53 protein-coding genes and 5 tRNA genes (1 of these 58 only partly in view) are annotated in these 55,881 nt (G+C 70.0%); 21 read left to right on the top strand and 37 right to left on the bottom strand.

What is annotated here, in order from left to right:
• Both thiD and ACLLJJ_RS29845 read right to left on the bottom strand, forming a co-directional pair.
• Positions 1–666, bottom strand: partial view of a bifunctional hydroxymethylpyrimidine kinase/phosphomethylpyrimidine kinase gene (gene thiD, locus ACLLJJ_RS29850; protein ID WP_434597071.1) — the 5' portion only. 138 nt of this gene lie to the left of the window's left edge; the window shows 666 of its 804 coding nt (coding positions 1–666); it begins with the start codon at positions 664–666; its stop codon lies beyond the left edge, outside the window.
• Between the two features lie 40 nt (positions 667–706).
• Positions 707–1,678, bottom strand: a complete 972-nt coding sequence (locus ACLLJJ_RS29845) for a thiamine-phosphate kinase (protein WP_434597069.1) — start codon at positions 1,676–1,678, stop codon at positions 707–709.
• Between the two features lie 226 nt (positions 1,679–1,904).
• On the opposite strand from ACLLJJ_RS29845, the gene ACLLJJ_RS29840 reads away from it, so the two are divergent.
• A complete protein-coding gene (locus tag ACLLJJ_RS29840) occupies positions 1,905–2,138 on the top strand; it encodes an Lrp/AsnC ligand binding domain-containing protein (protein ID WP_434597067.1) in 234 nt (77 codons plus the stop codon).
• 19 nt (positions 2,139–2,157) lie between these two features.
• Positions 2,158–2,625 carry a DUF3515 domain-containing protein gene (locus ACLLJJ_RS29835; RefSeq protein WP_434597065.1) on the top strand — a complete coding sequence of 156 codons (468 nt, stop codon included), beginning with the start codon at positions 2,158–2,160 and terminating at the stop codon, positions 2,623–2,625.
• 6 nt (positions 2,626–2,631) lie between these two features.
• Here the strand turns inward: ACLLJJ_RS29835 and ACLLJJ_RS29830 are convergent, their stop codons facing one another.
• Genes ACLLJJ_RS29830 through ACLLJJ_RS29820 form a run of 3 tightly spaced genes read right to left on the bottom strand, consistent with a single transcriptional unit; the run spans position 2,632 to position 5,580 of the window.
• Entirely contained in the window at positions 2,632–3,786 is a 1,155-nt protein-coding gene (locus ACLLJJ_RS29830) for a D-alanine--D-alanine ligase family protein (protein ID WP_434597063.1), read from the bottom strand.
• Between the two features lie 31 nt (positions 3,787–3,817).
• Complete coding sequence (locus ACLLJJ_RS29825; protein ID WP_434597061.1) at positions 3,818–4,831, bottom strand: NAD(P)H-dependent glycerol-3-phosphate dehydrogenase; 1,014 nt, start codon at positions 4,829–4,831, stop codon at positions 3,818–3,820.
• Complete coding sequence (locus ACLLJJ_RS29820; protein WP_434597059.1) at positions 4,828–5,580, bottom strand: lysophospholipid acyltransferase family protein; 753 nt, start codon at positions 5,578–5,580, stop codon at positions 4,828–4,830. Before ACLLJJ_RS29820 ends, ACLLJJ_RS29825 begins: the two co-directional genes overlap by 4 nt.
• A gap of 197 nt (positions 5,581–5,777) precedes the next feature.
• Here ACLLJJ_RS29820 and cofC point away from each other — a divergent pair, with 197 nt between their 5' ends.
• Together cofC and ACLLJJ_RS29810 are read left to right on the top strand one after the other, a co-directional pair.
• Positions 5,778–6,440: a 2-phospho-L-lactate guanylyltransferase gene (gene cofC / locus ACLLJJ_RS29815; RefSeq protein WP_434600560.1), complete on the top strand. Its 663-nt coding sequence runs from the start codon at positions 5,778–5,780 to the stop codon at positions 6,438–6,440.
• A 111-nt stretch (positions 6,441–6,551) separates the two neighbouring features.
• Entirely contained in the window at positions 6,552–6,755 is a 204-nt protein-coding gene (locus tag ACLLJJ_RS29810) for a hypothetical protein (protein ID WP_283515760.1), read from the top strand.
• Positions 6,756–6,867: 112 nt separating this feature from the next.
• Here ACLLJJ_RS29810 and ACLLJJ_RS29805 read toward each other — a convergent pair whose 3' ends face one another.
• The 4 genes from ACLLJJ_RS29805 to leuC form a co-directional block, all read right to left on the bottom strand.
• Positions 6,868–7,536, bottom strand: a complete 669-nt coding sequence (locus tag ACLLJJ_RS29805; RefSeq protein ID WP_434597057.1) for an HU family DNA-binding protein — start codon at positions 7,534–7,536, stop codon at positions 6,868–6,870.
• Between the two features lie 143 nt (positions 7,537–7,679).
• Positions 7,680–7,907, bottom strand: coding sequence for a hypothetical protein (locus ACLLJJ_RS29800; protein ID WP_434597055.1), 228 nt, complete (start codon positions 7,905–7,907; stop codon positions 7,680–7,682).
• 191 nt (positions 7,908–8,098) lie between these two features.
• Complete coding sequence (gene leuD / locus ACLLJJ_RS29795; protein WP_434597053.1) at positions 8,099–8,692, bottom strand: 3-isopropylmalate dehydratase small subunit; 594 nt, start codon at positions 8,690–8,692, stop codon at positions 8,099–8,101.
• A 5-nt stretch (positions 8,693–8,697) separates the two neighbouring features.
• Positions 8,698–10,122: a 3-isopropylmalate dehydratase large subunit gene (leuC, locus tag ACLLJJ_RS29790; protein ID WP_434597051.1), complete on the bottom strand. Its 1,425-nt coding sequence runs from the start codon at positions 10,120–10,122 to the stop codon at positions 8,698–8,700.
• Positions 10,123–10,295: 173 nt separating this feature from the next.
• Between leuC and ndgR the strand changes: the two genes are divergently transcribed.
• On the top strand, positions 10,296–11,015 hold the full coding sequence (gene ndgR / locus ACLLJJ_RS29785) for an IclR family transcriptional regulator NdgR (RefSeq protein WP_283515755.1): 720 nt from the start codon (positions 10,296–10,298) through the stop codon (positions 11,013–11,015).
• A gap of 9 nt (positions 11,016–11,024) precedes the next feature.
• Here ndgR and ACLLJJ_RS29780 read toward each other — a convergent pair whose 3' ends face one another.
• From ACLLJJ_RS29780 to ACLLJJ_RS29730, 11 genes are all read right to left on the bottom strand, one after another.
• Positions 11,025–12,017, bottom strand: a complete 993-nt coding sequence (locus ACLLJJ_RS29780; RefSeq protein ID WP_434597049.1) for an anti-sigma factor RsbA family regulatory protein — start codon at positions 12,015–12,017, stop codon at positions 11,025–11,027.
• Complete coding sequence (locus ACLLJJ_RS29775) at positions 12,007–12,912, bottom strand: MEDS domain-containing protein (RefSeq protein WP_434597047.1); 906 nt, start codon at positions 12,910–12,912, stop codon at positions 12,007–12,009. The genes ACLLJJ_RS29780 and ACLLJJ_RS29775 overlap by 11 nt, the downstream gene beginning before the upstream one ends.
• A 100-nt stretch (positions 12,913–13,012) precedes the next feature.
• Positions 13,013–13,085, bottom strand: a tRNA-Glu gene (locus tag ACLLJJ_RS29770).
• A gap of 22 nt (positions 13,086–13,107) precedes the next feature.
• Positions 13,108–13,179, bottom strand: a tRNA-Gln gene (locus ACLLJJ_RS29765).
• Between the two features lie 40 nt (positions 13,180–13,219).
• Positions 13,220–13,292, bottom strand: a tRNA-Glu gene (locus tag ACLLJJ_RS29760).
• A 63-nt stretch (positions 13,293–13,355) separates the two neighbouring features.
• Positions 13,356–13,428, bottom strand: a tRNA-Glu gene (locus tag ACLLJJ_RS29755).
• Positions 13,429–13,449: 21 nt separating this feature from the next.
• A tRNA-Gln gene (locus ACLLJJ_RS29750) sits at positions 13,450–13,521 on the bottom strand.
• An 87-nt stretch (positions 13,522–13,608) separates the two neighbouring features.
• Positions 13,609–14,337 (bottom strand): HAD family hydrolase, encoded by a 729-nt coding sequence (locus ACLLJJ_RS29745; RefSeq protein ID WP_434597046.1) that lies wholly within the window; start codon positions 14,335–14,337, stop codon positions 13,609–13,611.
• A 132-nt stretch (positions 14,338–14,469) separates the two neighbouring features.
• Positions 14,470–15,954 (bottom strand): glutamate--tRNA ligase, encoded by a 1,485-nt coding sequence (gene gltX / locus ACLLJJ_RS29740; RefSeq protein ID WP_434597044.1) that lies wholly within the window; start codon positions 15,952–15,954, stop codon positions 14,470–14,472.
• Positions 15,947–16,735, bottom strand: coding sequence for a fumarylacetoacetate hydrolase family protein (locus tag ACLLJJ_RS29735; RefSeq protein ID WP_434597042.1), 789 nt, complete (start codon positions 16,733–16,735; stop codon positions 15,947–15,949). The genes gltX and ACLLJJ_RS29735 overlap by 8 nt, the downstream gene beginning before the upstream one ends.
• 108 nt (positions 16,736–16,843) lie before the next feature.
• Positions 16,844–17,017 (bottom strand): hypothetical protein, encoded by a 174-nt coding sequence (locus ACLLJJ_RS29730; RefSeq protein ID WP_434597040.1) that lies wholly within the window; start codon positions 17,015–17,017, stop codon positions 16,844–16,846.
• A 570-nt stretch (positions 17,018–17,587) separates the two neighbouring features.
• Here ACLLJJ_RS29730 and ACLLJJ_RS29725 point away from each other — a divergent pair.
• The 8 genes from ACLLJJ_RS29725 (at position 17,588) to ACLLJJ_RS29690 (ending at position 28,124) form a co-directional block, all read left to right on the top strand.
• Complete coding sequence (locus ACLLJJ_RS29725) at positions 17,588–21,460, top strand: nitrate- and nitrite sensing domain-containing protein (RefSeq protein WP_434597039.1); 3,873 nt, start codon at positions 17,588–17,590, stop codon at positions 21,458–21,460.
• 9 nt (positions 21,461–21,469) lie between these two features.
• A complete protein-coding gene (locus ACLLJJ_RS29720) occupies positions 21,470–21,883 on the top strand; it encodes a roadblock/LC7 domain-containing protein (protein WP_037649408.1) in 414 nt (137 codons plus the stop codon).
• A gap of 120 nt (positions 21,884–22,003) precedes the next feature.
• Positions 22,004–22,411 (top strand): DUF742 domain-containing protein, encoded by a 408-nt coding sequence (locus ACLLJJ_RS29715; RefSeq protein ID WP_347118596.1) that lies wholly within the window; start codon positions 22,004–22,006, stop codon positions 22,409–22,411.
• On the top strand, positions 22,392–22,973 hold the full coding sequence (locus ACLLJJ_RS29710; RefSeq protein WP_283515748.1) for a GTP-binding protein: 582 nt from the start codon (positions 22,392–22,394) through the stop codon (positions 22,971–22,973). Before ACLLJJ_RS29715 ends, ACLLJJ_RS29710 begins: the two co-directional genes overlap by 20 nt.
• 339 nt (positions 22,974–23,312) lie before the next feature.
• Positions 23,313–26,492, top strand: coding sequence for a nitrate- and nitrite sensing domain-containing protein (locus ACLLJJ_RS29705; RefSeq protein ID WP_434597036.1), 3,180 nt, complete (start codon positions 23,313–23,315; stop codon positions 26,490–26,492).
• A 10-nt stretch (positions 26,493–26,502) separates the two neighbouring features.
• Positions 26,503–26,916, top strand: a complete 414-nt coding sequence (locus ACLLJJ_RS29700) for a roadblock/LC7 domain-containing protein (protein ID WP_283515746.1) — start codon at positions 26,503–26,505, stop codon at positions 26,914–26,916.
• Positions 26,917–27,007: 91 nt separating this feature from the next.
• Complete coding sequence (locus ACLLJJ_RS29695) at positions 27,008–27,562, top strand: DUF742 domain-containing protein (RefSeq protein ID WP_434597033.1); 555 nt, start codon at positions 27,008–27,010, stop codon at positions 27,560–27,562.
• On the top strand, positions 27,543–28,124 hold the full coding sequence (locus tag ACLLJJ_RS29690) for a GTP-binding protein (protein WP_028813754.1): 582 nt from the start codon (positions 27,543–27,545) through the stop codon (positions 28,122–28,124). Before ACLLJJ_RS29695 ends, ACLLJJ_RS29690 begins: the two co-directional genes overlap by 20 nt.
• An 80-nt stretch (positions 28,125–28,204) precedes the next feature.
• Here the strand turns inward: ACLLJJ_RS29690 and ACLLJJ_RS29685 are convergent, their stop codons facing one another.
• The 3 genes from ACLLJJ_RS29685 to ACLLJJ_RS29675 all read right to left on the bottom strand — a co-directional run bounded on the left by ACLLJJ_RS29685 (position 28,205) and on the right by ACLLJJ_RS29675 (position 32,503).
• Positions 28,205–28,411 (bottom strand): acyl-CoA carboxylase subunit epsilon, encoded by a 207-nt coding sequence (locus tag ACLLJJ_RS29685; protein WP_434597029.1) that lies wholly within the window; start codon positions 28,409–28,411, stop codon positions 28,205–28,207.
• 28 nt (positions 28,412–28,439) lie between these two features.
• Positions 28,440–30,023: an acyl-CoA carboxylase subunit beta gene (locus ACLLJJ_RS29680; RefSeq protein ID WP_434597027.1), complete on the bottom strand. Its 1,584-nt coding sequence runs from the start codon at positions 30,021–30,023 to the stop codon at positions 28,440–28,442.
• Between the two features lie 164 nt (positions 30,024–30,187).
• A complete protein-coding gene (locus ACLLJJ_RS29675; protein ID WP_434600559.1) occupies positions 30,188–32,503 on the bottom strand; it encodes a polysaccharide lyase 8 family protein in 2,316 nt (771 codons plus the stop codon).
• A 364-nt stretch (positions 32,504–32,867) separates the two neighbouring features.
• On the opposite strand from ACLLJJ_RS29675, the gene ACLLJJ_RS29670 reads away from it, so the two are divergent.
• Positions 32,868–34,094, top strand: a complete 1,227-nt coding sequence (locus ACLLJJ_RS29670; protein WP_434597026.1) for a glycoside hydrolase family 64 protein — start codon at positions 32,868–32,870, stop codon at positions 34,092–34,094.
• Positions 34,095–34,300: 206 nt separating this feature from the next.
• The gene (locus ACLLJJ_RS29665) at positions 34,301–35,569 is read left to right on the top strand and encodes an IS256 family transposase (protein WP_434600248.1); all 1,269 of its coding nucleotides are present in this window, start codon (positions 34,301–34,303) and stop codon (positions 35,567–35,569) included.
• A gap of 77 nt (positions 35,570–35,646) precedes the next feature.
• On the opposite strand, the gene ACLLJJ_RS29660 is transcribed toward ACLLJJ_RS29665, so the two are convergent.
• The gene (locus tag ACLLJJ_RS29660; protein ID WP_434597024.1) at positions 35,647–36,156 is read right to left on the bottom strand and encodes a hypothetical protein; all 510 of its coding nucleotides are present in this window, start codon (positions 36,154–36,156) and stop codon (positions 35,647–35,649) included.
• A gap of 217 nt (positions 36,157–36,373) precedes the next feature.
• Between ACLLJJ_RS29660 and ACLLJJ_RS29655 the strand changes: the two genes are divergently transcribed.
• Both ACLLJJ_RS29655 and ACLLJJ_RS29650 read left to right on the top strand, forming a co-directional pair.
• The gene (locus ACLLJJ_RS29655; RefSeq protein ID WP_434597021.1) at positions 36,374–36,616 is read left to right on the top strand and encodes a DUF6411 family protein; all 243 of its coding nucleotides are present in this window, start codon (positions 36,374–36,376) and stop codon (positions 36,614–36,616) included.
• A 182-nt stretch (positions 36,617–36,798) separates the two neighbouring features.
• Positions 36,799–37,416, top strand: coding sequence for a YceI family protein (locus tag ACLLJJ_RS29650; protein WP_434597019.1), 618 nt, complete (start codon positions 36,799–36,801; stop codon positions 37,414–37,416).
• A 109-nt stretch (positions 37,417–37,525) separates the two neighbouring features.
• On the opposite strand, the gene ACLLJJ_RS29645 is transcribed toward ACLLJJ_RS29650, so the two are convergent.
• The 7 genes from ACLLJJ_RS29645 to ureA all read right to left on the bottom strand — a co-directional run bounded on the left by ACLLJJ_RS29645 (position 37,526) and on the right by ureA (position 45,702).
• Complete coding sequence (locus ACLLJJ_RS29645) at positions 37,526–38,848, bottom strand: hypothetical protein (protein ID WP_434597016.1); 1,323 nt, start codon at positions 38,846–38,848, stop codon at positions 37,526–37,528.
• Positions 38,849–38,891: 43 nt separating this feature from the next.
• Complete coding sequence (locus ACLLJJ_RS29640; protein WP_434597014.1) at positions 38,892–39,248, bottom strand: VOC family protein; 357 nt, start codon at positions 39,246–39,248, stop codon at positions 38,892–38,894.
• An 88-nt stretch (positions 39,249–39,336) separates the two neighbouring features.
• Positions 39,337–40,938 carry a citramalate synthase gene (gene cimA / locus ACLLJJ_RS29635; protein WP_434597012.1) on the bottom strand — a complete coding sequence of 534 codons (1,602 nt, stop codon included), beginning with the start codon at positions 40,936–40,938 and terminating at the stop codon, positions 39,337–39,339.
• Between the two features lie 665 nt (positions 40,939–41,603).
• On the bottom strand, positions 41,604–42,218 hold the full coding sequence (locus tag ACLLJJ_RS29630; RefSeq protein ID WP_434597009.1) for a TetR/AcrR family transcriptional regulator: 615 nt from the start codon (positions 42,216–42,218) through the stop codon (positions 41,604–41,606).
• A gap of 42 nt (positions 42,219–42,260) precedes the next feature.
• Entirely contained in the window at positions 42,261–43,310 is a 1,050-nt protein-coding gene (locus tag ACLLJJ_RS29625) for an agmatine deiminase family protein (protein WP_434597007.1), read from the bottom strand.
• An 8-nt stretch (positions 43,311–43,318) separates the two neighbouring features.
• Positions 43,319–45,007: an urease subunit alpha gene (locus tag ACLLJJ_RS29620; protein ID WP_434597004.1), complete on the bottom strand. Its 1,689-nt coding sequence runs from the start codon at positions 45,005–45,007 to the stop codon at positions 43,319–43,321.
• Positions 45,004–45,702 carry an urease subunit gamma gene (gene ureA / locus ACLLJJ_RS29615; RefSeq protein ID WP_434597002.1) on the bottom strand — a complete coding sequence of 233 codons (699 nt, stop codon included), beginning with the start codon at positions 45,700–45,702 and terminating at the stop codon, positions 45,004–45,006. Before ureA ends, ACLLJJ_RS29620 begins: the two co-directional genes overlap by 4 nt.
• A gap of 146 nt (positions 45,703–45,848) precedes the next feature.
• Between ureA and ACLLJJ_RS29610 the strand changes: the two genes are divergently transcribed.
• Complete coding sequence (locus ACLLJJ_RS29610; protein WP_434597000.1) at positions 45,849–47,279, top strand: cytosine permease; 1,431 nt, start codon at positions 45,849–45,851, stop codon at positions 47,277–47,279.
• A gap of 64 nt (positions 47,280–47,343) precedes the next feature.
• A complete protein-coding gene (locus ACLLJJ_RS29605; protein WP_434596998.1) occupies positions 47,344–48,618 on the top strand; it encodes an amidase in 1,275 nt (424 codons plus the stop codon).
• Here the strand turns inward: ACLLJJ_RS29605 and ACLLJJ_RS29600 are convergent, their stop codons facing one another.
• The 3 genes from ACLLJJ_RS29600 to ACLLJJ_RS29590 all read right to left on the bottom strand — a co-directional run bounded on the left by ACLLJJ_RS29600 (position 48,619) and on the right by ACLLJJ_RS29590 (position 51,521).
• Complete coding sequence (locus ACLLJJ_RS29600; protein WP_434596996.1) at positions 48,619–48,933, bottom strand: TetR/AcrR family transcriptional regulator C-terminal domain-containing protein; 315 nt, start codon at positions 48,931–48,933, stop codon at positions 48,619–48,621.
• Between the two features lie 232 nt (positions 48,934–49,165).
• Positions 49,166–50,254, bottom strand: a complete 1,089-nt coding sequence (locus tag ACLLJJ_RS29595; protein ID WP_434596994.1) for a branched-chain amino acid aminotransferase — start codon at positions 50,252–50,254, stop codon at positions 49,166–49,168.
• 223 nt (positions 50,255–50,477) lie between these two features.
• Positions 50,478–51,521 (bottom strand): 3-isopropylmalate dehydrogenase, encoded by a 1,044-nt coding sequence (locus ACLLJJ_RS29590; RefSeq protein ID WP_434596992.1) that lies wholly within the window; start codon positions 51,519–51,521, stop codon positions 50,478–50,480.
• 162 nt (positions 51,522–51,683) lie between these two features.
• On the opposite strand from ACLLJJ_RS29590, the gene ACLLJJ_RS29585 reads away from it, so the two are divergent.
• Positions 51,684–53,069, top strand: coding sequence for a purple acid phosphatase family protein (locus tag ACLLJJ_RS29585; RefSeq protein WP_434596990.1), 1,386 nt, complete (start codon positions 51,684–51,686; stop codon positions 53,067–53,069).
• Between the two features lie 9 nt (positions 53,070–53,078).
• On the opposite strand, the gene ACLLJJ_RS29580 is transcribed toward ACLLJJ_RS29585, so the two are convergent.
• The gene (locus tag ACLLJJ_RS29580) at positions 53,079–54,677 is read right to left on the bottom strand and encodes an ISL3 family transposase (protein ID WP_434588078.1); all 1,599 of its coding nucleotides are present in this window, start codon (positions 54,675–54,677) and stop codon (positions 53,079–53,081) included.
• 109 nt (positions 54,678–54,786) lie between these two features.
• Here ACLLJJ_RS29580 and ACLLJJ_RS29575 point away from each other — a divergent pair, with 109 nt between their 5' ends.
• Positions 54,787–54,978: a hypothetical protein gene (locus tag ACLLJJ_RS29575; RefSeq protein WP_434596988.1), complete on the top strand. Its 192-nt coding sequence runs from the start codon at positions 54,787–54,789 to the stop codon at positions 54,976–54,978.
• A gap of 15 nt (positions 54,979–54,993) precedes the next feature.
• Here ACLLJJ_RS29575 and ACLLJJ_RS29570 read toward each other — a convergent pair whose 3' ends face one another.
• Positions 54,994–55,119 carry a hypothetical protein gene (locus ACLLJJ_RS29570; RefSeq protein WP_347118622.1) on the bottom strand — a complete coding sequence of 42 codons (126 nt, stop codon included), beginning with the start codon at positions 55,117–55,119 and terminating at the stop codon, positions 54,994–54,996.
• A 269-nt stretch (positions 55,120–55,388) separates the two neighbouring features.
• Positions 55,389–55,754 (bottom strand): hypothetical protein, encoded by a 366-nt coding sequence (locus ACLLJJ_RS29565; protein WP_434596986.1) that lies wholly within the window; start codon positions 55,752–55,754, stop codon positions 55,389–55,391.
• Between the last annotated feature and the right edge of the window lie 127 nt (positions 55,755–55,881).

The following is a 55,881-nucleotide window of genomic DNA, read 5'->3' as shown; positions in this document are numbered from 1 at the left end:
GGCGAGGCCCGACGCGATGGCCGACGCGAGCGTGCACCCCGTGCCGTGCGTGTGCCGGTTGTCGTGCCGGGGCGCCCGCAGCCAGTGCTCGTCGGTGCCGTCCGTCAGCAGGTCCACCGCTTCGCCCGTCAGGTGCCCGCCCTTGATGAGCGCCCAGCGCGGGCCGTACGCGAGCAGGGCGTCGGCCGCCCGGCGCAGGTCGGTCTCCGACTCCACCCGGACGCCGGTGAGCTGGGCGACCTCGTCGAGGTTGGGCGTCGCGACGGTCGCGGTGGGCAGGAGTCGGGTCCGTACGGCGTCGAGCGCGGAGTCGGCGAGCAGCGCGTCCCCGTGCTTGGAGACGCCCACCGGGTCCACGACGACCGGGGCGTCGGTGCCGGCCAGCAGTTCCGCGACGACCTCGACGAGTGCGGCCGACGACAGCATCCCGGTCTTCACGGCCTGTACGCCGATGTCGTCGACGACGCTGCGGTACTGGGCGCGTACGGCCTCCACCGGCAGGTCCCAGACGCCCTGCACGCCCATCGAGTTCTGCGCGGTCACCGCGGTGAGCACGCTCATGCCGTGCACACCGAGGGCGAGCATCGTCTTGAGGTCGGCCTGGATGCCCGCACCGCCGCCGGAGTCGGACCCGGCGACGGTGAGCACACAAGGAAGTATTCGCATACCCGCGAATCTAGTACGCCGCGGCTCCGAGGGCGTCCGGCTACTGCCCCGTCTCGATGTCGCCGAAGTGGTCCCAGCCGCCCTTGCTCGTCCATGGCGCGCCGTCGACGGTCACCTGGGGCAGAGCCGACGGGTTGAGGACCTCGCCGATCACCTTCCAGCGGGCGGGCAGTTTCACGTCCGGCGGGAAGGTCGCCACGATCGCGTGGTCCTCGCCGCCGGTCAGCACCCACTGGAGCGGGTCGACGCCGACGGCCTGCCCGATGTCGGACATCTGCGAGGGGATGTCGATCAGCCCGGACCGCAGGTCGATCCGGACCTTGCTGGCCTCCGCGATGTGCCCGAGGTCCGCGACGAGCCCGTCACTGACGTCGGTCATGGCGGTGGCGCCGAGCCCGGCGGCGGCGGGGCCCGCGTGGTAGGGCGGTTCGGGGCGCCGGTGCGCCTCGACGAAGGCCCGCGGTGAGCGGAAGCCGCGCGAGAGGACCGCGTGCCCGGCGGCGGACCAGCCCAGCCATCCGGTGACGGCGACGATGTCGCCGGAGCGGGCGCCGGAGCGGGTGACCGGCTCGTGGTTGCGCAGATCGCCGAGTGCGGTGATCGCCACCGTGATGGTGTCGCCGCGTACGACGTCTCCGCCGACCACCGCCGCGCCCGCCACCTGGCACTCGTCCCTGATGCCGTCCATCAGCTCGGTCGGCCAGGCGACGGGGAGTTCGGCGGGGACGACGAGTCCGAGCAGCAGCGCGGTCGGGACCGCGCCCATGGCGGCGATGTCGGCGAGATTCTGGGCGGCTGCCTTGCGGCCCACGTCGTACGCGGTGGACCAGTCGCGCCGGAAGTGGCGCCCCTCCAGCAGAATGTCCGTGCTCGCCACGACCCGTCGGTCGGGAGCGGCCACGACAGCCGCGTCGTCACCGGGCCCCAGCTTTACCGCCGGGGTGGTGGTGAGCCGGGAAGTGAGCTCTCTGATGAGCCCGAACTCCCCCAACTCGCCGACAGTGCCCTTCATCGAGTCTCGCCTCTCGTATTCATCCCGGATACCCCCTTGGACCCGCTGAGCTTGCGGTCGCGAGCCATCACTGCTGTCGGTACCGTCAACACATACGTCAACTTCAGTTTCCGTGCGCCGCACGGCTTGCGTCACCGGCCGCGCAAGTCTCCCCGCTGCCCACGACGACGCGATACGGTGGCGTCCCTTCTCCCCACATGATCCTCGTGGCCGCCCTGGAGGTTCCGTGGTACAGGCGTACATCCTTATTCAGACCGAGGTCGGCAAGTCGTCGACCGTCGCCGATCTCATCGGCAAGATTCAGGGAGTGATCCAGGCCGAGGACGTGACCGGACCCTATGACGTGATCGTGCGTGCAGAGGCAGATACGGTCGACGAACTCGGCCGCCTGGTGGTGGCCAAGGTCCAGCAGGTGGACGGCATCACCCGCACCCTGACCTGCCCGGTCGTCCATCTGTAGCCCCGTCTACGCTTGGCCGGTGACTTCTTCCCGCCGGCTTCTGTGTCTGTCCGCCGCCCTGCTGCTCGCCGCCGCGGGCTGCTCCCTGACCGACGACGCCGTGGCGATCCCGGTTCCCACCCTGTCCGCGGAAGCGGCCAAGGTGTGCCGGGCGCTGCACCAGGAGCTGCCGGGGTCGGTCGACGGCCAGGACTCTCGTACCGCGGATCCCGGGTCCGACTTCACCGCTGCGTGGGGAGACCCGGCGATCGTACTGCGCTGCGGGGTCCCCCGACCGGAAAGGATGGGGGATCCGCAGGCGCAGGGAGTGGACGCCGACGGCGTCAACTGGCTGCACGAGCCGCAGGACAACGGCGGCCAGCGCTTCACCAGCACCTACCGCGAGGCCTACGTCGAGATCACTTTCCCCGCGAAGTACGCCCACGACATCACGCCGTTGGCGGCCTTCGCGGGGCCGGTGAAGAAGACCGTGCCGTCCAGCCTCTGAGGCCCGCTAGCGCAGCCCCGTCGAGCGGCGCAGCGCCGCCTGGATCAGCAGGTCGACGAGGTCGGCGTACTCGACGCCGCTCTCCTGCCACATCCGCGGGTACATCGAGATCGGGGTGAAGCCCGGCATGGTGTTGATCTCGTTGATCACGAACTCGCCGTTCTCCCGCAGGAAGAAGTCGGCGCGCACCAGGCCCTCGCAGGACACCGCTTCGAACGCGTCGACCGCGAGCCGCCGCACCTCGGCGGTCTGCTCGTCGGTGAGCGGCGCCGGCACCAGGCCGGTGGCCGAGTCGATGTACTTGGCCTCGAAGTCGTAGAAGTCGTGGGACGTGACGGGCGGGATCTCGGCGGGCACGCTCGCGCGCGGCCCGTCCTCGAACTCCAGCACACCGCACTCGATCTCACGGCCGCGCAGCAGCGACTCGATGAGGATCTTCGGGTCGTGGCGCTGCGCCTCCTCGATCGCCTCGTCGAGACCGGACAGGTCGTCGACCTTGGTGATGCCCATCGAGGAGCCGGCGCGGGCCGGCTTCACGAAGATCGGCCAGCCGTGGTCGGCGGCGAAGCCCACGATCTTCTTACGGGTGGCCGCGGGGTCCAGTTCCCACTCGCGCGGGCGGATGACCTCGTACGGGCCGACGGGCAGCCCGAAGGAGATGAACACCCGCTTCATGTACTCCTTGTCCTGGCCGACGGCCGAGGCGAGGACGCCGCAGCCGACGTACGGGACGCCGGAGAGCTCCAGCAGCCCCTGGAGGGTGCCGTCCTCGCCGTACGGGCCGTGCAGGACGGGAAAGACGACGTCGACTTCACCCAGCGCCCTGGGCACCAGGCCCGGTTCGCTGTGGACGACCTCGCGACTGCCCGGGTCGACGGAGAGGACCACGCCGCCCGTCGTCGATTCGGTGAGGTCCTCGACGCTCGGCAGGGTGCGGTCGGCGATGGCCATCCGCTCGGGATCGTCGCTGGTCAGGACCCAGCGGCCGTCCGTGGTGATCCCGATCGGCAGGACGTCGTACTTCTCGCGGTCGATGGACCGCAGTACGGCGCCGGCCGTGACGACCGAGATGGCGTGTTCGGAGCTGCGTCCGCCGAACACGACGGCTACGCGCGGCTTGCGCTGCGGCTCAGGGCTGTGGGAGGGGTTCTCGCTGCTCATATCGCACTGAGCGTACCTGTTGGTACGAGCCTCAGCGGCGCTCGGGCTTGGCGCTGCGCGCCATCAGTTCCTTGACCGCGACCAGCGGCGGCTTGCCCTCGTGGACGATGCTCACCACCGTCTCGGTGATCGGCATGTCGACGTCGTGGCGGCGCGCCAGATCCAGCACGGACTCGCAGGACTTGACGCCCTCCGCGGTCTGCTTCGTCGCCGCGATGGTCTCCTGAAGCGTCATGCCGCGCCCCAGGTTCTTGCCGAAGGTGTTGTTGCGCGAGAGCGGCGAGGAGCAGGTCGCGACGAGGTCGCCCATGCCCGCGAGTCCCGCGAAGGTGTGCGCGTCGGCGCCCAGGGCCAGGCCGAGCCGGGTGGTCTCGGCGAGCCCGCGGGTGATCAGCGAGGCCTTGGTGTTGTCGCCCAGGCCCATGCCGTCCGCGATGCCGACGGCCAGCGCGATGACGTTCTTGACGGCGCCGCCCAGCTCGCAACCGACGACGTCGGTGTTGGTGTACGGGCGGAAGTACGGGGTGTGGCAGGCGGCCTGGAAGCGGGTGGCGGCCTCCTCGTCCCGGCAGGCGACGACCGCGGCGGCGGGCTGGCGGGCGGCGATCTCCTTGGCCAGGTTGGGGCCGGTCAGGATCGCGACGCGCTCGCCGGGGACCTTGGCGACCTCCTCGATCACCTCGCTCATCCGCTTCGCGGTGCCGAGTTCGACGCCCTTCATCAGGGAGACGAGCAGGGTGTCGGCGGGCAGCAGCGGCGCCCACGCGGCGAGATTGACCCGCAGCGTCTGCGAGGGCACGGCGAGAACCGTGAAGTCGGCGCCGTCCGCGGCCTCGGCGGGGTCGGTGGTGGCCCGCAGCGACGCGGGGAGTTCGACGCCCGGCAGATAGTCCGGGTTGGTCCGGGTGGTGTTGACGGCCTCGACGAGCTCGGGGCGGCGGCCCCAGAGGGTCACCTCGCAGCCCGCGTCGGCGAGGACCATCCCGAAGGCCGTACCCCAGGAGCCCGTTCCGAATACGGCTGCCCTGACCGGGTGGCGTGTCACTTTGTGCCCTCTCCCGCGGCCTTGCGCCGCTGCTGTGCACGGACCGTGCGGTGGTCGTACGGCTCGGCGGGCACGGGCTCGCCGCGCAGGTCCGCGAGCTGCTCGGTGATGGCCGCCATGATGAGTTCGGTGGCCTCGCGCAGTACGTCGGGGGTCGGTTCCACGTCGTAGAACCGGTGGAGGTCGACCGGCGGACCCGCCTGCACCTGGAGCGTCTTGCGCGGGAAGAACTGGAATTTGTTCTCCTTCGCGTACGGCGGCATCGCCAAGTTGGCGCCCCACTGGGCCACCGGGATGACCGGGGCCTTCGTCAGGAGGGCGACGCGCGCCGCACCGGACTTGCCTGCCATCGGCCACATGTCGGGGTCGCGGGTGAGGGTGCCTTCGGGATAGAAGGCGACGCACTCACCGTGCTCGATGGCGGCGACGGCGGCCCGGAAGGCGTCCAGGGCGTTGCCGGTGTCGCGGTAGACGGGGATCTGGCCGGTGCCGCGCAGCATCATGCCGACGAAAGGCGTCCGGAAGAGACCGGCCTTGGCGAGGAGCCGGGGAACACGGCCCGTGTTGTACTGAAAGTGCCCGTAGGACAGCGGGTCCAGATACGAGTTGTGATTGACCGCGGTGATGAATCCGCCGTCGGCGGGAATGTGCTCCATTCCGTGCCAGTCCCGCTTGAACAGCACCATCAGCGGCGGTTTTGCGATGACCGCTGCCAGGCGGTACCAGAAGCCGATTCTACGGCGGGACACTCGGACACCTTCCTTTAGGACCTGGCTGCTCTTTGCACCGATACGCCTGGTCAGGCGCACAAGTGTGGCCCCAGGCCCCTTGTCTGTCGAGAACACCGTACGCCCAGGTTTTGGGGCCGGGCCTCCCCGTTGCCGTGCCCGCGACCGGGCGGGCAGGCCACAATGAGGCCGATGCGCACAGGACGGAGGGCTCGCCACTGAACACGTTCCGGACCGCTCCCTGGTCCCTGGTCGTCCCCCTGAAGCCCCTGTTGCTGGCCAAGAGCAGGCTCACGCCTTCCTCGGGCGACGCGTTGCGTCCGGGGCTCGCGCTCGCCTTCGCCCTGGACACGGTGGGGGCGGCGCTGGCCTGTCCCGTCGTGCGCGATGTGGTGGTCGTCACGGACGACGGCCCCGCCGGCACGGCGCTGGCCGCCCTGGGAGCGCGGATTACCGCGGATATTCCGGCCGCCGGGCTCAACGCGGCACTGGCGTACGGGGCGGACACGGTGCGGGCGGCGCGGCCCGACGCGGCCGTCGCCGCACTGAATGCCGATCTGCCCGCGCTGCGCCCCGCGGAATTGCGGCAAGTGCTCGAATACGCGGCCACATTTCCGCGCGCTTTTCTGGCCGACGCGGCCGGAATGGGGACGACACTGCTGTGCGCGTCCCCCGGCGTGGAATTGGCCCCGGCCTTCGGCGGCGCCTCGCGGGCCCGCCATGCCGCCTCCGGCGCCCGGGAAATCCTGCTGGCCGGCGTCGATTCCGTGCGACAGGACGTGGACACCGGGGACGATCTGCGGGCGGCGGTGGAGCTGGGGGTGGGGGTGCGCACGGCGCGGCTCAGCGGGGTCGTCGTGGGCGCACCCCCGCTCGTATAGGGCGTAACGCCCGGGCGGCCCCGTGCGTGGCGCTCCTGCGACTCCTGCGGTCGTTCGTACCGACGCCGCCGTACGGAGCGGTGCGCGGCCCCGGGCCGATACGCTGCCGCCATGCAGGCGACCGCGTTCACGTACGACTCCCAGACCCGCAGCGGCAGTGTGCTGCTCGACGACGGCACCCCGGTGGACTTCGACGCCCCGGCCTTCGACGCGGGCGGCCTGCGGCTGCTGCGGGCGGGGCAGCGGGTGCGGATCGAGGTCGACGGCGAAGGGGAGTCCCGGCGCATCACCCTGGTGACGCTCCAGACGTTCTGACCCCCCGGGCCCCGGCCCCCCGGGGCCCCGCCGGGCTCGCGCTCCCCCGGACACACCGCGGGCCGGGCTCCCCGGAGGGAGCCCGGCCCGGCGCGTGAGTGCCTCGCTGCCCCTACTTCTTCCTGGCAGTGGCCTTCTTGGCGGTGGTCTTGCGCGCCGAGCTCTTCTTGGCGGGCGCGGTCTTCTTGGCGGCGGCGGCCTTCTTGGCAGCCGGTGCCGTCTTCTTGGCGGTGGCCTTCTTGGCCGTGGTGGCGGTCTTCTTCGCCGGGGTGGCCTTCTTGGCCGTGGTGGTGGCCTTCTTGGCCGCCGGCGTCGCCTTCTTGGCCGTCACCGCGGTCTTCTTCGCCGGAGTGGCCTTCTTCGCCACAGCGGTGGTCTTCTTGGCCGTCGCCTTCTTGGCGGTGGCCTTCTTGGCCGCGGCCTTGGCGGTCGTGCGGGTGGAAGGACCGCCCGACAGGCTGCCCTTGGGCGCCTTCTTGACGGCAACGTCGTTCTTCGGGAGCTTCTTCGAGCCGCTGACCAGGTCCTTGAAGCCCTGACCGGCGCGGAAGCGCGGCACCGAGGTCTTCTTGACCCGGACCCGCTCACCCGTCTGCGGGTTACGGGCGTACCGGGCCGGACGGTCGACCTTCTCGAACGAACCGAAGCCGGTGACCGACACGCGGTCTCCGGCCACAACTGCACGGACTACCGCGTCGAGTACCGCGTCGACCGCGTCTGCGGCCTGCTGACGGCCGCCGACCTTGTCCGCAATGACTTCTACGAGCTGCGCCTTGTTCACTGTCTTCCCCTTCGGAGACATTGCCAGAACGAATGCGTTCAAGCTTTTTCGCACGTTAGGCAGATATATACCGCAAATCAAACACGAAACGGGCTAATCACCCTAGTGCCGCAACGAAGTAGACCTTCAGGAGTTCCAAAGGCCTAGTCGCCTTCAGGGAATCGGCCCTCGTCGAGGTCCTTCATCAACCTGTCCAGGCGCCTTGCCGCATCGGCGAGATCATGTTTCGCCGCGGCCGTTATGACCAGCAGCTTCCGGGACAGCGCCATGCGTACGCCCTCCGGGACTTGCAGTGTGCGCACTGTTGTGTGTGCTTCTTTCAATCGGTCCGCGACTGCCACGTAGAGCTCGAGTTGGCTGTCGCGTTCCATGCACCGATTGTGCCATCTGAGGCGAGTTGTCGCCTCCGGCGGGGGCAACTAGCGGAATCCGGGCCTCCAAAAGGGGCCTTTTCGGGGGCCCGGACAGCCGCCATCTCCCCTTCTCATCAAGGGAGTTGGGGCCGGAACACCCGAATGCCCCCAACCGTTGCGGTCAGGGGCACTTGGGTGATGCGAGGGGGTCAGACCTGCACGGTACTTGGCTTGAAAGTGGGCCTGCCGGCCTCGTATGCGGCGATGTCCGGCTCGTTCTGGAGGGTGATGCTGATGTCGTCCAGACCGTTGAGCAGTCGCCAGCGGGCATTTTCGTCGAGTTCGAAGTCGGCGGTGATGCCTTCGGCGCGTACCTGGCGGTCCCGGAGGTCCACGGTGATCTCGGCCGTGGGGTCCGCGTCGACCAGATCCCAGAGCGCGTCCACGACCTTCTGCTCCAGTACGACCGTGAGCAGGCCGTTCTTGAGCGAGTTGCCCCGGAAGATATCGGCGAACCGGGAGGAGATCACGGTCTTGAAGCCGTAATTCTGCAGGGCCCAGACGGCGTGTTCGCGCGAGGAGCCGGTACCGAAGTCGGGACCTGCCACCAGAACGGTGGCGCCCGCGCGCTCCGGGCGGTTGAAGACGAACTGCGGGTCCTTGCGCCAGGCCTCGAAGAGCCCGTCCTCGAACCCGTCGCGGGTGACCTTCTTCAGCCAGTGGGCCGGGATGATCTGGTCGGTGTCGACGTTGCTGCGGCGCAGCGGGACGGCGCGGCCGGTGTGTGCGGTGAAAGCTTCCATGGTTCTCAGACTCCGGCGGGCGTGGGGGCTTGGGACAGATCGGAGGGCGCGGCCAGATGGCCCAGCACCGCGGTGGCGGCGGCGACCTGCGGGGACACCAGGTGGGTTCGGCCGCCCTTGCCCTGCCTGCCCTCGAAGTTGCGGTTCGAAGTCGACGCGCAGCGCTCACCGGGGGCCAGCTGGTCCGGGTTCATGCCCAGACACATCGAGCAGCCCGCGTGCCGCCATTCGGCACCGGAGGCCGTGAACACCTTGTCCAGGCCCTCCTCGATGGCCTGCAGGGCGACCCGGACCGAGCCGGGGACGACCAGCATGCGTACGCCCCTCGCGACCTTGCGGCCGTCCATGATGGCGGCGGCGACGCGCAGGTCCTCGATACGGCCATTGGTGCAGGAACCTACGAAGACGGTGTCGACGGTGATGTCGCGCAGCGGCTGCCCGGCGGTCAACCCCATGTACTCCAGGGCCTTTTCGGCGGCGAAGCGCTCCGAAGCGTCCTCGTACGAAGCAGGGTCGGGGACGTTCTCCGTCAGGGGCGCGCCCTGGCCCGGGTTGGTGCCCCAGGTGACGAACGGGGCCAGTTCGGCGGCGTCGATGAAGACCTCGGCGTCGAAAACGGCGTCGTCGTCGGTGCGCAGGGTCTGCCAGTACGCGACGGCGGCGTCCCAGTCCGCGCCCTGCGGGGCGTGCACCCGGCCCTGGAGATAGTCGAACGTCGTCCGGTCCGGGGCGATCATTCCGGCCCGCGCGCCCGCTTCGATCGACATGTTGCAGATGGTCATCCGGGCTTCCATCGAGAGTTTCTCGATGGCGGGGCCGCGATATTCCAGGACGTATCCCTGGCCGCCACCGGTACCGATTTTCGCGATGATGGCGAGGATCAGGTCCTTGGCGGTCACGGCGTCGGGCAGTTCGCCCTCGACCGTGATGGCCATGGTCTTCGGCGGGGCCATCGGCAGCGTCTGGGTGGCCAGTACGTGCTCCACCTGCGAGGTGCCGATGCCGAAGGCCAGCGCGCCGAACGCGCCGTGGGTGGAGGTGTGCGAGTCGCCGCAGACCACGGTGGTGCCGGGCTGGGTCAGTCCCAGCTGCGGCCCCACCACGTGGACGACGCCCTGCTCGACGTCGCCGAGCGGGTGCAGCCGTACCCCGAAGTCCGCGCAGTTCTTGCGCAGCGTCTCCAGCTGGATCCGGGAGACCGGGTCCGCGATCGGCTTGTCGATGTCGATCGTCGGGGTGTTGTGGTCCTCGGTCGCGATGGTGAGGTCGAGCCGCCGTACCTGGCGGCCGGTCTTGCGGAGGCCGTCGAAGGCCTGCGGGCTGGTCACCTCGTGCAGCAGGTGCAGATCGATGAAGAGGAGGTCGGGCTCGCCCTCCGCGTGCCTGACGACATGGTCGTCCCAGACCTTCTCCGCGAGTGTCCTACCCATCGCTTTCCCTTCGGCCGGCACCTTCGCCGGCCCAACTAGAGATCGGTGCGTCCCCGTCCGGACCCCCGTACAGGACGGTGACGACAGGCCGTTGTGCGGCCTCCTGTACAGATTCGCAAGTTCACCGGAAAATTGAACTTGCGTTTCACAGAGTGAGACGCGAGTATCGACGCATGGACAACTCTAGCGGCGTCGGCGTTCTCGACAAGGCAGCTCTGGTACTGAGCGCCCTGGAGTCCGGTCCGGCCACCCTCGCCGGGCTGGTCGCGGCGACCGGGCTCGCACGACCCACGGCGCACCGACTGGCTGTGGCACTGGAACACCACCGACTGGTGGCGAGGGACATGCAGGGCCGTTTCATTCTCGGCCCCCGGCTGTCGGAGCTCTCGGCCGCGGCGGGCGAGGACCGTCTGCTGGCCACAGCGGGGCCGGTGCTCACGCATCTGCGCGACGTGACCGGCGAGAGCGCGCAGCTCTACCGCCGACAGGGAGACATGCGGATCTGTGTGGCGGCGGCGGAGCGGCTGTCCGGACTGCGGGACACCGTGCCGGTCGGCTCCACGCTCACCATGAAGGCCGGTTCGTCGGCCCAGATCCTGATGGCCTGGGAGGAGCCCGAGCGCCTTCACCGGGGCCTCCAGGGCGCCCGCTTCACGGCGACCGCGCTCTCGGGCGTACGCCGCCGGGGCTGGGCCCAGTCGATCGGTGAGCGCGAGCCCGGGGTGGCCTCGGTGTCGGCGCCGGTACGCGGCCCGTCCAACCGGGTCGTCGCGGCGGTCTCCGTCTCGGGACCCATCGAGCGGCTGACCCGTCACCCGGGCCGGATGCACGCCCAGGCGATCATCGATTCGGCCGCACGCCTCTCGGAGGCCCTGCGCCGCACCGGCGGCTGAGCGGACGGCTCACAGCCGCTCGGCGTCGCCCGCTCCCGCGTACCGCAGGCGCATCCGCAGCCGTCCGTCCACGCTCCGGACCTCCACCGACTCGCAGAGATTGCGGATCAGCCACAGCCCGTCGTCGGGGCCGGCCGCGGCGCCGGGCGGCGCGAACCCCGCCCAGGCGGCCGGGGCCGCGGAGCGCTCGGTGGCGAACAGGTCCCAGGTGAGGATGCCGGGCTCCTCCCAGGCGCACACCCGCGCGCCGGCCGCTTCGTCAGGGCGGGCGCCCTGCTGCCCGCACTGCAGGAGATACGTCAGCGCCTCGTTGGCGACGATCTCGGCCATCGCCAGCCGCGCGCCCGCCAGTCCCGCGCCCTGCGCCCGGTTCCGTACGAACCGACGGACGGCGGCCGGGGTGACCGGCCCCTGGAGCCGGGCCGCGCCGGCGGGCGGCTCGGGCAGCGGCGCGTCCCCCGCGACCGCGTAGGCGTCCGGGTCGACGTACGCGTCACAGGACATCACCTCGGCTCCGACCACCTGGCCGGGGTGGGTGGCGCTGGCGGCCTCCGCGACGGCTGCCGGCACCGTCCTGGTGTCGTACGGGCAGATCATCCACAGGTCGGCGTCGGCGAGCAGCACGTTCAGCCCGGACTCCATGCGCTTCCACTCCGCGACCTGGCGCGTGGACTTGCCCGCCCACAGGGGCTCGGCGATGATCCGCATCTGCCGGCCCGGCACCTTGCGGTGGTTCCAGTAGCGCAGGAAGGCCGAGACGCGCTCCACGGGCCGGCGGCCGAAGTACGCGCTCTCCGCGGTGTCCAGGGCGTGGGCGCGCGCGCCCAGGGCGTCACGGAGGAGTTCGATGTTGGCGGGCGTGGTCGCGGCCAGCACCGGCTCCCCCGCGACCAGTCCCGCTTCGACGAAGGGCAGGGCCATGGCAACGAACGCCTCGTCGCTGTCGTACAGGCAGGCGTGGTGGATGAATCCTGTGCCGCTCGCTCCGCAGTCAATGGCCATCGTTCGCTCCCAGTCGCAGGCCGGGGGTCTCGTCCCAGCCGACCAGTGAGATCACTTCCCGCAGATGCGGAGCGAGACCGGCGAGCTCCACCTGACTGCCGCCGTCACGCGACCCGGCGAATGTCACCAACAGGCGCAGTCCGCCGAGATCGAGGAACTCCAGTCGGGAGAGGTCGAGGCAGACGTCGCCGTCGATCGGCGCCAGCACCTCCAGGGCGCTGCGCAGATGCCGGTGCGTGTGGACATCCACGATGCCCTCCACCCGGAGTCCGTGCGGCTGATAGGTGCGAATGACTCGTAACTCCGCTGTACGTACGAGGGGTTCCACTTCGACGCTCCTCGGATGGGCGGTTGCGAAGGCCTTCAGTTGTGACGCCTCGAAGTGGCGGGCGTCGTACTGGCAGACGGCGAGCGTGAATCCGTGCCTGAACTCCCGGGCGAGCAGCGTCTCGTAGTGCAGCAGCCGACCGACGGCGTCCTTGCCGCGCAGAGCCACGCTCATGTCTCCGATGACGCGTAATCCACCGTAGCCGTCCGTGGCCGCCCGGTCGGCCTCTCTCCGCAATCGGCCCACCATGCGCCGGGGTTCGATGTTCCCCTCGTGGAAGCAGAACTCCTCGGCGTCCAGGATCCGGATCTGCTCGGCGGTTGCCCCCCTGCCCGCGCCGCTCGCCTTCGCGGGGATGCGGCAGCGGTCGAGGAGGTCGCAGGAGGTGCGGGGGCCCTCGCCGCCCACGAGAAGGAGCAGCCGGTGCCGGGAGGCCAGACCGGCGACGACCAACGAGCCCAGTACCGCGAGCTGTTCGGCCTCCGAGCCGTAGAAGAGGCAGGCGTGGTCCCCGGTCCGAAGATCCGCTGCGGCGACCGTGAGGTGCGTGCCTTGAAGGAGGGCCATGCGCGGATTATCCTGCCGCCGCGACGTTCGGCGATAGGGCACCGGCCGCGGCGCACACGCAAGAAGGCCCCCCGCTGGGCGGAGAGCCTTCCTCTGTACGTACCCCCGACCGGATTCGAACCGGCGCTACCGCCTTGAGAGGGCGGCGTGCTAGGCCGCTACACAACGGGGGCCTTGCAGAAACTGACCTGCGAGCTGGGCTACCAGGACTCGAACCTAGACTAAGGGAACCAGAAACCCTCGTGCTGCCAATTACACCATAGCCCATGGTGGTTCAGACCAATATGGTCTGTTGTGGTGGAACCAGTACCCCCGACCGGATTCGAACCGGCGCTACCGCCTTGAGAGGGCGGCGTGCTAGGCCGCTACACAACGGGGGCCTTGGCGATCCCTACGTCACCGCATCCAGGTGCGACCCGGAGGTGGTGGAAAGAAAGGATCTGTACCCCCGACCGGATTCGAACCGGCGCTACCGCCTTGAGAGGGCGGCGTGCTAGGCCGCTACACAACGGGGGCCTTGCAGATGAGCTCTGCGAGCTGGGCTACCAGGACTCGAACCTAGACTAAGGGAACCAGAAACCCTCGTGCTGCCAATTACACCATAGCCCACCAAAACTCAACCCCCTGATGGGGGTTTGTTTGGTGTGCGCTGCCCTCCGGGGCCTTTCGGACCTCTTGAGCGGCGCAGGAAGAACATTACCCGAAGGTGGACGGCGCTCCAAAACGTGTATTGCCGCGCAGCAGACCGGGAAGCTGGTCGAGGCCGGTGATGCGCACAAGATCGGGACGGCCGCCGCGTCCGCCGCGGTCGAGCCAGATGCCCGACAGGCCCGCCTCGTCGGCGCCGCGGGCGTCGATGTCCGGCTGGTCACCGACGTACGCGACGTCGCCCGGCGGCAGCGCCAGGGCGTCACAGGCGGCGTGGAAGGCCTCCGCCGCGGGCTTGGACACCCCGAGCTCGGCGGCGCACAGCAGCGCCTCGAAGCGGTCGCGTACGCCGAGGACGCGGAGCTTGCGGTCCTGGTTGTGGACGCTGGAATTCGACAGGACGGCATGGCGGTAGTCCGCCGCCAGCAGGTCCAGCACCGGGAGGGTGTCGGGAAACAGCTTCCAGGCGGCCTCGTAGTGGGCGACGTACCGCTTGAACCACGCGTCCGCCTCGGTGTCGGTCAGCCCTCGCCCCAGGAAGACACGGACCCGCTCGCGCCGCTGCCCGTCGAAGGTCGCCTCGCCGTCGGCGAAGCGGAGCCACTGGGCCTCGGTGATCTCGCGCCAGCGGGCCAGGGCCCGCTCGGCGGTGTCCGCGGACACCACCTCGCCGAGCAGCGCCTCGGCCCTGAGGTGGTCGCGCATACCGGCGCGGTCGGCGCTCGCGTAGTCGAAGATCGTGTCGTCGATGTCCCAGACGACGGCGCGGATCGGCATGGGTACGAACCTTCCGGTCGTGCGGCGTCCCGCCGCTGGGGGGTGTCTACCCGGCGCCCGGCCCCGGAAAGCCCCGCGGGGCCCGTCAGTCACTCGGCTGACGGGCCCCGCGGGGCTTCGTACGACTACGGGTTACGCGGCCAGCTTGGCCAGCGCCGCGTCGATCCGGACCAGCGTCTTCTCCTTGCCCAGGATCTCCAGGGACTCGAAGAGCGGCAGGCCGACCGTGCGTCCGGTGACCGCGACGCGGACCGGGGCCTGAGCCTTGCCGAGCTTGAGGCCGTGCGCCTCGCCGGCCGCCAGGACGGCCTCCTTGAGCGCCTCGGCGCTGGACCAGTCCGCCGCTTCCAGCTTGGCCCGGGCGGTGGTGAGGAGCGCTGCGGGCTCGCCCTTCATCGCCTTCGCCCAGGACGCCTCGTCGTGGACGGGCTCGTCGAGGAAGAGGAAGTCGACGTTGGCCGTGATGTCCGAGAGGACCTGCAGCCGGGTCTGGGCGTGCGGCGCGATCGCTTCCCAGGCCGCCTGGTCGAAGGCCTCGGGGGCCCAGCTCGCGAACGGGGCCCGCAGCCAGGGGGCGCACGCCTCGGCGAACGCCTTCACATCGAGCATCCGGATGTGGTCGGCGTTGATCGCCTCGGCCTTCTTCAGGTCGAAGCGGGCCGGGTTGGCGTTGACGTCCGCGATGTCGAACTTCTCGATGAGCTGGGCCACCGTGAAGACGTCCTCGTCCGCCGAGAACGACCAGCCCAGCAGGGACAGGTAGTTCAGCAGGCCCTCGGGGAGGAAACCGCGCTCCCGGTAGAGGTTCAGGGACGCCTCGGGGTCGCGCTTGGAGAGCTTCTTGTTGCCCTCGCCCATGACGTACGGCAGGTGGCCGAAGACCGGTACGTACGAGGCGAGGCCGAGCTCGATGAGGGCCTTGTAGAGCGCGACCTGGCGGGGGGTGGAGGACAGCAGGTCCTCGCCGCGCAGGACATGGGTGATCTCCATCAGGGCGTCGTCGACCGGGTTGACGAGCGTGTACAGCGGGGCGCCGTTGGCACGCACGATGCCGAAGTCCGGGACGTTCTCCGGGGTGAAGGTCAGCTCGCCGCGCACCAGGTCGGTGAAGGTGATCGGCTCGTCGGGCATCCGGAACCGGACGATCGAGGGGCGGCCCTCGGCCTTGTACGCCTCGACCTGCCCGGCGCCGAGGTCACGGCAGTGACCGTCGTAGCCGGACGGGCGGCCGGCGGCGCGGGCCGCGGCGCGGCGCTCGTCGAGCTCGGGCGCACTGCAGTAGCAGTCGTACGCGTGCCCGGCGTCCTGGAGCTTCTTCGCGACGTCCGCGTAGATGTCCATGCGCTCGGACTGGCGGTAGGGGGCGTGCGGGCCGCCGATCCCGGGGCCCTCGTCCCAGTCGAGACCGAGCCAGCGCATCGAGTCGAGCAGCTGGTCGTACGACTCCTCGGAGTCGCGCGCGGCGTCGGTGTCCTCGATGCGGAAGACCATGGTGCCGCCGGTGTGGCGGGCGAACGCCCAGTTGAACAGGGCGGTGCGGACCAGACCCACGTGCGGGTTGCCGGTCGGCGAGGGACAGAAACGGACACGGACCGAGGGGGAGGTTGCGCTAGCCACGCTTGATCACCTTATTGGTGAGAGTGCCGATGCCTTCGATGGTGACGGCGACCTCGTCGCCGACGTTCAGGGGTCCGACACCCGCGGGGGTGCCGGTGAGGATGACGTCGCCCGGGAGCAGCGTCATGGCCTCGGTGATGTGAACGATCAGGTCCTCCACTGAGCGGACCATCTCGCTGGTGCGTCCCAGCTGGCGCTGTTCGCCGTTGACCGTGCACTGGATCGTGAGGTCGCCGGGGTCGAGGTCGGTCTCCACCCAGGGGCCGAGCGGGCAGGAGCCGTCGAAGCCCTTGGCGCGGGCCCACTGCTTCTCGCGTGCCTGCACGTCGCGTGCGGTGATGTCGTTGGCGCAGGTGTAGCCGAAGATGACGTCCTTGACGCGCTCGCGCGGGACCTCGCGGCACATCCGGCCGATGACCACGGCCAGCTCGGCCTCGTGGTGCAGGTCGTTGGAGAAGGACGGGTACCCGATCTCCCCGCCGGGGCCGATCACCGAGGTGGACGGCTTGAGGAAGGTGATGGGTACGTCGGGCACCTCGTTGCCGAGTTCCGCCGCGTGCTCCGCGTAGTTGCGGCCGATGGCCACGACCTTGCTGGGGAGCACCGGCGGCAGGAGGCGGACCTTGCTCAGCGGGACCTTGACCCCGGAGAGCTCGAAGTCTCCGTACGGGACGCCCTTGATGATGTCGAGGACGAGGTCGGCCTCGGCGCCCGGGGCGCTGTCGCCCTCGACCGCGCCGAAGGCGACATTGCCGTCGATGGAGAACCTGGCGATGCGCACGGGATGGTGCCGCCCCTCACTGCTTACTGGACTGGCCGACTGGCCGGAGACTGACGCTCCAGGCTAACGCGGCCGACGGCTCCCACCTCCCGTGTCGCCGGGCGTCGCCTATGCGACGGGGACGTCCATCAGGATGGTGCGCCGGGGGTTGGCCGTCACGGCGGGGAGGTCGACGGTGTGCTCCGGCTGCTCGGCGCGCTGCAGGTCCGTGGAGTCGGCGAGGTGCATCAGCGTGGTGCGCCGGGGGTTGGCAATGTTGCGGAACATCGTCGTCGTCTTCATCTGGTGCTGTGACCCTGTCCTTACGGGCGCCGTGGCGCGTTGATTGTCGGTTTCGCCATCCCTGTAAAGGGTCAGGCTAAACATCCAATTCCCCGCCAAAGGCGGGAAGCTTCAGAGATCTACGTGTGAGTTTGCTCACGAGATGACCGGCATATCGACCATTTCGGTCAGGACGGAGCGCGGCAGGAAGCGGACATTCCCTCACTGAAGGCTTCATTCCGCTGCTGATCATCTCGACTCAGACACCCCCTCCCCCTAAGGGACTCGTACCGTTACACCCCTTTTCTCCATGAACTCCTTCTACGTCTGGTTACTCAGCACTCACACCGTGTCACCCAGGTCACAGCACGACACGCGGGCCTTGTTGGAGATCCTGCTCTGTGCTGGAATTCCACGGACCGCCGCGAGACTTCAACCGGCGCGCAGGGCGCGACGCAGCGCCGAGTGGCGGCGGGAAGAGGGGAAGCGCCGGTCACCCACGACCACCCATGGGGTTGTTCAGTACCCCACGACTCGACACCGTTCCGCCGTTCGCGCGGAGGAACGCCTGGTCCAGAGGTTGCGACGCTAGTGCAGGGACGTTTCAAGAGGGATGGCAGCGCTGCGGCGGAGCAGGAGCCGCGCGGCGGGAACGACCGCGGATCCTCACCCCAGCACGCCCAGAATCAGGGACCGACTCCGGTCGGCGACGGCGGCGCGCGCTCCGGGACTCAGGGCGGCGGTGAGCCGGCGACCGGCAAGAAGGTCAAGGACCCCACTTCCACGGGCTCACGAATAGCCCTGCGCAACTGGCGCATCAGCACCCGTCTGGTGTCCCTGCTGGCTCTGCCCGTGGTCGCGGCGACCACGCTCGGCGGGGTCCGTATCAACGAGTCCATGAACGACATGGAGCAGCTGGAGCACATGCAGCTGCTGACCGAGATGACCAAGCAGGCGACGGAGCTCGCCGCCGCGCTCCAGGAGGAGCGCGACCGGTCGGCCGGTCCGCTCTCCAACGGCACCAGCCCCGCCGACTTCAAGGTCAAGGGTCCGCGTGAGAAGACCGACCGGGCCAAGGACGCCTTCCTCGTCGGTACCCAGAACATCGACGCGGGCAACGACGAGAGCCTCCAGAGCATCCGGGGCAGCCTCCTGGAGATCGCCGGTCGGCTCAGCTCGATCCGGCAGATCCGTGAGAGCGCCTACCAGGACGACGCCACCACCTCGCAGACGGTCAACAACTACAGCCAGCTGATCAACTCGCTGCTGAGCCTCTCGCAGGACATGGCGCAGGCCACCTCCAACCCCGAGATGATCAAGCGCACGCGCGCACTGTCGGCCTTCTCCTCGGCCAAGGAGTTCGCCTCGATCCAGCGCGCGATCATCGCCGCCGCCCTGCCGCCCAACAAGAAGGACAAGGGCAACCTGGAGGAGAGCGACCGTCTCTTCGCCAAGTCGGCGATGGAGAGCGAGAACGCCGCCCGCAAGTCGTTCAACCAGGTCTACGCGGGCAACGCCGAAGAGCTCACCGCCCCGCTGGACACCGGCAACCCGGAGATCACGGCCGCCGACAAGTACGCCCAGCGCGTGCTCGCGACGCCGACCGGACTGGAGAGCCAGCCGCAGCGCCGCTCGTACATGGACTGGACCGACCAGGACTCCAACAAGATCCAGTCGATGAAGACCATCGAGGCCACGCTGCTCAACGAGATGGAGCAGAAGGCCCGCCAGCTGCGCGAGGACTCGCAGCAGGACGCGATCATCAACGGTGCGCTGATCCTGCTCGTCCTCGGCGTCTCGCTCGTCGGCGCCTTCGTCGTGGCCCGCTCCATGATCCGCTCGCTGCGCCGGCTCCAGGACACGGCCACCACCGTCGCCCAGGAACGTCTGCCCGAGCTCGTCAGGCAGCTCTCCGAGGCCGACCCGCAGGACGTCGACACGTCCGTGGAGTCCGTCGGTGTGCACTCCAGGGACGAGATCGGCCAGGTCGCCGCGGCCTTCGACGACGTGCACCGCGAAGCGGTCCGACTGGCCGCCGAGCAGGCGCTGCTGCGAGGCAACGTCAACGCGATGTTCACCAACCTCTCGCGCCGCAGCCAGGGCCTCATCCAGCGCCAGCTCTCGCTCATCTCCGAGCTGGAGGCGCGCGAGGCCGACCCGGACCAGCTGTCCTCGCTCTTCAAGCTCGACCACCTCGCGACCCGCATGCGGCGTAACGGCGAAAACCTCCTGGTCCTCGCGGGCGAGGAGCCGGGCCGCCGGTGGACCCGCCCCGTCCCGCTGGTCGACGTGCTGCGTGCCGCCGCCTCCGAGGTGGAGCAGTACGAGCGCATCGAGCTGACCGGGGTGCCGACCACCGAGGTCGCGGGCCGCGTGGTCAACGACCTCGTGCACCTGCTCGCCGAGCTCCTGGAGAACGCCACGTCGTTCTCGTCGCCGCAGACCAAGGTGAAGGTCACCGGCCACGCACTGCCCGACGGGCGGGTGCTGGTCGAGATCCACGACACCGGTATCGGCCTCTCGCCCGAGGACCTCGCGGCGATCAACGAGCGGCTCGCCTCTCCGCCCACCGTGGATGTCTCGGTGTCGCGGCGCATGGGCCTGTTCGTGGTCGGCCGCCTGTCCCTGCGACACGGCATCCGGATCCAGCTGCGCCCGTCCGACTCCGGCGGCACGACCGCGCTGGTCATGCTCCCGGTCGATGTCGCCCAGGGTGGCAAGCAGCAGGTCCCGGGCAAGCCCGGTCCGCCCGCGCAGGCCCAGATGAGTGGTCCCGGCGGTCGTCAGGCGGCGGCCCAGGCCGCGGTCGGCGGCCCGCCCAGGCCCGGTCTGGCTGGCGGCTCCGCCCCCGCGCCCCGGCTCGGCGCCGGTCCCGGTGCGGGACGCGGCCAGGTCGCGGGCTCCGGTCCGCGGGCCGCACTGCCCGGCCGCGACAGTGGTCAGGGCCCGCAGGGCGGCTCCGGCCAGCCCGGCGGCAGGCACAGCCAGGGCAGTCAGAACGGCGGCCTCGCGAGCGCCTTCGGCGGCGGCAGGCAGAGCGGCAACCGGGAGCGTCCCGAGGCACGGCAGAACGGCCTCCAGCAGGGTGGCCCGGCCGCACCCGACCAGGGCCGTCCGCAGCAGCAGTTGCCGCCCCGCAGCGGCCCGCGCGCCGAGCTTCCCGGCGGCAGCGGCGGCGGCTCGTCCGTCCCGCAGCAGCCGCGTCAGTCGCGTGCGCAGACCACCAGCTGGGGCAACGACCAGCCGCGTGGCCACGAGGAGGCGGAGAACACCGGTCAGCACACCCGCCCCGGGACGGACGGCCGGCAGGGGCCCGGCGCCACCGCCGAGTTCCAGCGTCCGGACTTCGACGGCCCGCCGCCCGGCTCCTCCTCCCCCGCCGCTTCCCCGTCGGGTGGCCTCTTCGAGCGGTCCGACGTACGCGGTCCGGTGGACCCCTCGACCACGGGTCAGTACGCCAGGCCCGAGGGCAACGGCCAGCAGGGCAACGGCGGCACCGGCCAGTTCGAGCGCCCCCAGCCCCAGCAGTACGGTCCGCAGGACGCCTCGACCACCGGTCAGTACGCCAGGCCCGAGGGCAACGGCCAGCAGGGCAACAGCGGCACCGGCCAGTTCGAGCGCCCCCAGCAGTACGGCGCCCAGGACGCGGCCTCCACCGCGCAGTTCTCCCGGCCGGACTACGACGCACCGCAGCCGGGCGACCCGGCGGGTGCGTACGGCAGGCAGGGGCAGCAGGGCCAGGACCAGGGCCAGGGCCAGGGCCGCCCCCAGGGCCTCGGCCCGGTCGCCCCGCTGCGGCCCGGTCGCGAGAACACCGATCACACGGTGCCGCGTCCGCCCGCCGCGAGCCTGCCTCCGCAGCCCGTGCAGCACGAGCTGCCGCCCGCCGCCGGTCCCGGTGACGGACGTACCCCGCTCTTCGACACCCTTGAGTCGAACTGGTTCCGGGGTCCGCAGGGCGAGCAGCAGGATGCCCCACAGGCACCCGTCGTACCGCAGCAGCCTCAGCAGCAGGCCCCGCGGCCCGCGCAGCAGGCACCCGCTCCGATCACTCCGCCGATGCCGCAGCGCGCCCAGTCGCGCGAAACGGGCGTCACGAACAGCACGACCACCGGTACCAACCACAACGCCACCAACGGTACGAACGCCACCAACGGCGCCTCCTGGCGCACCTCGCCGAACGACGAACTCGTACGGCAGGCCGAGCGGGTCAAGAAGCCCGCAGCCGGCGGTGTCACCACCTCGGGTCTGCCGCGTCGCGTACCGCGCGCCAATCTGGTGCCCGGTACCGCGCAGCAGCAGAACCACCAGACCGGTCCGCAGGTATCGCGTGCGCCCGATGACGTACGCGGTCGGCTGACCAATCTTCGTCGGGGTATCCAGCAGGGTCGCCAGGCCGGCAACGGCAACGGCTCGTCGACTGGCAGCTTCAACATTGACCCCTCTCACCAGCAGGAGCGTTAGTTGAGTCCGATGAGCCAGGCGGCGCAAAATCTGAACTGGTTGATCACCAACTTCGTGGACAACACCCCTGGGGTGTCCCACACGGTGGTGGTCTCCGCCGATGGACTCCTTCTGGCGATGTCCGAAGGTTTTCCGCGTGACCGTGCCGACCAGCTGGCGGCCGTGGCCTCCGGCCTGACCTCGCTGACCGCGGGGGCCTCCCGGATCTTCGAGGGCGGCGCTGTGACCCAGACCGTCGTGGAGATGGAGCGCGGTTTCCTCTTCCTCATGTCCGTCTCCGACGGCTCCTCGCTGGCCGTACTCGCCCACCCGGACTGCGACATCGGTCTGGTCGGTTACGAAATGGCTCTCCTTGTCGACCGGGCCGGGAGTGTCCTCACTCCGGACCTCCGCGCCGAGCTTCAGGGCAGCCTTCTTCACTAGGCCGCGCACCTCACAGGTATTGCCCTTGCCCAGACACATCACCGTCAGGCCGCGCAGCATCCCCCCACCGGCCCCGTCAGATGGCACGAACCCCAACTTGCTGTCATGCCCGGAGGATCCATGACCCCGCCACCCGCCTCACACGATCCGTACGGCGTTCACCTCGACGCGTCGTACGGCGGTGAAGGCGACCAGCCGCTGGTACGTCCGTATGCGATGACCGGCGGCCGGACCCGGCCCCGCTACCAGCTCGCCATCGAAGCGCTGGTCAGCACTACGGCCGACCCGGCGCACCTCTCCACACTCCTGCCCGAGCACCAGCGCATCTGCCACCTGTGCCGTGAGGTCAAGTCGGTGGCGGAGGTGTCGGCACTGCTGTCGATGCCGCTCGGTGTCGCTCGAATCCTCGTCGCCGACCTGGCGGAGGCCGGCATGGTGGCCATCCACCAGCCGGGCAATGGAGAGGCCGGCGGCACGCCGGACGTGACACTGCTCGAAAGGGTGCTCAGTGGACTTCGGAAGCTCTAGCAGCGGGGAGGCCCGCTCCACCACCTCCGCGAAGATCGTGGTGGCGGGTGGCTTCGGCGTGGGCAAGACCACGTTCGTCGGGGCGGTCTCGGAGATCAACCCGCTGCGCACCGAGGCCGTCATGACGTCCGCTTCGGCGGGCATCGACGACCTCACGCACACCGGAGGCAAGACGACGACCACCGTCGCCATGGACTTCGGCCGCATCACGCTTGACCAGGACCTGATCCTCTACCTCTTCGGCACACCGGGCCAGGACCGCTTCTGGTTCATGTGGGACGACCTCGTGCGCGGCGCCATCGGCGCCGTCGTGATGGTGGACACCCGCCGCCTCGCCGACTGCTTTCCGGCCGTCGACTACTTCGAGAACAGCGGGCTGCCGTTCGTCATCGCCCTCAACGGCTTCGATGGGCACCAGCCCTACAAGCCGGACGAGGTACGCGAAGCACTACAGATCGGCCCGGACACCCCGATCGTCATCACCGACGCCCGGCACCGTGCGGACGCCAAGAGCGCGCTGATCACGCTGGTCGAGCACGCGTTGATGGCACGTCTGAAGTAGAAAGCGCCATACGGCAGTTGTCGTAGTCGAACGGGGGGGCGGGCTGTGTCCTTCGACACTCTCCGCCCCCCTGTTCATAACGTTTCGACAGAGAATTACTCCGCCACGGCCACCCTGTGCGGTCACGTGGTACCTCTAAGTTCACATCTGCCCCACTATTTGGCGGCGCTCGCTCTTTATGACCGTTTTATCTGAGGCCTACACCACTCGGAACGGCCGATTCCTGCTGTTTGGAACGCAGCGCTTCCGCGTGCTGGAATTCGTCGAACTCCCGAGTAGGTAAGCCCTGAACGATAAACGGCACAACGTTGGTGCCGACGCCGAGAGGTTGTTGGTCGAGTGAGGCGTAGCAAGCAGAGCTCCGCAGAGCAGCAGGCGCGCGGGAACTTCACCCCGCCGCAGCGCACAGCGGCGTCGCCTGCGCCCCCGTCGGCAGCCGCCGCGCCCCCGAGCAGTGGCAGCGCCAGCCGGTTCGCACCGCGCAACTGGCGCGTACCCACCAAGCTGAACGCGATCCTCCTCGTACCTGTGCTGGTCGGCCTCGTGATGGGCGGATTCCAGGTCAAGGGGTCGATCGACACCTGGGGAGAGGCCCAGGACGCCGAGAAGACCGCGCTCGTCGTGCGCGCCGCCTCCGAGTACGGCCAGGCGCTGCTCAACGAGCGTGACCGCACCGCCACCCCGCTGCTCAACGGCAAGCGCACCAGCTCCGAGGTCACCGACGCGTACAAGCTGACCGACGAGGCCGCGGAGCACTTCAAGGAAGTCACCAGGGACCTGCCCGCGAAGCAGGGCCTTGAGCGCCGCCTCAGCCTCTTCCAGAAGGAAGAGCCCAAACTTCCCGGCCTGCGCAAGGCCGCGTACAGCGAAGCCCTCGACCCGGTGAAGACCGAAGAGGGTTACGTCGCCGTCCAGCACTCCCTGATGGAGTTCGCCAACGAACTCGGCCTGGGCACCGGCAACATCACCAGCTACGGCCGTACGGTTTACGCCATCCAGCTGGCGAAGGCCGCCGAGTCGCTCCAGCGCTCCATCGGCACCCACCTCCTGGTCCGGCCGAGCGGTGACCCGGACAAGCTCGCCCAGCAGCGGATCGCGTTCAACTCGTACAACTACCTGGAGCAGATCGCCCTCGGCGAGTACCGCTCGGGTGGCACCGAGGAGGACACCGCCAAGCTGGTGCGGATCATGACGGGCAAGGCCGAGGACGGCGCGAAGAAGATCGCCGCCGCCAAGCAGCAGGCCGACCAGGCAGGCGTCCGGTTCGTACCGCCGCCGAGCAGGAACGGCTCCGTCTTCGACGGCATGGCCGAGCAGATCGGCCAGGGCCAGAGCCCCGCGACGCTGAAGACCAAGGGCGTCACGCCCGAGGCGTGGATGGCCGGGGCGACCGCCAAGTTCGACGGGTACAGCGAGGTTGAGAACGACCTGGTCACCAAGGCGGTGACCGAGGCCGCCGACATCTCGTCGGACGCCAAGACCGACGCCATCATCAACGGTCTGATCGTCGTCATCGCGCTGCTCGCCGCGTTCATCCTGGCCGGCCTCATGGCACGCCAGATGAGCCGCTCGATGCGTCAGCTGCGCACCGCCGCCTTCGGCATCGCCGAGCAGCGGCTGCCGATGCTGGTCGACCAGCTCTCGCGCACCGAGCCCGGCCGCGTCGACACCCGCGTACAGCCCATCCCGATCACGTCCCGCGACGAGATCGGGGAGGTCGCCCGTGCCTTCGACCAGGTGCACCGCGAGGCCGTCCGGCTCGCCGCCGAGCAGGCCATGCTGCGGGGCAACGTCAACGCGATCTTCACCAACCTGTCGCGGCGCAACCAGGCCCTCATCGAGGGCCAGCTCACCCTGATCACCGGCCTGGAGAACAACGAGGCCGACCCGGATCAGCTGGAGAACCTGTTCAAGCTGGACCACCTGGCGACCCGAATGCGCCGCAACGGCGAGAACCTGCTGGTCCTCGCAGGCGAGGAGCCGGGCCGCCGCTGGAACCAGCCGGTCCCCCTCGTCGACGTGCTGCGTGCGGCATCCTCCGAGGTGGAGTCGTACGAGCGCATCGAGCTGAGCGGCGTACCGGAGTCGCAGATCCACGGCCAGGCCGTGACCGACCTCGTGCACCTGCTGGCCGAGCTCCTGGAGAACGCCACCACGTTCTCGTCGCCGCAGACCAAGGTCCGCGTCACCGCGACCCGGCTGCCCGACGGCCGGGTGATGGTCGAGATCCACGACAAGGGAATCGGCCTCACCGCCGAGGACTTCGCGGACATCAACCACAAGCTGGCGAACCCGCCGACCGTGGACGCCGCCGTCTCGCAGCGCATGGGCCTGTTCGTGGTCGGCCGACTGGCCGACCGGCACGGTGTCCGGGTGCAGCTGCGCCCCTCGGGCGAGCAGGCCGGCACCACTTCGCTGGTCATGCTTCCCGACGCCATCACCCACGGTGGCGGTGGCGAGGCGCCGCAGGACGACTTCACGGTCTCCTCGATCATTCCCGAGCAGCAGCAGTTCGAGCCCGCGCCGCTGCTCACCGCGGCCGAGCTGGGCTTCGACGACTCGCGCTACGCGACGGACGCCCCGGACGACCCGCGGCAGTTGGACCCGGTGAACCGCTCGCTGATCCGCGAGGAACGGCGTGCGCAGCTTGAGGCACAGACCTCGGGCGACCGTCCGCTGTTCCGCGACGAGACCCAGCAGGGTCACGAGGGCGGGCCCGACCAGCAGTACGAGCAGCCGCAGCAGCCCGCGTACAACCAGGGCGGATTCGACGGCTACGCGCCCTACCAGGCCTATCCGGAAGCCGATTACCAGGCTCCGGAGACCCCGCAGCCGGCGTACGAGGAGTCCTACGACACCCCCTCCCACCAGGAGAACTGGCAGGATCAGGGTGCATACCGGGCGCCGTACGAATCGGGGTTCGGAGGCCAAGCGGAATCTGCTCCCAGCACTCCCGAGAACGCCCCGGAGCGCGTAGGCTTCGAGCGTCCCGGTCCCACCGCGGACGCAGGCCCCGAGCTGACGCAGGCGGGCCTCCCACGACGCGGTGGCCAGCAGCACTGGCAGCCCACGGGCCAGTCCGCCGGACAGAGCGCCGAAGAGCCCCCCGCCGCCGCACAGCCACCCCAGCAGCACCAGATCGCACCGCAGCAGCAGCCGGCGCAGCTGGACGGGGGCGCCAACGACAGCGACAACAACAACGGCAAGAGCGAGGACTGGCGGTCGTCGAACGACGAGCGCTGGCAGCGGGCGGAGAAGCTCCGTGAGCCCAAGGCGGGCGGAGTGACGACATCCGGTCTTCCCCGGCGGGTACCCAAGGCCAATCTGGTCGAGGGCACGGCGGAGCAGACGTCGCAGGGCGGCCCCCAGGTCTCCCGCGCCCCCGAGGACGTGCGCGGCAGGTTGAGCAACCTGCGGCGCGGTGTCCAGCAGGGACGCAACGCGGGTACGGACACGAACGGATCGGCCACTTACGATCAGCACGGTGGCCACGGCAATACCTACAACCAGGAGCGTTAGTGTGAGCCCGATGAGCCAGGCGGCGCAGAATCTGAACTGGTTGATCACCAACTTCGTGGACAACACCCCTGGGGTGTCCCACACGGTGGTGGTCTCCGCCGACGGCCTCCTTCTGGCGATGTCCGAGGGGTTCCCGCGCGACCGCGCCGACCAGCTGGCGGCCGTGGCCTCCGGCCTGACCTCGCTGACCGCTGGGGCCTCCAGGATCTTCGAGGGCGGCGCGGTCAACCAGACCGTCGTGGAGATGGAACGCGGTTTCCTCTTCCTGATGTCGATCTCCGACGGCTCCTCGCTGGCGGTGCTCGCACACCCCGAGGCCGACATCGGCCTGGTCGGTTACGAAATGGCTCTCCTCGTCGACCGGACGGGCAGTGTCCTCACCCCGGACCTCCGCGCCGAACTGCAAGGAACTCTTCTCAACTAGTAGACATACAGTGCGCTTTGGCATCACCGGGCTTTAGGGTTCGGGGATGCGGCGCCCCAGCAATCGGCGCCCGGCAGTCGGAGGAGGAAACGTGGCAACACCCCCGGACGGTTCTTCGGCCAACTGGCCTTATGGTCAGGGTCAGAATCAGGGTGACCCCTCGCAGAACAGGTTCAATTTCCCCTCCGCGCCCAGCCGACAGCAGCAGCCCCAGCAGTCGTACGAGCGCCCTCAGCAGCCGCAGCCCCGCATCCAGCCGGTGCAGCAGCGCCGGGCCCCGGAGCCCGCACCCCCGATGGCCAACCACAACCCGTTGGTCCGTCCGTACGCCATGACCGGCGGCCGCACCCGGCCGCGCTACCAGCTCGCCATCGAGGCACTGGTGCACACCACGGCGGAGCCCGCACGACTGCAAGGGCAGCTGCCCGAGCACCAGCGGATCTGCCACCTGTGCCGTGAGATCAAGTCGGTCGCTGAGATCTCGGCACTCCTCTCCATCCCCCTCGGCGTTGCCCGGATCCTCGTCGCCGACCTGGCGGAGGCCGGACTTGTCGCCATTCATCAGCCCGGCGGCGACGAGACCGCCGGCGGTCAGCCAGACGTGACACTGCTCGAAAGGGTGCTCAGTGGACTTCGCAAGCTCTAGCAGCGGAGCAGCCCGCTCCACTACCTCCGCGAAGATCGTGGTGGCGGGCGGCTTCGGCGTGGGTAAGACCACGTTCGTCGGAGCCGTCTCGGAGATCAATCCGCTGCGCACCGAGGCCGTCATGACGTCCGCTTCGGCGGGCATCGACGACCTCACCCACACCGGGGACAAGACCACCACCACGGTGGCGATGGACTTCGGCCGTATCACGCTCGACCAGGACCTGATCCTGTACCTCTTCGGTACGCCCGGTCAGGACCGCTTCTGGTTCATGTGGGACGACCTGGTCCGTGGCGCCATCGGCGCCGTTGTTCTGGTCGACACGAGGCGGCTCGCCGACTGCTTCCCCGCCGTCGACTACTTCGAGAACAGCGGGCTGCCGTTCGTCATCGCCCTCAACGGCTTCGACGGGCACCAGCCGTACAACCCGGACGAGGTGCGCGAAGCACTACAGATCGGCCCCGACACCCCGATCCTCACCACCGACGCCCGGCACCGCGCGGACGCCAAGAGCGCGCTCATCACGCTGGTCGAGCACGCCCTGATGGCCCGCCTGCGCTAGGGCGCGCCGGACCGTCGTACGTACGTGAAAGGCCCCCCGCACTCCGAGGAGTGCGGGGGGCCTTCGTGCTGTCCGGGTGTTCAGCCCTGCCAGCTGTGCGGCGCGCGGAAGCCGGGGGTGCGCTCCAGGCGGCGCCAGCCGGCGGTGGAGCGAGGGCCGTGGGTGGGCTCGGTCTCCGGATGGGAGGCGGCGCGCGCCAGCAGGATGGCGGTGATGGCGGCCAGCTCCTCGGGAGCGGCCTGGCCCTTCTCGACGCGCAGCAGGGAGGACTGTGCAGGAATACTCATGAGTCGGTGATCTCCGTTCGTCGCAGGATTACTGCGGGGGGTTGCCGTGCTTGCGCGACGGCAGGTCTGCGTGCTTGTTGCGGAGCATCGCGAGGGAGTCGATGAGCACCTCGCGGGTCGCCGCCGGGTCGATCACGTCGTCGACCAGGCCTCGCTCGGCGGCGTAGTACGGGTGCATCAGCTCTGCCTTGTACTCCTTGACCATCCGGGCCCGCATGGCCTCGGGGTCGTCGGCGTCGGCGATCTGCCTGCGGAAGATGACGTTGGCGGCGCCCTCGGCGCCCATCACCGCGATCTCGTTGGTGGGCCAGGCGTAGGTGAGGTCGGCGCCGATGGACTGCGAGTCCATGACGATGTAGGCGCCGCCGTACGCCTTGCGCAGGATCAGCGAGATCCGCGGCACGGTGGCGTTGCAGTACGCATAGAGCAACTTCGCGCCGTGCCGAATGATTCCGCCGTGCTCCTGGTCGACGCCGGGCAGGAAGCCGGGCACGTCCAGGAGCGTCAGGATCGGGATGTTGAACGCGTCGCACATCTGCACGAAGCGGGCGGCCTTCTCGGAGGCCTCGATGTCGAGCACACCGGCCAGGGACTGCGGCTGGTTGGCGACGATGCCGACCACCCCTCCGTCCAGGCGGGCCAGCGCGCAGATGATGTTGGTCGCCCAGCGCTCGTGGATCTCCAGGTAGTCGCCGTCGTCGACGAGCTCCTCGATCACCTTGTGCATGTCGTACGGGCGGTTGCCGTCGGCGGGCACCAGGTCGAGCAGTGCGTCGCCGCGGCGGTCGGCCGGGTCCTCGGACGGGACCGTCGGCGGGTTCTCCCGGTTGTTGGACGGGAGCATCGAGATCAGGTAGCGGACCTCGGCGAGGCAGGTCTCCTCGTCGTCGTACGCGAAGTGCGCGACGCCCGAGGTCCCGGCGTGCACGTCCGCGCCGCCGAGCCCGTTCTGGGTGATCTCCTCGCCGGTCACCGCGCGGACCACGTCCGGGCCCGTGATGAACATCTGCGAGGTCTCGCGGACCATGAAGACGAAGTCGGTGAGGGCCGGGCTGTAGGCCGCGCCGCCCGCGCACGGACCGAGCATCACGCTGATCTGCGGGATGACACCGGAGGCGCGGACGTTGCGCTGGAAGATGCCGCCGTAGCCGGCGAGCGCCGAGACGCCCTCCTGGATGCGGGCGCCCGCGCCGTCGTTCAGGGAGACCAGCGGGGCACCGGCCGAGATGGCCATGTCCATGATCTTGTGGATCTTCGTGGCGTGGGCCTCGCCCAGCGCGCCGCCGAAGATCCGGAAGTCGTGTGCGTAGGTGAAGACGGTGCGGCCCTCGACCGTGCCCCAGCCGGTGATGACACCGTCGGTGTACGGCCTCTTGGCCTCCAGGCCGAACCCGGTCGCCCGGTGCCGACGCAGCTGCTCGACCTCCTTGAACGATCCCGGGTCGAGCAGCAGCTCGATGCGCTCGCGGGCGGTCAGCTTGCCCTTGGCGTGCTGTGCCTCGGTCGCACGTTCACTGGGTCCGCGCCGGGCCTGCTCACGCAGGGCGTGCAGCTCGGCCACCCGGCCACGGGTATCTGCGGGCTCACCCGGCGTCTCGTCCAAAACGGTCATGTATTGACCCTACGAAGGAGACCAAGAAAAACGGCCCGTCGACTCTGTACAGTCTCCGGGCTGTTTTCCTGGTAGGCCTGAACAGAACCTTCTCCGCGGGCGCCCTTAGTGCCAGCTCAGACCGGTCGCCCTTTGTCGGGGTCCAACAACCACGTCAGCTCACGTCAGCTGAGAGTCACCTCACAGCGGTGGCTCGCCCCGGCCGTCCCGGGCGTCACACGGAGCCGCAGAGTGCCTCCGGTGGCGAGCACCTCTACCGATGAATCCTTGGCCACGACTCCGCGGACCGGGCGCCGCCAGGTGATCTCCAGAGGCTGCCCGATTCGGGTCGGCTCGCTGACGCACAGCGTCGCCGTCCTGCGCCCCTGGGCACGCCCCTCGCGCACGAGCACGCTCGCCGGGGCGCTCGTGGTGAGCGGCCCCACCGTACCGGCCTGCCAGAAGTTGGCCGCGGTCAGACCCTGGGAGCGGACGGCGACGGCCTGCCGGGCGGCGCTGTTGGCGAGGATCTGGAGCCAGCCGCCGTCCTGCGCGCGGGCCGCGAGGGTGCGGCGCGAGGCGCCGGGCATCAGGAGGTAGGCGTACGACGCGTCGGTGGGGTCGATGCCGTGATCGAGCCAGAGGGTCCGGTATCGGCGGGTGCGCTTCTCGGTGGTGCTGGTGGTGTTGATGTCGTTCCAGGACCCGGTGCGGTCCTCGCGCAGCGTCTTGAGGGCGGCGCCGCCGGGGAAGACCCAGCCGCCGTGACCGTCGAGGTGGGCCCAGCGGGGACGGGAGCGGTCCTCGACGGTGAAGGCGTTCGTACCGCCCTCACCGAGCATCCGGTTGTCGACGATCGTCTCGGCGGGTACGCCGTCGGTGCTGGTGATGCCGGCGCCGAGACAGACGACCGTGTCGGCGACACAGAACCACGACTTGCGCGCTTCCAGGGTGGAGCCGAGGCCCTTCAGGTGCTGGCCGACCGCGGCGAACTCACCGTCGCCCGCCCCGCCGACCCACTTCACCGCGGGCCTGGCCGCGCCCCACTCGCCGCCCGCCCGGTCGGCCAGCCGCTTGGTGGAGACGGTGGTGCCGGGCAGCCGGTAGAGGTCGACGGTGGGCCAGAACCAGTCGGTGTACTGGTCGCCGCCCCGCTGCGCGTTCCACCAGTAGAGCATTCCGGCGCCGGTGTGCCAGCCGCGCGGATTCTCGCCGTTGCCGCACTCGTAGTACGCGATCCGCTCCGAGGCCATGGAGATGTTGGCGGCCCAGCCGGGGCGGCGGTGCACGGCCCGGTCCATCGAGGCGAACAGCTTGTGGTTCACCGGCTCGGGAGCGGCCGGCTCCGGCCCGTAGGCGATGGCCCGCAGCCGCGAGAGGTCCGCGACGCCCAGCTGGCGGGCGGCCAGGATCGGGGCGGTGGTGTCCCGCTCGATCCAGCCCTTGACCATGGCGTTCCAGCGGGCCCGCTCGGTGGGCGAGGCACCGCCGGCGAGCAGCGGGACGGCCGCGATCAGGCCCTGGCCGTGGAAGTGGTCGCTGCGCATGACCTTGAGGTCGTCGCCCTCCAGGTATCCGCGGCTGATGGCCCGGCCGTTGACGCTGTCCATCATCAGACCGTTGTGGATCAGCGGCGCGTACGCGTTCTCGACGCTGTCCAGGATGATCTGCCGCTTCGGGTCGGTGACGGCCCAGGTCGAGCCCGCGAGCAGGGTGAAGAGACGGCCGAGTCCGTCGAGCATGACCTGCCCGTACGTACCGGAGTAGGCGACCCAGGTGTGCTGGACGAACGATCCGTCGGCGTACAGGCCGTCGCCCTTGGTGACGTACGGGAAGACGGGTGACAGGGCGTCGCGGGCTAGCGCGATCTTCGCCGGGTTCCTTCCGACGACCCCGCGCAGCGCGACGGAACGGCAGAGGTCCACGCGGTTGGCGCCGGTGGAGGTGCCGGTGTAGGAGCCGAGCACCGTGTCAGGGATGAAGTGGTCGACGGCGGCGCAGGCGGCGGCGCGTTGGGCCGCGGTGAGCTTGTCGTGGAGAGTGGCGACGATGTCGAGGAGGAGGCGGGGGCTGCCGATCTGCCACTCCCACCAATTGCCGTAGCGGGTCGTCGAGGGGTTGTAGACCTTCGCCGAGAGGTGGTCGAGGCCCCTGCTGATGTCGGCGAGGAGCCCCGCGTCGCCGGTCAGCCCGGTACCGGGCTGGGCGTACGCCTGGGTCATCGTCCACAGTCGGGCGTAGCTGCGGGTGATGCCGGCCGGCGGGTCGAAGGTCTGGCCCGGCCACAGCGAGGTGGCGGCCGGGACCATGGACGCGCGGAAGCCGCGGGCGAGTTCGCCGGTCTCCCTGAGGCGGCCGGCGTACGGCTCGGTGGCGGGGTCGTAGCCGACGCCGAGCGCGAGATCGACCCAGCGCAGCCGCAGCGTGTCGAACTCGTCCGCGGCAGAGAGCGCTTGTGCTCCGGCTGCCGACTGGGCGGGCCCGGCGAGCCCGAGACCCAGTCCGACTGTGGTGACCGACGTGGTGGCGAGGAAGGCACGGCGGGACCAGGCTGTGGGCAGGTGTGGCACGGGGATCCTCCCAGAGGGGATGTGGTGTAGACCTGTGCCCGCTGGTGTAGCACGGGGTTCGGCGGCTTTCAATGGGTGGGACGGAGCGGACGGTAAGCGCTTGTGGTGGTGGAGGGCGCGGTTGAGCCGCTGCGCGGGGCTGTTCCGAACCCCGAACAACCCGCCACCGCCGTCAAGTTGCGAAGGTTGAGCAACTGTGAGAGCGCTCTCAGTCACACATCTTGACGCCCGCCCCACGCGTCGCAACAGTGTTCCGCACCCCTACACGCACCCTCCCCACACCAGGAGTGCACCAGTGATATCGCGCAGACTGTTCCTGACCGGCACCGCAGCCGCAGCCACCGCACTGACCTACCCCGCCTGGGGAAGCGCTCTCAGCCCGCATGCCCAGGTCGGCCCCGCCACCTGCGAACTCGCCCTGCAGAACAAGTCGTTGCCGGGCAAGGTCAACGCGTACGTCACCGGCCATGAGCAGGGCTCCGACCGCTGGATCCTGCTCCGGGCCAACGGCACCCCCTACCGCCCGGACTCCCCGTCCGCCCCGCAGACCCCGCTGCCGGTCGACTGCGCCATCCCGCTCGGCGCCGTCGGATCCGCGCCCGTCGTACTGACCCTCCCTCAGATGTACGGCGCCCGCGTGTACTTCGTCCGCGACGACAAGCTCGACTTCTTCCTCAACCCGGGGCCCTCGCTCGTCGAGCCGGCCTTCTCCACCCCCACCGACCCCAACTACAGCCGCACCTGGTCGTTCTGCGAGTTCACCTTCAACCCGCAGCAGCTGTACGCCAACATCAGCTACGTCGACCTGGTGACCTCGCTCCCCATCGGCCTCACCCTCACCGGGGACGGCACCCACACCGTGGCGCCGATGCCGAACGGCGCCGTACAGAAGATCGCGGACGACCTGGTCGCGCAGGCGGCCAAGGACGGCCAGCCCTGGGACAAGCTGGTCACGCGCGGCAGCGACGGCGAGGTCCTGCGCGTGGTCTCCCCGCAGAACCTGATGGCCCCGTACTTCGACCGCCCCGCCCAGATGCCCTTCCGAGACGTCTTCAACAGCTACATCGACAAGACCTGGGAGAAGTACCGCACCACCGATCTGCGCATCGACCTCCAGGGCGGCCGGGGCGTCCTCACCGGGCGCGTCCAGGGCGACACCCTGACGTTCAGCGGCGGACACACCTTCTCCAAGCCCACCTCGAAGGACATCTTCACCTGCAACCACGGCCCGTTCGCGAACAACCCCGGTGACTCGGACGAGAAGAAGGGGCTGCTCGCCCGCCTGTCCTCCGGGTTCAACCGCTCCCTCATGCTCACCCACCCCGACCAGCCGAACGGCACCACCACGACCGACTACTACCGCGACCCGGTGACCAACCACTGGTCGCGGATCGTCCACGCCAACTCGCCGATCGGATACGCCTTCCCGTACGACGACGTACGTCCCGAGGGCCGGCCCGACGTGTCCGGGGCGGCCCACGACGGCAACCCGCGCCGGTTCACGGTGACGGTCGGCTCGTAACGCGACCGGCGAATGCCCGGGGTGCCGCCTGCGGGGCGCCCCGGGCATTCGTGCGTCCGCGCGTCCGGGAGTGTCATGAATCAGGTGTGGGTCTCCCCGAAGGAGTGAGCCTGATGAGTACGACGACTGATCACCTGATCGAGGGCGTCGACGGCGTGTCACTTGCCGAGGTCGGCGATGGCGCTCAGGGTGCCGACGTGAAGTCGATGCCGGTATCGCACAACGGTCTGTCCAGCGAGCTGCTGGAGGAGCTGGCCGCGCTCGCGGCCGAGAAGGTCCGCGGCGGGGGACTGCGGCTGATGGGCGAGGGCGGCCTGTTGCCGGAGCTGGCCCAGCACCTGATGCAGTCCGCTCTGGAAGCCGAGATGGACGAGCATCTGGCCGTGGAGGCCGGCCGGGTCGGTGGACGCGGGTCGCGCTCGGGTGGCAACACCCGTAACGGGTACCGGGCCAAGAAGGTGATGACGGAGGTCGGTGCTGTCACGGTGCAGGTCCCCAGAGACCGGCTGGGTACCTTCCAGCCCCGGATGCTGCCCAAGTACGCCCGCCGCACCGGCGCGTTGGACGACCTGGTGCTCTCGCTGACCGCGAAGGGACTGACCTCCGGTGAAATCGTCTCCCATCTCGCCCAGACGTACGGGATGACGACGACAAAGGAGACCATCTCCACGATCACCGACAAGGCCCTGGAATCGATGGCAGAGTGGCGCACGAGGCCGCTGGACTCGGTCTACCCGGTCATCTTCATCGACGCCGTGCACGTGAAGATCCGGGACGGCTCTGTCGCCAACCGGCCCATCTACGTGGCCGTCGCGGTCACCGCCGACGGCTATCGCGAGATCCTCGGGCTGTGGGCCGGGGACGGCGGCGAGGGCGCCAAATACTGGCAGACGGTGCTGACCGAGATCAAGAACAGAGGCGTCCGTGACGTGCTGATGCTGGTCTGCGACGGGCTCAGCGCCCTGCCTGACGCAGTGAACGCAGTCTGGCCCCAGACCGTGGTCCAGACCTGCGTGGTGCACCTCCTGCGTGCCAGCCTGCGTTATGCCTCGCGCCGCGACTGGGCCGAAGTCGCCCGCGACCTCAAGCCCGTCTACACCGCCGTCAACGAGGACGAGGCCCGGACACGGCTGACGGACTTCGACGACAAGTGGGGCAAGCGCTACCCCTCGATCGCCGGGACCTGGGAGCGGGCCTGGAGCGAGTTCGTGCCCTTCCTCGGCCTTCCCGACGCCATCCGGCAGGTCGTCTACACCACCAACGCGATCGAGTCCCTCAACGCCCGCTACCGGCGCGCGGCCCAGGCCTGCGGACACTTCCCCAACGAGACCGCCGCCCTCAAGCGCCTCTACCTCGCCACCCTCGCCCTGGACCCCACCGGCCGCGGCCGCCAGCGCTGGAACAACCGCTGGAAGTCGGCGTTGAACGAGTTCGACGTCCTCTTCGACGGCCGCCTCACCGCCGGACGGGTGTAGACCGAACAGCCCACCGAAAAACCTGTAGGCCAAACAGACGAACCACACCTGAATCCTGATAGACCCGCGCGTCCGGGTCAGCAGCCGCCGCAGTTGTAGTAGGTCACGTCCCAGTGGTTGCCCTCGTCGGCGTAGATGTTGCCGGAGCCGGACTTCCACTGCGGGGCGCCGTCACCGCGCACCCCGATGTACGCGAACGTGTTCTTGATGTAGTTGGTGACGCAGGTCGACTTGCCGAAGTCGAGCTTGTAGCCGTTCCAGTGCGAGTACGTGCCGCCCGCGTGCCCGGTCTCCGTGCCACCGGTGATGTTGAGCCCGCAGCCGGTCGCGCTCCTGAGGGTCTGCGCCCCCTTCGCGCTGTCGAGGTTGAGCTGGTCGAAGGACGTACAGGTGGAGTTGTAGCGGTCGGAACAGCCGCCGGACGACGACCAGGTGATTCCGGACGAGCTGAACATCGAAGTGGCCGTGGCATGGCTGACCTTGGTGGCGGCCTGGGCGTCGGTCGCACCACCGAAGACGCCGAAACCGGGCGCGAAGAGTACGCCGAGGACGAGCGTGATCGCACTGAGAGCGGAGCGGATTCTCACGAGGTTTTCCTCCTGCTGGTGACCGTGCTTCGAATGGGTCGGCTGTGCAGGTGGAGCAAGGAGATGGTCCCGGGTTCTACGCGCGTCCGCCAGAGGGCGTGCACGGGTTTCGTCCGCGCCTCAGCTCCGCCCCCACCCAACGCCCGCCGGACGGCGGAGCGCATGGGGGCAGTGCGGCGGGGCACTCGACATGGACCCTTCGACTTCAGGAGTTCTCATGATGATTGTCGGCATCGTCGCCGTGTGTGTGGTCCTGGCCGTACTGGCCTTCCTCGTCCCGCGCCTCTCCAAGCACCCCGAGCGCGGCACCCAGCGCACCCTGGGCGCGGGTTCGCGCGTCGGCGGCAAGGCTCCCGGCGTGCTGGGCCGGCTGTTCAGCAAGCCGTTCCGCAGCAGCTCCAAGGCTGTGGGGAAGAGCGGCTCCGCCGGTCGTCGTGGCCGCGGCCACATGCCTTTCTGACCGTCCCGTCATGCCGCCGCGCCCCTGTGCCCGGCCCGCCGTACCAGAAGCGGGCCGGGCACAGCCCTGTCCGGCCCCCTCCGGTCCACCCGCACCGCCCTGCACGGCCAGATGTTGAAAGTTGAACCAGAATGGTCTAGAGTCGGTGTCATTGAATGTTGGACTAAACCTGAGGAGGAGCCATGGCTCTGTTCAACCGCAAGAGCGACACCGCCCCCACCGCGACCGCCACCCTTCCGGTGGACCCGGCCCTGGCTGCCCTGACCGGCGACTACACCATTGACCCGGCGCACAGCAGCATCGGCTTCACGGTCCGCCACGCCATGGTCACCAATGTCCGCGGCAGCTTCGCCGACCACGAGGGCACGCTGCACCTGGACGGCTCCGACCCGGCCCGCTCCGCCGCCTCGATCGAGGTCCGGATCGCCAGCGTCGACACCGGCGTGGCCGACCGCGACGGTCACCTGCGCAGCGCCGACTTCTTCGACGCCGAGACCTTCCCGCTGATGACGTTCCGCTCCACGTCGGCCGAGCAGCTCGGCGGCGACACGTACCGGATCACCGGCGACCTGACCATCAAGGACGTCACCAAGCCCCTCGCCATCGACCTGGAGTTCAACGGCTCCGCGACCGACGTGTACGGCAACGATCGCGTCGGGTTCGAGGGCAGCGCGACCATCCTGCGCTCCGACTGGAGCCTGACCTGGAACGCGGCCCTGGAGACCGGCGGCGTGATGGTCAGCGACAAGGTCAAGCTGACCTTCGACATCTCCGCCATCAAGGCGGCCCCGCAGGCCTGATGCGGGCTGCGGCCGGGGTGAGCGAAGTGGGGCGGGCCCTGGTGGGCCCGCCCCACTTCTGTCGCATCGGGCGGGGCCGACGCGTCGGCGCCCCGACCGGGAGCAGGGCCTAGAAGCCGCCGCCCCCGCCGTCGAAGCCGCCGCCCCCGCCGAAGTCGCCTCCGCCGCCGAAGTCCCCCGGGTTGAAGTCGCTGCCGGAGAAGTCGCCGCCGTCGTAGCCGCCGGCGCCGGTGTCGGCGTAGGCCGGGGTGGAGAGCATCGAGCCGAGCATCGTGCCGACCAGCAGGCCGGGCAGTATGCCGCCGCCGTAGTAGCCGCCGGCCCACGGGCCGTACGCCGGGCCCGCCTCCCAGTACGGGCGGCGGCCGTCGGCCGTCTCGACCGTGCGGGTCATCGGATCCTGGCCATCGGCCAGCCTCGCCGCGTCCGCCGCGCAGACCGGGACCTCGCGGACAGCGCCGCCGGGCGGGGCCCAGGTGGCGTCGGCCGTGGAGGGCCCGTGGCGCGGGTCGAAGAAGCACGGTGGGCGGCGGGCCGGGATCTCGCCGCCGGTGCGGCGCGCGGCGAGGACCGCGAGCGAGTAGCGGCCGTCCTGAAGGGCTTCGGTGACTCCCCGCACGTCGTCGGGCTTCATCGCCGACGCCATGGCCGACTTGGCCTTCTCGTACGCGTCCAGCGCCTGCTCGTAGTCGCCCCGCATCGCGTCGTCCGCGCCCGGTTCGCCCGGGTGGAAGTCCAGCCGGTCGAGCGCTTCGCCGAACGCCGTGATGTCCTCGTCGACGACCACCCGCAGCTTCTCCAGGGCCACCCGCTCCTGCGCGGCCCGCTTCTGCCGATTACGCCTGACCAGGGCAAACGCGCCGGCGCCGCCCGCCGCGACGACCGCACCGAGGGTGATGAGACCGCCGACGGACGAGCCATTGGAGGCCCCGGGGTCCCAGGAAGCGGGGGCGCTGCCCCTGCTCTGCTCCAGGGCGTCGTCGACGAAGGAGTTCAGCTGGGTGGCGGCGTCCGTGGCGCCGCCCGCCGGTTTCACCGACGCGGTGAGGTTGGCGACGGCCTGCTTCGGCAGCACGCTCGGGTCCGCGCCCGCGTTGAAGCCGTCACCGAGCCGGACCGCGTACAGACCGGTGACCCCCGTCTTGGCCCGCAACGTACTCAGCAGCCCGTCGGCCGGGAAATCCGCGTTCTTCGGCAGTACGGCGACGAACACCGGCTTGCCCGCGTCCTCGATCTTCTTCGTCAGGGCCTTGGCGTCCGCGGCCGAGAGCTGCGCGGCGGCGCCGGGTGCGACATACACCGGGCCTTCGCGCAGCGCGTTGGCCGCGGTGTCCAGCGGCGTGGCCGCCTGGGCGCCCGGCGCGACGGCGAGAGTGGTGGCTGCCAGCGCGAGCAGCAGCCCGGACAGAGTGGAAAGCAGCCGGCTCCTCATGCTTCGACGCTACCCGAAAGGGTGAACAAACGGGCAGGCGTGGTCAGCGGTGGCTGAGGACGTTGACGACCTTGCCGTTCGGGTCGACGGCGAAGAAGCGGCGTACGCCCCACTCCTCGTCCTGTAACGGGTGCACGATCCGCGCGCCCGCGGCGACCATGGCCGCGTACGCCGCGTCCACGTCGTCCACCTCGATGCTCAGGTCCGCCTCGACCCGCGCGGACGGGTCGTGGGTGGCGAAGGTGAGCTGGGCGGTGGGGTTGGCGGGCGGGGCGAGCGTCATGACCCAGCCGTGGTTCATGACCTCCTCGAAGCCCAGCAGGCCGTAGAAGTCACGGCTCTCCTCCATCGCCAGGGCCGACTCGGACCGGACATCGGGCACCACTCGGCGTACGGACATCGCGTCTCCTCATCACCAACGGACGCACAGGGCGGGAGCGAGCGGGCGGCTCCTCGGGGGCCACCCGCTCCTTCCCTTGCGGAGGTCCCTATTCGGCGGGCTCGACCCCCGCCTTGAGCAGCCCGTACGTGTAAGCGTCCTCCAGCGCCTGCCAGGACGCCGCGATCACGTTCTCCGCGACACCCACCGTGGACCAGTCGCCGTCGCCGTCGCCCGTGGTGATCAGCACCCGGGTGGTGGACTCCGTACCGTGCTTGCCCTCCAGGATACGGACCTTGTAGTCGACCAGTTCCAGCTTGGCGAGCTGCGGGTAGATCCGCTCCAGGCCGACGCGCAGCGCCTTGTCGAGGGCGTTGACCGGGCCGTTGCCCTCCGCGGTCGCGACGATCCGCTCGCCCTTGGCCCACAGCTTCACCGTGGCCTCGTTCGCGTGGGTGCCGTCCGGGCGGTCCTCGGTGATCGCGCGCCAGGACTCCGTGCGGAAGTAGACCCGGGCGCGGCCTTCGACCTCCTCGCGCAGCAGGAGCTCGAAGGAGGCGTCCGCCGCTTCGTACGTGTAGCCCTTGAGCTCGCGCTCCTTGACGCGCTCGACGACGCGGCCTACCAGCTCGCGCTCGCCGTCCAGGTCGATGCCGAGCTCCTTGCCCTTGAGCTCGATGGAGGCGCGGCCCGCCATGTCGGAGACGAGCATCCGCATGGTGTTGCCGACCTGCTCGGGGGCGATGTGCTGGTAGAGGTCGGGGTCCACCTTGATCGCCGAGGCGTGCAGGCCCGCCTTGTGCGCGAAGGCGGAGACGCCGACGTACGGCTGGTGGGTGGAGGGGGTGAGGTTCACGACCTCGGCGATGGCGTGCGAGATACGGGTCATCTCGGCCAGCGCGCCCTCGGGCAGCACCTGCTTGCCGTACTTGAGCTCCAGTGCGGCGACGACCGGGAAGAGGTTGGCGTTGCCGACCCGCTCGCCGTAGCCGTTGGCCGTGCACTGGACGTGGGTGGCGCCCGCGTCGACCGCCGCGAGGGTGTTGGCGACCGCGCAGCCGGTGTCGTCCTGGGTGTGGATGCCCAGGCGGGCGCCGGTGTCGGCGAGGACGGTGGTGACGACGGCCTGGATCTGGGCGGGGAGCATGCCGCCGTTGGTGTCGCAGAGGATGACCACCTCGGCGCCGGCCCCGGCGGCCGCTCGTACGACGGACTTGGCGTACTCCGGGTTGGCGCGGTAGCCGTCGAAGAAGTGCTCGCAGTCGACGAAGACGCGGCGACCCTGGTCGCGGAGGTAGGAGACGGTGTCGCGGACCATCTCGATGTTCTCGTCGAGCGTGGTGCGCAGGGCGAGCTCGACGTGCCGGTCGTGCGACTTCGCGACCAGGGTGATCACCGGGGCGCCGGACTCCAGCAGGGCGTTGACCTGCTGGTCCTTCGAGGCCTCGGCATTCGGGCGGCGGGTGGCGCCGAAGGCCACCAGCTGCGCGTGCTTGAAGTCGATCTCCTTCTTGGCGCGGGAGAAGAACTCGGTGTCGCGCGGGTTGGCGCCGGGCCAGCCACCCTCGATGAAGCCCACGCCGAAGTCGTCCAGGTGCCGGGCAATGGTCAGCTTGTCCGCGACCGTCAGGTTGATGCCTTCGCGCTGCGCACCGTCACGCAGGGTGGTGTCGAAGACGTGAAAGCTGTCGTCGGGGCCTGAAGTGGTCATGGCTGGTTGGACTCCTGTCGGGTGAGTGGCTCCGGAAGAAATGGCTCCACTTGCCCCCATCATCCCGCGCGCCTCGTTCCGGCCGAGGTGGGGCCGGGAAACGAAAAAACCTCTCGCGGGTGCGAGAGGTCTGCGCGCGGGTCTGGGGCACGATGGCCGCTCGTACGTGGTGGTACGAGACGGTCAGTGCGGACCGGCGCGCCTGCTGCCCATAATCACGGCGAACGAGAACACGGACGAAGTGTCGCATGTCTGCCGCTCCGTGAGAGCCCCCATCTCACCATGCGGTCGGGGCCGGGCATCTCCGGTCCCGCCCGTTCGCCTCGGCGCGAGGTGCGCTCAGCGCAGGCGGCGCACGAAGACGTCGGCCTCGCCGTTGGCGTCGTCAGGTACGAGCTTCGCGTCGTCGAAGGCGTGGAAGGCGACCGTCGCCGCGTCGTCGCTGAACACGGGGTCGATGTCGCCGGGGTCGGATTGCCGGCCGCCGAGTTGAAGACGACGGTGGAGCCGTCCGCGCTGAGCCGTTATTCCACGGACGCGTGGTCGGACGGTTCGCCGTCGTGGGTGGCGTCGGCGCGCGTCTCGTCAATGCGCCCGTTTACGTACAACCCGAGCCGGGTGAGATGCGTCCGCGCCCCGGTCGGGCCCCAGCGGGTCCGGCGGGTTCAGCCGAGCGATTCGTCGAGGAACTCACCGATCTGCGTGAGGACTTGGGCGCGCTCCGAGCCGGGCAGGGCCATCGCCACATGGGTACTGAAACCGTCGAGCAGCGCGCGCAGGCGGGTCGCGAAGCGGTCCGCGTCGACCGCGCGCAGCTCGCCGCGCGACGCGCCCTCGACGAGGAGCGCCACCAGGTCGCGGTGCCAGGACAGCTCGATGTCCAGCAGGCGGGCGCGGGCGGGCTCGTCGACGGCGTGCGAACGGTTCCACAGTTCCAGCCACAGCGCCCAGTGCGGATCGCGGGGGCCCGCCGGGACGTACAGGTCGACGTACGCGTCGATGCGCTCGCGGACCGGGACCTGGCGGGCGAGGGCGGCCCTGCGGCCCATGCCGAGTTGCTCCTCGCTCCATTCGAGGGTCTGCAGGAGCAGCTCGTCCTTGCTGTGGAAGTAGTAGAGGAGGTGCCCGCTGCTCATGCCGACCTGCCGGCCGAGCCCGGCCATGGTGAGCCGCTCAAGGCCACCCTCGGCGATGTCCGCCATGGCGGCGGCGAGCACCGTCTCGCGGGGCGGCGCCGTGTTGCGGCGGCGCGGCGGCTTGGCGCCCGGGGCGCCGGTCATGACACGTTCATTTCCACCCGTCAGTTCTACCTGGCCCCTCGGTCAGCCGCGCACGGCGGGCTGCTGCTGGGTGATGCAGTGGATGCCGCCGCCGCCCGCGAAGATCGTGCGCGCGTCGACGAGGGTCACCGTGCGGTCGGGGAACAGGCCGCGGAAGATCTCGGCGGCCTCCTCGTCGCGCGGGTCGCCGAAGGCGCAGAGCACGACGCCGCCGTTGCAGAGGTAGTGGTTGATGTACGAGTAGTCGACCCAGTGGCCGCTCTCGTCGCCGTCCTCGCCGCCCTCGGTGAGGACGGTCGGGGCGGGGATCTCCACGACCTTGAGCAGGCGCCCCTTCGCATCGGTCTGGGTGCGCAGCAGGGCGACGTTCGCCTTGCACCGCTCGTGGTCGGGGTGGGCCGGGTCGGGCTGGGTGTGGGCGACGACGACGCCGGGTGCGGCGAACGCGGCGACGATGTCGACGTGCCCGAGGGTGCCGTAGCCGTGCGGCGGGTAGTCCGCGGTGAGGCCGCGCGGCAGCCAGATCGCCTTGGTCGTGCCGAGCTTGGCGTGGATCTCGGCCTCGACCTCCGCGCGGGTCATGCCGGGGTTGCGCTCCGGGCCGAGCTGGACCGTGTCGGTGAGCAGGACCGTGCCCTCGCCGTCGACGTGGACGCCGCCGCCCTCATTGACCAGCGGGGAGCTGTGGACACCGACGCCCACGAGGTCCGCGACATGGCGGGCGATCTTCGCGTCGTGCTCCCAGCTGGCCCACTCCTGTGCGCCCCAGCCGTTGAACACCCAGTCCACGGCGGCCAGTCGGCCCTCCTCGTCGGTGACGAAGGTCGGGCCGATGTCACGCATCCAGGCGTCGTCGAGCTCGCGCTCGACCAGGTCGATGTCCGGGCCGAGCAGCGCGCGGGCGCTGTCCGACTGGCCGGGCCCCACCACCATGGTGACGGGCTCGAAGTCGCGTACGGCGCGGGCCACGGCCGCCCAGGCGGCGCGCGACTCGGCGAGCTCCTCGTCGTTGGGGAAGGTCACGTTGGGGCCCGGCCAGGCCATCCAGGTGCGCTCGTGCGGGGCCCACTCGGCGGGCATGCGGAAGGTCATGGCGGGTCCTAGAGGAAGTAGAGGCGGTTGAGGGAGACGGAGTCGGCGGGCTCCGAGCGGAGCGGGTCGCCGTCGAGGGTGACCAGGCCGCTGCGGCCGTCGACCCCGACGTCTCCGATACGGGAGTTGAGGCGCAGGTCGGCGGGGCCGATGCCGCGCGTGTGGCGCACCGCGACGCGGCGGCGGCGGGTGGGCATCAGGTCGTTGCCCTGGTCGATGGCGGCCTGCGCGACGAAGGCCACCGAGATCTCGGCCGGGGTCGCGCCGTACGAGCCGAACTGCGGCCCCAGGACGAGCGGTTCGCAGGTGTCGGTCGCGGCGTTCGGGTCGCCCGTGACGCCGTACGCCGGGAAGCCCGACTTCAGGACGAGCTGCGGCTTCGCGCCGAAGAACTGGGGCTTCCACAGCACGATGTCGGCCATTTTGCCGACCTCGATCGACCCGATCTCGTGGGCCAGGCCGTGGGCGATGGCGGGGTTGATGGTCAGCTTGGCCATGTAGCGCAGCACGCGCGCGTTGTCGTCGGCCGGGCCGTCGCCGTCCATCGGGCCGAGCTCGGCCTTCATCTTCCCGGCCATCTGGAAGGTACGGCGCACGGTCTCGCCCGCGCGCCCCATGCCCTGGGCGTCGGAGGAGGTGATTCCGATGGCGCCCAGGTCGTGCAGGATGTCCTCCGCGCCCATGGTTCCGGCGCGGATGCGGTCGCGGGCCATGGCGGCGTCGCCGGGCAGGTCGGTCTTGAGCCCGTGCACGGACACGATCATCCCGTAGTGCTCGGCGACCGCGTCCCGCCCGAAGGGGAGGGTGGGGTTGGTGGACGAGCCGATGACGTTCGCGACGCCCGCCATCTTCAGGACGTTGGGCACATGGCCGCCGCCGCAGCCCTCGATGTGGAAGGCATGGATCGTACGGCCGTCGAGGACGGAGAGGGTGTCCTCGACGGACAGGCATTCGTTCAGCCCGTCGCTGTGCAGCGCGACCTGTACGTCGTGTTCCTCGGCGACACGCAGGGCGGTGTCCAGGGCGCGGGTGTGCGCGCCCATGTCCTCGTGCACCTTGAAGCCGGAGGCCCCGCCCTCGGCGAGGGCCTCGACCAGGGGCGCCGCGTCGGAGGACGAACCACGCGCCAGGAAGCCGATGTTGACCGGCCAGGCGTCGAAGGCGCCGAAGGCGTGCCGCAGCGCCCAGGGCGAGTTGACGCCGACGCCCCACACCGGGCCGAACTCCTGGCCGATGACCGTGGTGACGCCGGCCGCGAGCGAGGCCTCCATGATCCGGGGCGAGAGCAGATGGACGTGGGTGTCCACGGAGCCCGCGGTCGCGATCAGCCCCTCCCCCGACACGATCGTGGTGCCCGTGCCGACGACCACGTCCACCCCGTCGAGGGTGTCCGGGTTGCCGGCCCGCCCGATGGCGTGGATCCGGCCCTCCCTGATGCCGATTGACACCTTGCGGATGCCCTGTGCCACGTCGATGACCAGCACATTGCTGATGACGACGTCGCAGGTGTCCCGGACGGCGGCGGCCTTCAGGTGCAGGCCGTCGCGGGCGGTCTTGCCGAAGCCGGCCAGGAACTCGTCGCCGGGCTTCTGCGCGTCGGACTCGACGCGCACGGTCAGCCCGGAGTCCCCGAGCCTGACCCGGTCCCCGGCGCGGGGCCCGTGTACGGCGGCGTACTCGTGCGGATCGATGCTCATGCCTCTGCTCCCGGTTCGGATCCCAGATAACCGCAGGCCGCTGCCCTGCGCAGGGCCTCTTCCCGCGCGCCCGGCGCGTCCAGTGGCCCGTCGACCAGGCCGGCGAAACCGATCGCGATCCGGTCGCCGCCGATCGGGACCAGGCCGACCACGCGTTCGCCGCCGTTCGCGTCGAAGCGCACGGACGATCCGGCCAGGACGCACAGGCGCATGCCGTACGCCGCCGAGCGGTCGAAGTCGAGGCGCGGATTGGCCTCGAAGAAGTGGAAGTGCGAGGTCACGCTGATGGGGACGGTCGCGGTGTTGCGCACGGTCAGCCGCAGTGCGGGCGCCGGCTCGGCGTCCGCGGGGCCGGGCAGGACCGCGCCCGGGGCGTCGTCGCCGAGCAGGCCGCCGCCGATCGGGGACGCCACGACCGCGAGCCGCGAGCCGTCGTCGAAGACGGCCTCCACATGCACCTCGGTCACCACGTCGGCGACGCCGGGCAGGACGTCGTCGGGGCCGAGCACGGCCCGCGCCGCCGCGATGGCGTCCGCGAGCCGCAGCCCGTCGCGGGCGGCCTCGCACACGGTGTCGGCGATCAGCGCGGTCGCCTCCGGCACATTGAGCCGCAGGCCGCGGGCCCGGCGGGTCCGGGCCAGCTCGGCCGCGCCGAACAGCAGCAGCCGGTCGCGTTCGGTCGGGGTCAGCCGCACGCCGCCACACCTCCTGAGGGTTGGAGCACGATTAGATCGTCACTCTAACAATGAGATTCCTTCGACGGAAGCATTGACGTGCCACCTTGAGCTAAGCCACATTGAACGCCACTCAAACAGTCGTCCGGTGAAGCAGGAGCCAAGGCATGCCGATCGAGCAACGCGGAGTCGACACCGTCCCCGACGAGGAGCGCACCAGCGGCCCTCAAGATCTCATTTCGATCCTCATCGGATCGAATCTCTGCCTGGGCGTGATCATCTTCGGCTGGCTGCCGGTCTCCTTCGGGCTCGGCCTGTGGCCCGCCGTCACGTCCGTCGTCGCGGGCACGGTCGTCGGCACCCTGCTGACGGCGCCGCTCGCCCTGGTGTCGCTGCGCACCGCGACCAACCTCTCCACCTCCAGCGGCGCCCAGTTCGGCGTGCGCGGGCGGCTCGTCGGCTCGGTCGTCGGCCTGCTGCTCTCGCTGGGCTACACCGCGCTGACCCTGTGGATCGGCGGCGACGTCGTGGTCGACGTGCTGGCCCGGCTGATCGGCATGCCGGCCGGCGGCGCGAGTCACGCCCTGGTGTACGCGCTGCTCGCGGCGCTGACCGTGGTCTGCGCGATCTACGGCTACCGGCTGCTGCTGCGGCTCAGCAAAGTGCTGGCCGTCGCCATGACCGGGCTGCTGCTCCTCGGCCTCGTCGCGTACGCCGGCGACTTCACGGCCGCGCCGCCCACCGGGTCGACGTATCTGCTGGGCGGCTTCTGGCCGACCTGGCTGCTGTCGGCCGTCGCCGCCGGACTCAGCGGCCCGATCGCCTTCATCACGCTGCTCGGCGACTACACCCGCTACATCTCCCCGCGCCGCCACAGCTCCCGCGCGGTCTTCGTCGCCTCCTGTCTCGGGCTGCTCGCCGGGCTGCTGATCCCTCAGCTCTTCGGCACCTTCACCGCGCTGGCGGCGGACGCGGCGCTGGACTACGCCGGGCCGCTGGTCGCGGCGGCGCCCTCCTGGTACCTGGTGCCGCTGCTGCTCGCGGCCTCCGCCGGGTCCGTCGGCAACGCGGGCCTGATGCTCTACTCGATGGGGCTCGACCTCGACGCGATCCTGCCGCGCGCGACCCGCGCCCGCGCGACGCTGGTCGTCGCCGTGGTCGCCACCGCGTTCGTCTTCCTGGGGCACTTCGCGTGGGACGCGCAGTCCGCGATGACGTCCTTCGTCCTGCTGCTCACGGCGATCGGCACGCCCTGGGCGGTCATCACGACGATCGGCTACTTCCGCTGCGGCGGCAGGTACGACGCGGAGGCGCTCCAGGTCTACAACCGCCGTGCGAAGGGCGGCGTCTACTGGTTCCGGGCCGGGTGGAACATTCCGGCGACGGTGTCCTGGGCGCTGGGCGCGGTGGTCGGCCTCGCGGCGGTCTCGACGCCGATGTACGAGGGTCCGCTGCTCGCGCTCACGGGCGGGGTGGACTGCAGCTTTGTGCTTTCGGGGATGGTGGGCGGCGCGGTGTACGCGGTGGTGGGGCGCGGATCGGCGCCCGTGGCCGACCCGGTGCGTCCGCCGGAGCCGGCGCTACGCGAAGCGGGCTAGTCCGCCGCATGCACACCCCGCACCGCCGCCGGCCCGCATTCCCACCCCCACTACCCTGACCCGCGTGAACCCCCTCGTGCGTGACGCCGCCGCCCTGACCGACCGGATCGCTCAACTCGACGAGGACGTACGCGCCTTCGTCCCCGAGCCGGATCGCCCGGGGCGGCTGGCGGATGAAGCGCGGGGCATCGCCGACCGGTGGCCCGACGCCACGGACCGGCCCCCGCTGTACGGCGTACCCGTCGGCATCAAGGACATCGTCCGCGTCGACGGGCTGCCCACCCGGGCCGGCTCCTCGCTGCCGCCCGACGCGCTCGCGGGCCGCCAGGCCACGGTCGTGGACCGGCTGCGGCGGGCCGGCGCCCTGGTCGCGGGCAAGACGGTGACCGCCGAGTTCGCCGTCCTCGCGCCGGGCCCCACCCGCAACCCCCGCAACCCGGCCCACACCCCCGGCGGATCGAGCAGCGGCTCGGCCGCCGCCGTCGCCGCGGGCATGGTGCCGCTCGCCGTCGGCACCCAGACGGTCGGCTCGATGATCCGCCCCGCCGCCTACTGCGGGGTGACCGGCTTCAAGCCGACGTTCGGCCGCATCCCCGTGGACGGGGTCATCGCCAACGCCCCGTCCTTCGACACCCTCGGCCTGTACGCCCCCGACGTGGCCGGCCTGACCCGGGCCGCAGCGGTGGTCTGCGACGACTGGCTGTCGGCCGCATCCGGCGGCCGGTGCGCGCCGCCGGTCCTCGGCATTCCGGTCGGCCCCTATCTGGAGCGCGCCCAGGCCGAGGCCCTCGACGCCTTCGACGCGCAGGTCGAGCAAGTGCGGGCGGCCGGATACGACGTACGCCCGGTGCCGGTGATGGACGACTTCGAGCAGATCGTCGCGCAGCTGTTCGTGATGAACCGCTACGAGGTGGCCCGGACCCACGCGGAGTGGTTCGCGGCGTACGGCGAGCTCTACCGGCCCGAGACCGTCAAGGCGATCCGCGAGGGACAGGGCATTGAGGACGACGCGTACGCGCGGGCGCTGGGCGAGCGCGAGGCGTTCCGTGAGCGGATCGCCGCGGCCAAGGACGCCCATGGCATCGATCTGTGGATCACCCCGGCCGCCACCGGGCCGGCGCCCCGCGGGCTCGGCAGCACCGGCAGTTCCATCATGTGTCTGCCCTGGAGCAATGTGGGGCTGCCGTCCCTGAGTCTGCCCGCCGGGCCGGGCGCGGGGGGTCTGCCGCTCGGGTTCCAGTGCGTCGCGGCGTGGGGCGCGGACGAGCAACTGCTGTCCTGGGCCCCGGACATCGTGAGCGCGCTCGCCGGATCGGGGCCGGGGGCCGTGGGCCCGTAATCAGGCGACGTAGCCGTGCAGAAAGACGCGCACCCCGCTGGTGACCATCTCCGCCGCCTCCTCCTCGGAGATGCCCGCGTGCGCGCGGGATGGGTTCGAGACGGTCACCAGGAGGCCGAAGTGGCGGGCCGCCCGCTCGGCGTCGTCGATCCGCGACAGCCCCCGGTCCGCCAACTGCTGGAAACGGCCCGCCAGTTCCGCGCGGACCTTGAGCGGGCCCGCCTGTTGCCACGCGTCGATCGCGTCCTGCGGGATGTGCCCGGCGTCAGCGTCGATCTGCCGCACGAGGGCAATGTGGTCGGCGTAGCCGGTCATCGGCGCCTCCCAGTCGCGGCCGAACTCGATCAGATCGGCCTCCAGGTCGGTGACCTTGCGCAGATGACGGTCGATGATCGCGATCTGCGCATCGGCGACCCGGGTGGCGCTTTCCTCGATGACGGTGCGGAAGAGCTCCGCCTTGTCCTGCTGGTGGCGTGCGGGGAGGACCGTGCTCCGGACACGCGAAAGGCCGCCCCGGCAGTGCCGGGGCGGCCTTTCCTCGATGGTTTCAGCCGAGCTGGTGCATCCAGCCGTAGCTGTCGGCCGCCTTGCCCGTCTGGATGTCGAGCAGCGCCTTGCGCAGCTTGAGCGTGACCTCGCCGGGCTCCCCGTCCGCCTGGGTCCAGTTCCCGCCGAGGGACTTGACCGAGCCGACCGGGGTGATGACGGCGGCGGTGCCGCAGGCGAAGACCTCGGTCAGGGTGCCGTTCTCGGTGTCGCGCTTCCAGTCCTCGATCGAGATACGGCCCTCTTCCGAGGTGTACCCGAGGTTGGTGGCGAGCTTGAGCAGCGAGTCACGGGTGATCCCGGCCAGCAGCGAGCCGTTGAGCTCGGGGGTGACGATCCTGTCCCCGTACACGAAGTACAGGTTCATGCCGCCCATTTCCTCGACCCACTTGTGCTCCAGGGCGTCGAGCCAGACCACCTGGTCGCAGCCCTTCTCGGCCGCCTCGGCCTGGGCGAGCAGGGAGGCCGCGTAGTTGCCGCCGGTCTTGGCGAAGCCCATGCCGCCGGGGACCGCGCGAACGTAGTTCTCGGAGAGCCAGACGGAGACCGGCTTCACGCCGCCCTTGAAGTACGCACCGGCCGGCGAGGCGATGACCAGGAAGAGGTACTCGTTGGCCGGCTTCACCCCGAGGCCGACCTCGGTCGCGATCATGAACGGGCGCAGGTAGAGCGAGGATTCACCGCCGTGCTCCGGGACCCACGCCTCGTCCTGCTTGATCAGCGCGTCGCACGCCTCGATGAAGGTGTCGACGGGCAGCTCAGGCATGGCCAGGCGGCGGGCGGAGCGCTGGAAGCGCTCGGCGTTCGCGTCGGGGCGGAAGGTGGCGACCGTGCCGTCGGGCAGGCGGTAGGCCTTGAGACCCTCGAAGATCTCGATCCCGTAGTGCAGGGTCATATTGGCCGGGTCGAGCGACAGCGGCGCGTAGGGCACGAGCTGTGCGTCGTGCCAGCCGCGGCCTTCGGTCCACCTGATCGTCACCATGTGGTCGGTGAAGTGGCGGCCGAATCCGGGCTCGGCCAGGATCGCCTCGCGCTCTGCTTCGGACAGGATGCGTGAGGAGGGCTTGAGCTCGATCGTGGGCGTCGTCATGAGTGCTGTCCTTCACCGGTTGTGTGTGGTGGACCGCGCTCACGCCTCTGGCAGGACGTCCGAGCTTCCCCTCATACCGCGGCCCCACGTTCGATTATCGCGCGTGTGGGGCAGTGTACGAAACGGCGTGAAATGCGGCCCAGGATTGATGGTCGCACCCGGCCGCGACAAAGCACAGCCGCCGGGTGTCTGTGACCCGGCGGCTGTGGGAGAAGTCGTCGGGTCAGCCCGCTACTCGTACGGAGATCGCGTCGCCGATTTCGTCGGTGGTACGGGCTGCCGCACCGTCGCGCTCCGCGAGGTCGGCGGTGACCGCTTCCTCGATACGGACGGCCTGCGCCTCGAATTCGAGGTGTCGCAGGAGGAGCGCCACGGAGAGGATCGTGGCCGTCGGGTCGGCCTTGCCCTGACCCGCGATGTCGGGCGCGGAGCCGTGGACGGGCTCGAACATGGACGGGAAGGCGCCCGTCGGGTTCACGTTGCCGGAGGCGGCCAGGCCGATGCCACCGGTCACGGCGGCGGCGAGGTCGGTCAGGATGTCGCCGAAGAGGTTGTCGGTGACGATGACGTCGAAGCGCTCGGGCTGTGTGACGAAGAAGATGGTCGCGGCGTCGACATGCAGATAGTCGGTGGTGACCTGCGGGTACTCCTCGCCGACCTGGTCGAAGACGCGCTTCCACAGGTGACCGGCGTACACGAGGACGTTGTTCTTGTGGACCAGCGTCAGCTTCTTGCGGGGGCGGGCGGCTGCCCGCTCGTACGCGTCACGGACGACGCGCTCCACGCCGTACGCCGTGTTGAGGCTGACCTCGGTGGCCACCTCGGCGGGCGTACCGGTGCGCAGGGAGCCGCCGTTGCCGGTGTACGGGCCCTCGGTGCCCTCACGGACGACGACGAAGTCGATGTCGGGGCGGCCGGCCAGCGGCGTCGCGGTGTTCGGGAACAGCTTCGACGGGCGGAGATTGATGAAGTGGTCGAAGGCGAAGCGGAGCTTGAGCAGCAGTCCGCGTTCCAGGACACCGGAGGGCACGGACGGGTCGCCGATCGCGCCGAGCAGGATGGCGTCGTGCTGCTTGAGGGAATCGAGCTCCGCGTCCGGGAGGGTCTCACCGGTGCGGTGCCAGCGCTGGGCGCCGAGGTCGTATTCCTTGGTCTCCAGCTTCACATCCTGCGGCAGAACCGCATTGAGGACCTTGAGGCCCTGGGCCACTACTTCCTGGCCGATGCCGTCACCGGGGATCACTGCGAGATTGAGGCTGCGAGACATAACGGCACCCTACTCCGCGTCCCATCCCCTGACACCTGATGTCCGCGATACGGACATCCGGCCCGGGCGCTCGGCCGGATGGAGCAACGGCACAGAACCTCGACAGGTTCTGTTCACCCCGAGTACTGACCGGAGTTGGTTGTTACTGGGAAGTTCTTCTTCATGACCGACACCCCCCGCACCGGCATCCCGGACCACCTCGCGAGCCGCATGAGCATGCCGGAGCAGCACGAGTACCTGCGGGCGAAGCTCTCCCGCAGACGGGTCATCTCCTCGACCGCGGCCACCGTGGGCGGCGCCGCGCTGCTCGGCGGGGCGAGTCCGGCGTACGCGGGCTCCCCGTCACTACTGACGGACACCGTCACCGCCCGCGTGGACGGGTCGCTCGTCGCGCCCTTCGGCCGCCATCTGGCCTTCGGCGCCGATCCCAAGACGCAGATGCGTGTCTCCTGGCAGGTGCCGTTCGCGGTCCGGAAGCCGTATCTGCGCGTCGGGCTCAAGCCCTGGGAGCTGAGCCGGAAGATCGAGGCCGAGGTGCGCGCCCTGCACACACCTTCCCTGTCGCGGAAGCTGCCGGCGGTCGACCAGTACTACCTGCATGTGGGCCTGGACGCGCTGCGCCCGGGGACGACGTACTACTACGGGGTGGGGCACGACGGCTTCGACCCGGCCGAAGCCGCGCGCCTGTCGACGATCGGCTCGTTCCGTACGGCGCCCGCGCTCCCCGAGTCCTTCGTCTTCACGGCCTTCGGCGACCAGGGAGTGAGCTACGACGCCCTCGCCAACGACCAGTTGATCCTCGGCCAGAACCCGTCCTTCCATCTGCACGCGGGCGACATCTGCTACGCGGACAGCAAGGGCCAGGGCAGGGAGTCGGACGCGTACGACGCCCGCGTCTGGGACCAGTTCCTGGCGCAGACGGAGAGTGTGGCCTCACGGGTGCCGTGGATGGTGACGACCGGCAACCACGACATGGAGGCCTGGTACTCCCCCAACGGTTACGGCGGCCAGGCGGCGCGCTGGTCGCTCCCGGGCAACGGTCCGGACGCGGCGGGAGCCCCGGGCGTCTACTCCTTCACGTACGGCAATGTCGGTGTCGTCGCGCTGGACGCGAACGACGTCTCGTACGAGATCCCGGCCAACCAGGGGTACACCGATGGGGCACAGAGTGCCTGGCTCGACAAGCGGCTCGGAGAACTGCGCCGGCGGCCGGGGATCGACTTCGTCGTGGTGTTCTTCCACCACTGCGTCTATTCGACGTCCACCCACGCCTCGGACGGCGGCGTGCGCGACGCGTGGCTGGCGCTCTTCACCAAGCACCAGGTCGATCTGGTGATCAACGGGCACAACCATGTGTACGAGCGCACGGACGCGATTCTCGGTGGCGAGGTGGGCAGGCCGGTGCCGATCGGCGGGTCGACCGACCCGACGCGGGACGGCATCGTGTACGTCACCGCGGGCGGCGCGGGCAAGGACCTGTACGGCTTCGGGCCCGGGGTGCAGGACAGCTACGAGGGCAACATCCAGGCTCTGTCGCTGATCTTGTGACGGGGTGGGTCAGGGTGTGAGGAGCACCCGCTTGCGGAGGAAGTCGAGGTTGGCTCGTCCGTATCCTTGCCTTTTGAGGAATTTCACTCGTGTGACCTGGCCTTCGACCTGGCCTGAGCTCCAGGGGGTGGACAGGCCGGCGGTGACGGCGTCCTGGTCCCGGCGCAGGCCGTTGACCAGGGAGTGCAGGGCGGGCAGGTTGTCGGCGAGGACGCGTTCCATCCAGGCTGGCAGCTGGTCGCCGCGCAAGTCGCTCATCATGGCGGCGAAGTCGCGGACATGGTCGGTGACGGCGTCGAGTTCGGGGCAGTCGGCCCGGATCTCTTTGAGGTCGGCGGCGTCCACGGCTGCCAGGTTTCCGGGGGCGGTCATGATCCAGCGGACGATGCGGCGGGGCCGCGGAGCTGGACGGGGCACTGGCGGCGCGGTGGTGGAGGTCTTGAACGGGCGGAGGTAGCGGCGGACGGTCTGGATGCTTCCGGTGAACCCCCGGGCGACGATTTCCTGGTGGAGCTGGGCACTGTCGCGACAGCCCTCGTTCCATCGCTGGTGGAGGTAGGGCGTGTGCTCGTCCAGGAGGGTGGACCGGTTTGTCGCCTTGACCAGCAGTTCGTCGATGCTGGTGGCCCGGGCGAAGCGGCGCACGGTTTTGCGGCTCAGCCGCAGTGTCCGGCAGATCCCCTCCAGCGTGCTGCCGCCGTCCAGGAGTTCCCGCACTGCGGTGTAGCGTTCCCTGGTCCGGGTCACCAGACGGCGTTCGCGTCCGCAGACATCGAGCATCGCGTCAACCGGGGGCGGCGTCTGCCAGATGTCGTCGCTGGGCGGCGGCTTGGCCGGTACGGTGTTCTCGAACGCGGCCCGGGCGCAGGCGTGGTGGGCGGATACGGTCTTCTCCACCGCCTCGCCGAGGTTGTGCCACAAATGCCAGGCGTCTGCGACCTGGACCGCCTGCGGGGCGCCGCTGCGGGTGCCCTCGGCATACGCTCCGGCCCTGTCCCGGCACACGATCTCTATTTCCGGGTGGTTGCTCAGCCATGCGGCCAGTGGCTCGGCCTCACGGCCGGGCAGCACGTCGACCGGGCGCCGGGTCTCCAGGTCCACCAAGATCGTGGCGTACGTCGCACCCCTGCGGAGCGCGAAATCGTCGACACCGAGCACACGGATCTCTCCGACAGGCTCTTCCGGCACCGCACGGACCAGACGTAACAGAGTGTCCTTGGCGACGTCCAAGCCCAATACCCCGGCCAGGCGGGCCCCCGCGCGGCCGGCCAGCGCGAGAGCGATCGAGGTCAACTGGCCGCGCAGCAGCGGCGTATAGCGGGCATGCGGGCTGGTCAGCCCCGCGATCTGCTCAGCGAACGTCACCGCCCGGCACCCGGGGTTCAGGCACTTGAACCGCCGCACCAGCAACTCGATCACCACCCCGGCGCCGCTGGCCGCCGCGTCCGCGAGCCGCCGTACGTACCGTCCGTGCACCCGGCCCGACGCGCTACCGCAGTGCGGACACACCCCGCCCGACGACCGAGCACGCGCATGCATCGAGACCACACCGGACAACGACCGCTCGACCACCTCGACCACAACACCGGCCAGATGAGGGAACAACACCCCGAAACTCCGTGAAGTACACCTGGCTCATGATCACAGCCGCCACTGACACCACCCGCCCCGTCACAAGATCAGCGACAGAACCAACATCCATGACCACGAGCACATCGTGACGTTCCACTGGACGAAGCCGCGGCTGCCCGACCCGGACACGGTGGAGTGGTCCCGGGTCAGGTACACCGGCTTCTCGTTCCTCGCGGTGGAGGCCGAGGCCGGGCCCTCACCGAAGCTCAAGGTCTCCGCGCTCGCCGAATCGGGCGAGCGCATCGACCACTTCGAGATCCGGCGCGGCGGCCGTTAGGGGTATTGGGGGCCCTCAGTGGCCGGTGGAGCCGCCGTTGTCGCGGCGGTCCAGGGCGCGCTGCAGGGCGGCTGCCGCCTGCTTGCGGTCGGACTCGCTGGTACGGGCGGTGTGACGGACGCGGCGTGCGGTCTCAGCCATGATGATCGACTCCTTGAGATCAGAACGATTTCGAGGTGCCGGAAGAGGCGGGGAGTGGGCGCCGCAGGGGTTACCTGCTCGGGGGCACCGGCTCACGACCGCCGTTCGCTGATGGAGCGAGACGTTCGGCTTCTACCAAGTTAAGTGAGACCGGACTATCTGTCTCCACAATTACTCGGACTTCCTACTATCTGAGACGCGATCTTGGCCCGCCGGCCGATCCCGGTGGCCGGCGATAACACGCATCGCCATCTAGCTTGTATTCCTATCTAGGTGGCGGCGGCCAGGGCTGGGAGGTCGAACGGATCGACCGGGATGTTCGTGAGCCGCCGGGCGCCGGGGGCGGCGATGCGGTGGGAGTACCGGCGCGAGGTGGCGAACAACGCGAAGGTCCGGGGGGATGTCACGGAGCGGCTCGCTCCCGACGGCTGGGAGCCGTGCGGGCACTGGCTCTTCCTGGCGTACTTCAAGCGGCCCGCCGCCGCGAGCACCGGACCCGCCGCGGACCTGCCGGCGCCGCCCGAGGCTCCGTCCAAGCGGCTCTTCTTCAGCGGGAAGTACCGCGCGATGCCGGCCGGCCTCGGGGCGCTGGTCGCGCTGTACGCCGTGGTGGTCGCGGGGATCCTGCTGGGCACGGACAAGACGGCGGGCGAGCTGTTCAGCCCCGGATTCGTGGTGGGAGCGGTCGTGGGGGGCGTGGTCGGGGGCGGGCTCGCGGTGTGGGCGGTGCGGCGGGACGCGGCCCGGGGGACGCGGAGCGCC

The organism is Streptomyces sp. A5-4, assembly GCF_051131715.1.
In the GTDB taxonomy this organism is placed as follows: domain Bacteria; phylum Actinomycetota; class Actinomycetes; order Streptomycetales; family Streptomycetaceae; genus Streptomyces.
The sequence above is the reverse complement of the archived record's forward strand: the minus strand, read 5'-3'. Positions and strand labels throughout refer to the sequence as shown.

Bases quoted from the DNA above. Each gene is read 5' to 3' on its own strand.
- ACLLJJ_RS29570 (WP_347118622.1), bottom strand. From the start codon at position 55,119: ATGGCTGAGACCGCACGCCGCGTCCGTCACACCGCCCGTACCAGCGAG.
- ACLLJJ_RS29680 (WP_434597027.1), bottom strand. From the start codon at position 30,023: ATGACCGTTTTGGACGAGACGCCGGGTGAGCCCGCAGATACCCGTGGC.
- cimA (WP_434597012.1), bottom strand. From the start codon at position 40,938: ATGACCACTTCAGGCCCCGACGACAGCTTTCACGTCTTCGACACCACC.
- ACLLJJ_RS29650 (WP_434597019.1), top strand. From the start codon at position 36,799: ATGGCTCTGTTCAACCGCAAGAGCGACACCGCCCCCACCGCGACCGCC.
- ACLLJJ_RS29685 (WP_434597029.1), bottom strand. From the start codon at position 28,411: ATGAGTATTCCTGCACAGTCCTCCCTGCTGCGCGTCGAGAAGGGCCAG.
- ACLLJJ_RS29730 (WP_434597040.1), bottom strand. From the start codon at position 17,017: ATGAAGACGACGACGATGTTCCGCAACATTGCCAACCCCCGGCGCACC.
- ACLLJJ_RS29625 (WP_434597007.1), bottom strand. From the start codon at position 43,310: ATGACCTTCCGCATGCCCGCCGAGTGGGCCCCGCACGAGCGCACCTGG.
- ACLLJJ_RS29800 (WP_434597055.1), bottom strand. From the start codon at position 7,907: ATGGAACGCGACAGCCAACTCGAGCTCTACGTGGCAGTCGCGGACCGA.
- ACLLJJ_RS29640 (WP_434597014.1), bottom strand. From the start codon at position 39,248: ATGTCCGTACGCCGAGTGGTGCCCGATGTCCGGTCCGAGTCGGCCCTG.
- ACLLJJ_RS29775 (WP_434597047.1), bottom strand. From the start codon at position 12,912: ATGGCCCTCCTTCAAGGCACGCACCTCACGGTCGCCGCAGCGGATCTT.
- ACLLJJ_RS29585 (WP_434596990.1), top strand. From the start codon at position 51,684: ATGACCGACACCCCCCGCACCGGCATCCCGGACCACCTCGCGAGCCGC.
- ACLLJJ_RS29655 (WP_434597021.1), top strand. From the start codon at position 36,374: ATGATGATTGTCGGCATCGTCGCCGTGTGTGTGGTCCTGGCCGTACTG.
- ACLLJJ_RS29620 (WP_434597004.1), bottom strand. From the start codon at position 45,007: ATGAGCATCGATCCGCACGAGTACGCCGCCGTACACGGGCCCCGCGCC.
- ACLLJJ_RS29590 (WP_434596992.1), bottom strand. From the start codon at position 51,521: ATGTCTCGCAGCCTCAATCTCGCAGTGATCCCCGGTGACGGCATCGGC.
- ACLLJJ_RS29780 (WP_434597049.1), bottom strand. From the start codon at position 12,017: ATGGCCATTGACTGCGGAGCGAGCGGCACAGGATTCATCCACCACGCC.
- ACLLJJ_RS29830 (WP_434597063.1), bottom strand. From the start codon at position 3,786: ATGAGCAGCGAGAACCCCTCCCACAGCCCTGAGCCGCAGCGCAAGCCG.
- ACLLJJ_RS29595 (WP_434596994.1), bottom strand. From the start codon at position 50,254: ATGACGACGCCCACGATCGAGCTCAAGCCCTCCTCACGCATCCTGTCC.
- ACLLJJ_RS29645 (WP_434597016.1), bottom strand. From the start codon at position 38,848: ATGAGGAGCCGGCTGCTTTCCACTCTGTCCGGGCTGCTGCTCGCGCTG.
- leuC (WP_434597051.1), bottom strand. From the start codon at position 10,122: ATGGGTAGGACACTCGCGGAGAAGGTCTGGGACGACCATGTCGTCAGG.
- ACLLJJ_RS29715 (WP_347118596.1), top strand. From the start codon at position 22,004: ATGACCCCGCCACCCGCCTCACACGATCCGTACGGCGTTCACCTCGAC.
- leuD (WP_434597053.1), bottom strand. From the start codon at position 8,692: ATGGAAGCTTTCACCGCACACACCGGCCGCGCCGTCCCGCTGCGCCGC.
- ACLLJJ_RS29630 (WP_434597009.1), bottom strand. From the start codon at position 42,218: ATGACCGGCGCCCCGGGCGCCAAGCCGCCGCGCCGCCGCAACACGGCG.
- ACLLJJ_RS29810 (WP_283515760.1), top strand. From the start codon at position 6,552: ATGCAGGCGACCGCGTTCACGTACGACTCCCAGACCCGCAGCGGCAGT.
- ndgR (WP_283515755.1), top strand. From the start codon at position 10,296: ATGGACAACTCTAGCGGCGTCGGCGTTCTCGACAAGGCAGCTCTGGTA.
- ACLLJJ_RS29745 (WP_434597046.1), bottom strand. From the start codon at position 14,337: ATGCCGATCCGCGCCGTCGTCTGGGACATCGACGACACGATCTTCGAC.
- ACLLJJ_RS29720 (WP_037649408.1), top strand. From the start codon at position 21,470: ATGAGCCAGGCGGCGCAAAATCTGAACTGGTTGATCACCAACTTCGTG.
- ACLLJJ_RS29700 (WP_283515746.1), top strand. From the start codon at position 26,503: ATGAGCCAGGCGGCGCAGAATCTGAACTGGTTGATCACCAACTTCGTG.
- ACLLJJ_RS29665 (WP_434600248.1), top strand. From the start codon at position 34,301: ATGCCGGTATCGCACAACGGTCTGTCCAGCGAGCTGCTGGAGGAGCTG.
- ACLLJJ_RS29845 (WP_434597069.1), bottom strand. From the start codon at position 1,678: ATGAAGGGCACTGTCGGCGAGTTGGGGGAGTTCGGGCTCATCAGAGAG.
- ACLLJJ_RS29610 (WP_434597000.1), top strand. From the start codon at position 45,849: ATGCCGATCGAGCAACGCGGAGTCGACACCGTCCCCGACGAGGAGCGC.
- ACLLJJ_RS29600 (WP_434596996.1), bottom strand. From the start codon at position 48,933: ATGACCGGCTACGCCGACCACATTGCCCTCGTGCGGCAGATCGACGCT.